This is a genomic window from Methylobacter sp. (genome assembly GCF_036845245.1).
Classification (GTDB): Bacteria; Pseudomonadota; Gammaproteobacteria; order Methylococcales; family Methylomonadaceae; genus Methylobacter_A.
In genome coordinates, this window is the sequence record NZ_DAIUEH010000003.1 from 115,344 (window position 1) to 173,014 (window position 57,671).

The 57,671-nt window shown below is 47.1% G+C and carries 56 protein-coding genes and 1 tRNA gene (2 of these 57 cut by a window edge); 20 read left to right on the plus strand and 37 right to left on the minus strand.

The features are described from left to right. Positions 1-2,011 carry the 3' portion of an eCIS core domain-containing protein gene (locus V7051_RS02460; RefSeq protein ID WP_333873268.1) on the plus strand. The gene continues 224 nt to the left of window position 1, outside the view, so 2,011 of the gene's 2,235 nt are visible here — the last part of the coding sequence; its start codon lies off the left edge, out of view; the stop codon is at positions 2,009-2,011. Between the two features lie 96 nt (positions 2,012-2,107). Here the strand turns inward: V7051_RS02460 and V7051_RS02465 are convergent, their stop codons facing one another. The 17 genes from V7051_RS02465 to V7051_RS02545 all read right to left on the minus strand — a co-directional run bounded on the left by V7051_RS02465 (position 2,108) and on the right by V7051_RS02545 (position 24,881). Next, complete coding sequence (locus V7051_RS02465) at positions 2,108-3,439, minus strand: ATP-binding protein (protein WP_333873267.1); 1,332 nt, start codon at positions 3,437-3,439, stop codon at positions 2,108-2,110. Then, positions 3,439-5,430 (minus strand): contractile injection system tape measure protein, encoded by a 1,992-nt coding sequence (locus V7051_RS02470; RefSeq protein ID WP_333873266.1) that lies wholly within the window; start codon positions 5,428-5,430, stop codon positions 3,439-3,441. Before V7051_RS02470 ends, V7051_RS02465 begins: the two co-directional genes overlap by 1 nt. Positions 5,431-5,438: 8 nt before the next feature. Continuing rightward, on the minus strand, positions 5,439-9,032 hold the full coding sequence (locus V7051_RS02475; protein ID WP_333873265.1) for a hypothetical protein: 3,594 nt from the start codon (positions 9,030-9,032) through the stop codon (positions 5,439-5,441). A 51-nt stretch (positions 9,033-9,083) separates the two neighbouring features. Further along, positions 9,084-11,870 (minus strand): tail fiber domain-containing protein, encoded by a 2,787-nt coding sequence (locus V7051_RS02480; RefSeq protein ID WP_333873264.1) that lies wholly within the window; start codon positions 11,868-11,870, stop codon positions 9,084-9,086. A gap of 379 nt (positions 11,871-12,249) precedes the next feature. Beyond that, positions 12,250-16,620: a baseplate J/gp47 family protein gene (locus tag V7051_RS02485; RefSeq protein ID WP_333873263.1), complete on the minus strand. Its 4,371-nt coding sequence runs from the start codon at positions 16,618-16,620 to the stop codon at positions 12,250-12,252. 10 nt (positions 16,621-16,630) lie between these two features. Beyond that, positions 16,631-17,065, minus strand: coding sequence for a hypothetical protein (locus V7051_RS02490; protein WP_333873262.1), 435 nt, complete (start codon positions 17,063-17,065; stop codon positions 16,631-16,633). Further along, positions 17,058-17,480, minus strand: coding sequence for a GPW/gp25 family protein (locus V7051_RS02495; protein ID WP_333873261.1), 423 nt, complete (start codon positions 17,478-17,480; stop codon positions 17,058-17,060). The genes V7051_RS02490 and V7051_RS02495 overlap by 8 nt, the downstream gene beginning before the upstream one ends. Further along, complete coding sequence (locus tag V7051_RS02500) at positions 17,480-17,659, minus strand: hypothetical protein (protein ID WP_333873260.1); 180 nt, start codon at positions 17,657-17,659, stop codon at positions 17,480-17,482. The genes V7051_RS02495 and V7051_RS02500 overlap by 1 nt, the downstream gene beginning before the upstream one ends. Positions 17,660-17,776: 117 nt before the next feature. Further along, the gene (vgrG, locus tag V7051_RS02505; protein ID WP_333873259.1) at positions 17,777-19,417 is read right to left on the minus strand and encodes a type VI secretion system tip protein VgrG; all 1,641 of its coding nucleotides are present in this window, start codon (positions 19,415-19,417) and stop codon (positions 17,777-17,779) included. Then, positions 19,414-20,127, minus strand: coding sequence for a CIS tube protein (locus tag V7051_RS02510; RefSeq protein WP_333873258.1), 714 nt, complete (start codon positions 20,125-20,127; stop codon positions 19,414-19,416). The genes vgrG and V7051_RS02510 overlap by 4 nt, the downstream gene beginning before the upstream one ends. Position 20,128: 1 nt before the next feature. Continuing rightward, entirely contained in the window at positions 20,129-20,296 is a 168-nt protein-coding gene (locus tag V7051_RS02515) for a DUF5908 family protein (RefSeq protein ID WP_333873257.1), read from the minus strand. 4 nt (positions 20,297-20,300) lie between these two features. Next, positions 20,301-20,780 (minus strand): phage tail protein, encoded by a 480-nt coding sequence (locus V7051_RS02520; protein ID WP_333873256.1) that lies wholly within the window; start codon positions 20,778-20,780, stop codon positions 20,301-20,303. 15 nt (positions 20,781-20,795) lie between these two features. Continuing rightward, positions 20,796-21,278, minus strand: coding sequence for a phage tail protein (locus tag V7051_RS02525; protein WP_333873255.1), 483 nt, complete (start codon positions 21,276-21,278; stop codon positions 20,796-20,798). 6 nt (positions 21,279-21,284) lie between these two features. After that, on the minus strand, positions 21,285-21,758 hold the full coding sequence (locus V7051_RS02530; RefSeq protein WP_333873254.1) for a phage tail protein: 474 nt from the start codon (positions 21,756-21,758) through the stop codon (positions 21,285-21,287). 48 nt (positions 21,759-21,806) lie between these two features. Continuing rightward, positions 21,807-23,471 carry a phage tail sheath family protein gene (locus V7051_RS02535; protein WP_333873253.1) on the minus strand — a complete coding sequence of 555 codons (1,665 nt, stop codon included), beginning with the start codon at positions 23,469-23,471 and terminating at the stop codon, positions 21,807-21,809. Positions 23,472-23,475: 4 nt separating this feature from the next. Further along, the gene (locus V7051_RS02540) at positions 23,476-24,300 is read right to left on the minus strand and encodes a hypothetical protein (RefSeq protein WP_333873252.1); all 825 of its coding nucleotides are present in this window, start codon (positions 24,298-24,300) and stop codon (positions 23,476-23,478) included. Then, positions 24,297-24,881, minus strand: coding sequence for a DUF4255 domain-containing protein (locus tag V7051_RS02545; protein ID WP_333873251.1), 585 nt, complete (start codon positions 24,879-24,881; stop codon positions 24,297-24,299). Before V7051_RS02545 ends, V7051_RS02540 begins: the two co-directional genes overlap by 4 nt. A gap of 506 nt (positions 24,882-25,387) precedes the next feature. On the opposite strand from V7051_RS02545, the gene thpR reads away from it, so the two are divergent. Next, entirely contained in the window at positions 25,388-25,918 is a 531-nt protein-coding gene (gene thpR, locus V7051_RS02550; protein ID WP_333873250.1) for an RNA 2',3'-cyclic phosphodiesterase, read from the plus strand. 25 nt (positions 25,919-25,943) lie between these two features. On the opposite strand, the gene xseA is transcribed toward thpR, so the two are convergent. From xseA to V7051_RS02565, 3 genes are all read right to left on the minus strand, one after another. Next, complete coding sequence (xseA, locus tag V7051_RS02555) at positions 25,944-27,296, minus strand: exodeoxyribonuclease VII large subunit (RefSeq protein WP_333873249.1); 1,353 nt, start codon at positions 27,294-27,296, stop codon at positions 25,944-25,946. Positions 27,297-27,337: 41 nt separating this feature from the next. Then, positions 27,338-28,075, minus strand: coding sequence for a flagellar brake protein (locus V7051_RS02560; protein ID WP_333873248.1), 738 nt, complete (start codon positions 28,073-28,075; stop codon positions 27,338-27,340). A gap of 145 nt (positions 28,076-28,220) precedes the next feature. After that, the gene (locus V7051_RS02565; RefSeq protein WP_333873247.1) at positions 28,221-28,943 is read right to left on the minus strand and encodes a flagellar brake protein; all 723 of its coding nucleotides are present in this window, start codon (positions 28,941-28,943) and stop codon (positions 28,221-28,223) included. A gap of 277 nt (positions 28,944-29,220) precedes the next feature. On the opposite strand from V7051_RS02565, the gene V7051_RS02570 reads away from it, so the two are divergent. The 3 genes from V7051_RS02570 to V7051_RS02580 are packed head-to-tail and all read left to right on the plus strand — an operon-like array spanning position 29,221 to position 30,150. Beyond that, positions 29,221-29,541 carry a DMT family transporter gene (locus V7051_RS02570; RefSeq protein WP_333873246.1) on the plus strand — a complete coding sequence of 107 codons (321 nt, stop codon included), beginning with the start codon at positions 29,221-29,223 and terminating at the stop codon, positions 29,539-29,541. 1 nt (position 29,542) lies between these two features. After that, a complete protein-coding gene (gene tusB, locus V7051_RS02575) occupies positions 29,543-29,833 on the plus strand; it encodes a sulfurtransferase complex subunit TusB (RefSeq protein WP_333873245.1) in 291 nt (96 codons plus the stop codon). After that, the gene (locus tag V7051_RS02580; protein WP_333873244.1) at positions 29,824-30,150 is read left to right on the plus strand and encodes a TusE/DsrC/DsvC family sulfur relay protein; all 327 of its coding nucleotides are present in this window, start codon (positions 29,824-29,826) and stop codon (positions 30,148-30,150) included. The genes tusB and V7051_RS02580 overlap by 10 nt, the downstream gene beginning before the upstream one ends. Positions 30,151-30,171: 21 nt before the next feature. On the opposite strand, the gene V7051_RS02585 is transcribed toward V7051_RS02580, so the two are convergent. From V7051_RS02585 to trhP, 5 genes are all read right to left on the minus strand, one after another. Next, a complete protein-coding gene (locus V7051_RS02585) occupies positions 30,172-30,564 on the minus strand; it encodes an RNA-binding S4 domain-containing protein (protein ID WP_333873243.1) in 393 nt (130 codons plus the stop codon). After that, entirely contained in the window at positions 30,565-30,924 is a 360-nt protein-coding gene (locus V7051_RS02590; protein ID WP_333873242.1) for a rhodanese-like domain-containing protein, read from the minus strand. Positions 30,925-31,155: 231 nt separating this feature from the next. Continuing rightward, positions 31,156-32,103 carry a 4-hydroxy-3-methylbut-2-enyl diphosphate reductase gene (ispH, locus tag V7051_RS02595; protein ID WP_333873241.1) on the minus strand — a complete coding sequence of 316 codons (948 nt, stop codon included), beginning with the start codon at positions 32,101-32,103 and terminating at the stop codon, positions 31,156-31,158. A gap of 36 nt (positions 32,104-32,139) precedes the next feature. After that, on the minus strand, positions 32,140-32,625 hold the full coding sequence (rraA, locus tag V7051_RS02600) for a ribonuclease E activity regulator RraA (protein WP_333873240.1): 486 nt from the start codon (positions 32,623-32,625) through the stop codon (positions 32,140-32,142). A gap of 57 nt (positions 32,626-32,682) precedes the next feature. Next, on the minus strand, positions 32,683-34,023 hold the full coding sequence (gene trhP, locus V7051_RS02605) for a prephenate-dependent tRNA uridine(34) hydroxylase TrhP (RefSeq protein ID WP_333873376.1): 1,341 nt from the start codon (positions 34,021-34,023) through the stop codon (positions 32,683-32,685). Between the two features lie 138 nt (positions 34,024-34,161). On the opposite strand from trhP, the gene V7051_RS02610 reads away from it, so the two are divergent. After that, complete coding sequence (locus V7051_RS02610; RefSeq protein WP_333873239.1) at positions 34,162-34,302, plus strand: hypothetical protein; 141 nt, start codon at positions 34,162-34,164, stop codon at positions 34,300-34,302. Positions 34,303-34,313: 11 nt separating this feature from the next. On the opposite strand, the gene dtd is transcribed toward V7051_RS02610, so the two are convergent. The 4 genes from dtd to V7051_RS02630 all read right to left on the minus strand — a co-directional run bounded on the left by dtd (position 34,314) and on the right by V7051_RS02630 (position 37,786). Then, entirely contained in the window at positions 34,314-34,754 is a 441-nt protein-coding gene (dtd, locus tag V7051_RS02615) for a D-aminoacyl-tRNA deacylase (protein ID WP_333873238.1), read from the minus strand. Positions 34,755-34,778: 24 nt separating this feature from the next. Then, positions 34,779-35,180 carry a gamma-glutamylcyclotransferase family protein gene (locus V7051_RS02620; RefSeq protein ID WP_333873237.1) on the minus strand — a complete coding sequence of 134 codons (402 nt, stop codon included), beginning with the start codon at positions 35,178-35,180 and terminating at the stop codon, positions 34,779-34,781. 123 nt (positions 35,181-35,303) lie between these two features. Beyond that, entirely contained in the window at positions 35,304-36,533 is a 1,230-nt protein-coding gene (locus V7051_RS02625) for a pyrophosphate--fructose-6-phosphate 1-phosphotransferase (protein WP_333873236.1), read from the minus strand. Positions 36,534-36,781: 248 nt separating this feature from the next. Further along, entirely contained in the window at positions 36,782-37,786 is a 1,005-nt protein-coding gene (locus V7051_RS02630; RefSeq protein ID WP_333873235.1) for a class 1 fructose-bisphosphatase, read from the minus strand. A 323-nt stretch (positions 37,787-38,109) separates the two neighbouring features. On the opposite strand from V7051_RS02630, the gene arfB reads away from it, so the two are divergent. The 6 genes from arfB to rimI all read left to right on the plus strand — a co-directional run bounded on the left by arfB (position 38,110) and on the right by rimI (position 43,340). Beyond that, positions 38,110-38,526, plus strand: coding sequence for an alternative ribosome rescue aminoacyl-tRNA hydrolase ArfB (gene arfB, locus V7051_RS02635; RefSeq protein WP_333873234.1), 417 nt, complete (start codon positions 38,110-38,112; stop codon positions 38,524-38,526). A gap of 186 nt (positions 38,527-38,712) precedes the next feature. Beyond that, complete coding sequence (locus V7051_RS02640) at positions 38,713-39,234, plus strand: hypothetical protein (protein ID WP_333873233.1); 522 nt, start codon at positions 38,713-38,715, stop codon at positions 39,232-39,234. A gap of 202 nt (positions 39,235-39,436) precedes the next feature. Beyond that, positions 39,437-40,177, plus strand: coding sequence for a CDP-diacylglycerol--serine O-phosphatidyltransferase (gene pssA / locus V7051_RS02645; RefSeq protein ID WP_333873232.1), 741 nt, complete (start codon positions 39,437-39,439; stop codon positions 40,175-40,177). Between the two features lie 301 nt (positions 40,178-40,478). Continuing rightward, a complete protein-coding gene (locus tag V7051_RS02650) occupies positions 40,479-42,023 on the plus strand; it encodes a 2-isopropylmalate synthase (RefSeq protein ID WP_333873231.1) in 1,545 nt (514 codons plus the stop codon). A gap of 73 nt (positions 42,024-42,096) precedes the next feature. Then, complete coding sequence (locus V7051_RS02655; RefSeq protein WP_333873230.1) at positions 42,097-42,795, plus strand: uracil-DNA glycosylase; 699 nt, start codon at positions 42,097-42,099, stop codon at positions 42,793-42,795. Between the two features lie 14 nt (positions 42,796-42,809). Further along, a complete protein-coding gene (rimI, locus tag V7051_RS02660; RefSeq protein WP_442919615.1) occupies positions 42,810-43,340 on the plus strand; it encodes a ribosomal protein S18-alanine N-acetyltransferase in 531 nt (176 codons plus the stop codon). A gap of 56 nt (positions 43,341-43,396) precedes the next feature. Here rimI and V7051_RS02665 read toward each other — a convergent pair whose 3' ends face one another. After that, positions 43,397-44,191: an inositol monophosphatase family protein gene (locus tag V7051_RS02665; RefSeq protein WP_333873228.1), complete on the minus strand. Its 795-nt coding sequence runs from the start codon at positions 44,189-44,191 to the stop codon at positions 43,397-43,399. A 200-nt stretch (positions 44,192-44,391) separates the two neighbouring features. Here V7051_RS02665 and V7051_RS02670 point away from each other — a divergent pair, with 200 nt between their 5' ends. The 6 genes from V7051_RS02670 (at position 44,392) to V7051_RS02695 (ending at position 48,296) form a co-directional block, all read left to right on the plus strand. Then, positions 44,392-45,132 (plus strand): RNA methyltransferase, encoded by a 741-nt coding sequence (locus V7051_RS02670; RefSeq protein WP_333873227.1) that lies wholly within the window; start codon positions 44,392-44,394, stop codon positions 45,130-45,132. After that, positions 45,125-45,898, plus strand: coding sequence for a serine O-acetyltransferase (cysE, locus tag V7051_RS02675; RefSeq protein ID WP_333873226.1), 774 nt, complete (start codon positions 45,125-45,127; stop codon positions 45,896-45,898). The genes V7051_RS02670 and cysE overlap by 8 nt, the downstream gene beginning before the upstream one ends. 115 nt (positions 45,899-46,013) lie before the next feature. Further along, positions 46,014-46,487: a Fe-S cluster assembly transcriptional regulator IscR gene (gene iscR / locus V7051_RS02680; protein ID WP_333873225.1), complete on the plus strand. Its 474-nt coding sequence runs from the start codon at positions 46,014-46,016 to the stop codon at positions 46,485-46,487. 12 nt (positions 46,488-46,499) lie between these two features. Beyond that, a complete protein-coding gene (locus V7051_RS02685; protein ID WP_333873224.1) occupies positions 46,500-47,609 on the plus strand; it encodes a cysteine desulfurase family protein in 1,110 nt (369 codons plus the stop codon). Between the two features lie 10 nt (positions 47,610-47,619). Further along, complete coding sequence (locus V7051_RS02690) at positions 47,620-47,943, plus strand: HesB/IscA family protein (RefSeq protein ID WP_333873223.1); 324 nt, start codon at positions 47,620-47,622, stop codon at positions 47,941-47,943. Between the two features lie 230 nt (positions 47,944-48,173). Beyond that, a complete protein-coding gene (locus tag V7051_RS02695) occupies positions 48,174-48,296 on the plus strand; it encodes a hypothetical protein (RefSeq protein WP_333873222.1) in 123 nt (40 codons plus the stop codon). A 73-nt stretch (positions 48,297-48,369) separates the two neighbouring features. On the opposite strand, the gene rsmA is transcribed toward V7051_RS02695, so the two are convergent. The 3 genes from rsmA to V7051_RS02710 form a co-directional block, all read right to left on the minus strand. Further along, positions 48,370-49,152, minus strand: coding sequence for a 16S rRNA (adenine(1518)-N(6)/adenine(1519)-N(6))-dimethyltransferase RsmA (gene rsmA, locus V7051_RS02700; RefSeq protein ID WP_333873221.1), 783 nt, complete (start codon positions 49,150-49,152; stop codon positions 48,370-48,372). After that, positions 49,153-50,142 carry a 4-hydroxythreonine-4-phosphate dehydrogenase PdxA gene (gene pdxA / locus V7051_RS02705; protein ID WP_333873220.1) on the minus strand — a complete coding sequence of 330 codons (990 nt, stop codon included), beginning with the start codon at positions 50,140-50,142 and terminating at the stop codon, positions 49,153-49,155. Between the two features lie 322 nt (positions 50,143-50,464). After that, positions 50,465-50,541, minus strand: a tRNA-Asp gene (locus V7051_RS02710). Between the two features lie 196 nt (positions 50,542-50,737). Between V7051_RS02710 and V7051_RS02715 the strand changes: the two genes are divergently transcribed. After that, positions 50,738-52,708, plus strand: a complete 1,971-nt coding sequence (locus V7051_RS02715; protein WP_333873219.1) for a diguanylate cyclase domain-containing protein — start codon at positions 50,738-50,740, stop codon at positions 52,706-52,708. Between the two features lie 129 nt (positions 52,709-52,837). On the opposite strand, the gene V7051_RS02720 is transcribed toward V7051_RS02715, so the two are convergent. From V7051_RS02720 to V7051_RS02730, 3 genes are all read right to left on the minus strand, one after another. Beyond that, positions 52,838-53,815, minus strand: a complete 978-nt coding sequence (locus V7051_RS02720; protein ID WP_333873218.1) for a CobW family GTP-binding protein — start codon at positions 53,813-53,815, stop codon at positions 52,838-52,840. Positions 53,816-54,224: 409 nt separating this feature from the next. Continuing rightward, positions 54,225-55,187: a TonB-dependent receptor gene (locus V7051_RS02725; RefSeq protein WP_334181116.1), complete on the minus strand. Its 963-nt coding sequence runs from the start codon at positions 55,185-55,187 to the stop codon at positions 54,225-54,227. Positions 55,188-55,386: 199 nt separating this feature from the next. Further along, positions 55,387-55,662 (minus strand): metal/formaldehyde-sensitive transcriptional repressor, encoded by a 276-nt coding sequence (locus V7051_RS02730; RefSeq protein WP_333873216.1) that lies wholly within the window; start codon positions 55,660-55,662, stop codon positions 55,387-55,389. Positions 55,663-55,735: 73 nt separating this feature from the next. On the opposite strand from V7051_RS02730, the gene dmeF reads away from it, so the two are divergent. Further along, a complete protein-coding gene (gene dmeF, locus V7051_RS02735) occupies positions 55,736-56,665 on the plus strand; it encodes a CDF family Co(II)/Ni(II) efflux transporter DmeF (RefSeq protein ID WP_333873215.1) in 930 nt (309 codons plus the stop codon). 169 nt (positions 56,666-56,834) lie between these two features. On the opposite strand, the gene V7051_RS02740 is transcribed toward dmeF, so the two are convergent. Then, positions 56,835-57,671, minus strand: the 3' portion of a protein-coding gene (locus V7051_RS02740; RefSeq protein ID WP_333873214.1) for a CobW family GTP-binding protein. It continues 150 nt past the right edge of the window; the window shows 837 of its 987 coding nt (coding positions 151-987); its start codon lies beyond the right edge, outside the window — the gene reads right to left on this strand; it ends in the stop codon at positions 56,835-56,837.

A 57,671-nucleotide genomic window follows, 5' to 3' on the forward strand; every position in this document is an offset into this window, starting at 1 on the left:
ACGCCTGAAAAAGCCGGCGGAAGATGAAAAAAGTCTACCGGCTACGGCGCAACGGATAGAAAAAGAACAAACTTTACAACGCCAATTCAACTCGAAATCTCCCGCTCCACGAAAACAACAAACCACATCAAAGTTCGATAATACCGGCCTACCGGACAACCTAAAGTCCGGTATCGAATCGCTGTCCGGCTTGTCCATGGACAACGTAAAGGTGCATTACAACTCGTCGCAGCCCACGCAGCTTAATGCTCTCGCCTATGCGCAAGGAACCGACATCCATATTGCGCCGGGACAGGAACAGCATTTGCCGCATGAAGCCTGGCATGTGGTGCAACAGGTGCAAGGTCGCGTACAGCCGACGATGCAGATGAAGAATGGCGTTCCGATTAACGATGATCAAGGTCTGGAATATGAAGCGGATGTGATGGGCGCAAAGGCAGCACAGATGGAGACCTATGTAGACAATGGCAAATTAAAGGACGCGGCTCCTTCAAATTCTCAAGCAAAGGTAGCACAGGGAAAATGGTTCAGGATGTCTACTTTGCTGGATCGCGAAGATGAGATCGAAGTCGCTGAAATTCAGGCCCTGGCCAACAACGGTAATTTTTTCGATGCCTTCCGCAAGATTTTGTCCAAATATCCTACGCTGTCCCAGGATTTTGACGCCATCAACGCCCGTTTCGACAACGAAGCAAGCTACGCCGCAGCATTCAACATTTTATGGGAAACATTCGAGGAACCGAATAAAGCCTATACCGCAGCGGAAGTAATTGAATTGCTGGAAGATAATGAAATTATCAACAAAGAAGCGGATGTTCTGGACGAAACCGACAATGACGACGATGACATCGAAAGCCTGATTGGGCAATTCCGCGATTTACATATTTCGGTGCCGTTTCGCAGCGATGTCGACCAGCAAAAGGAAGAGCACAACGTGTACTGGGAAACTGATGACATTATCGTCAGAAGCAATCCCAAGCCACTGAAAGATATGATCGCCCAAGGCAATTGGGAGGGCTATCCGATTTCGCCTCCCTTGCAGATCCAGCTTAACGGGCTGCGCAAGACTGCCAAGCTGGCTCTGTACAAAATCGCCGGTAACGCCAAGCGCAACATCGTCGGCGCGCGCACCAAAGGCAATATGAATGCGTTTCGCAATACTCTGGACGCCATTGCTAAAATTCTGAGTAACTTGGGCGGCGGAACCCATGCCGCCAGTCTGATGCCATTGACCAACCTCAGCACATCCGCCAAGTACGGCAATGACGCAGCCCCCACCGAAGGCAGCCATGTTGTGGCTACGCCACTGAGCATCAAGTCAGGTACCGCCGGATCAGCGCCAAAAGATGGACGCCTGATGACATCAATACGCAATCTGGCGGGCCTACAAAGCAAATCCTATGTACAGATGCATTTGCTCAACGATTTGGTATTCGGCCCCGGACAGTTGTGGAACCTGACTCCCGGGCCGAAACAAAGCAATGTTGACATGGAAAAAAACGTTGAAGACCCTTTGAAACGGGCCGTTCTGGGCAAAGGGCTAGTGATCAATTTTGAGGCACAGGTCAATTACAACAATGACCCTATCGCGGCTACGAATATCCAAATCCAGCAAAACCCTGATAAATACCGCTTCCAGTCAATCGATTTTACCGCAGAACAACTTGAATACAATCAAGCTACCCAGTCCTGGGTTCCTGCGAGCATGCAAGATCCGGATGTAGCTAAAGTGAACGGCTCACGCGTCACCTGGCGCTATGGCAGCCTAACGCCACTGGTGCCCAAACCGCGCATTCTCGACTCTGCCACCACCTTACATGAACTGACATCGGCTAACATTCAACCGGCGGCAGCGACCCGCATCATGGCGTTTGTAAAAAACAATCCCGCTTGGCAACCGAATGGCGCAAACAAACAAGCACAATTGGCGAAAGCTGTGAAAAATTGGGATAAAGGCAAGACCATTCCGAACATCAGCAGTTGGAAAGCAACTTCGGTACTCTGGACTTAGTCAGGTATGCTGAGTGCACTTTAACCTTATACACCATCAAATAAGGTTTGCCGGCACCAATCGACCCCGTTGGGTACGCACAACATACCCAGCGTTTTAACCGCTTTTACCTGTTTTCGCATATTCCTTACGAATCCCCTGCAACAATTCATCCAAAACAATAGTGTCGCTGTCGCGCGCCAGCGCTTGCAACGACGCGTAACGAACGGCATTCAAAATAGCTCCTCCAGCTAACTCATGCTCTTTAGCGATTTTTTGCAGGTCAATATCAGCAGCCAGCCTGGCTTTGTTGGAAAACCCTTGCCGCCATAGGCGCAGCCGTTCTTCCGGACGTGGCAGCGGGAAATAAATCATTGTCTCAAAACGTCTGGCGAACGCTTCATCAAGATTATCCCGCCAATTGGATGCCAAAATGGCTATACCATCAAAACATTCCAAACGTTGCAGTAAAAATGCGGTTTCCTGATTGGCATAACGGTCATGGGCGTCTTGTATGCCGCTGCGTTTGCCGAACAACGCGTCGGCCTCATCAAAAAATAAAATCCAATCTCTATGCTCGGCTTGATCAAAGACTTTGCCGAGATTTTTTTCGGTTTCGCCAATGTATTTGGACACCACCTGCGATAAATCCACCTTGTATACATCGCGTCCGGTGACTTTGCCTAATATGCAGGCGGTCATGGTTTTTCCGGTTCCGGGCGGGCCGTAAAACAGGCTGCGGTAACCGGGGCGCAGTTTATGCTTCATGCCCCAATCGTGCATCAGCGTTGGGCCGTGCGTTATGAACGTTTGAATTTCCTGAACTTGTTTTAAGGTGCCCGGATGCAGAACCAGATCATCAAAGCTAAGCCCTATTTCAATCAGCTGGGCCGGGAATTGGCTGCCAAAGCTGGGCCGGTAGTGTTGACCGGTGGTCAGTAAGGTTTGATATTCGTCGCTAAGCCGTAGCGGACTGTGTAGCTGCGATTCATTATCCAGGCTTTGAAGATGCAGCATATGTTGCTGGACAAACGCATGATTACGCTCAAACAGGCTTTGTAATGCCAAGCGTTGCTCAAGGTTATTGTTGGAGAGAATAAATAACAGCGTCTGCACGGTCGGCATAAAGCCGCTGCTGCTTCCGCTAGCCCCTCCAAACTCGCTAAAACGGCGGTCGTACAGTTGGTTCTTAAGAAAAAATATATCCAGCAGTCCTGGGCTCAGTACCGGAGCCAGCGCCAACGCCAACGTAATGCGTTCGGCAATCCCAAATTGGTAGCGCTCAATACACTGGGCATAGCTGGAGTTGCCTAAAACCGGCGGCGGAATGTCCTGTATGCTTTGATACGCACAGTCTTGAGCGAAAAAAAGTTTAAAGCGGGTATCAATCACCCGGTTTAACCAACCCAGCTCGTTGTTTAAATCATTGGCATTGGTTGTTAGCGGCATTACCATTCCACACGTATTGGATATTCCATCCAGGGCAGTTTAAACCATTGCCAGGACCAGGGAAAACGCTCCAATACCAAGTCATAGGTTTCCCGCTCAACGCGCAATAACCAACTGCCTTCGCTGGCGCTGAGACTGCCCCGGCGCAGTAAAAAGCTGCCGCGAAAACCGTTAACCGACATATTGTTCAGTATCGGGGCATTACCGATAACCGCGCCAAGCAGCTCGTCGCAGGCTTCGATTTGCTCCGCTGTTAGCGGCATTTCCAAATCGAATACCTCTTCGATTTCCATCGCGCACAGCAGTTTATTGAACGGCAATAGATATTCAGACGGATTTAATTCTTCAGTGGCCAAGTAATGTAAAAGGCTTACGGCGCATTGTTTTGCCGACTGGTTATGAAAACGTCCGTTTTGCACCAGCTCCAGACTTTCGAAAAAAGTCGCCAAAAAAGGCCATAGTATGCAAAGCCCGGCGTTATTTATATAAAGCGCATCGGTGTCGCTGAAGGCTGATCTAGCGCTGGTTGCCTCAATACTTGCGGAAGCTTCCGAGCTATTGTTTTTCACTGATAACCTATTAGATAGCGAAGAATGGACAAATTCACGTGCCGATTGTTTGGTGGTGATTTGTTCAGATAAGGGTTCGTCATCAGCCTTTTGTGCATGTACAGAATAAGACTCACAGATTCTTTTGAGCATTGTATATCTGTTGCTAATGGGCGTCGATGTAAGCCGGTGCCTGTTGGATATGGGGTTGCTGACAAAATCCCTAGCTTGATCGGCAATTGATGACTTGTCCCCGGATTTAGTCTGTGTAATATACGGCTTGTTGAATATTTCATACCTGTTAATGGCGGCCGATACAGGCAGTTGTCGATAATCCATAGGATCCGCCGTATCCGTGCTTTGACTGGCAGTCGCAGATTCAAGCTGTGTAGAGCTCGACTTGGCGAATATTGCGCTCCTGTTGCTCATCTCAATCGATGCAAGACGGTCACGATTAAACATGGGGTTAATCGCTGTATCGGTGCTAACTGTTGATACTTCGTTCACAGACTTGCTGGCTGTTGCATGGCTGTCTCCGACAACCTCTTCGTCAAGCACAGTCGACGTAGGTTTTATCGGCAGCAGTAGCTTGATAGTTTGTAACCATTCATTATTCCTCATGACCTTATCTGATAACAGTTGCTGTAAACAGCCGACGAATACCGTCTCAGGTAAACCTTGCAACTTAGCCCAACGTGCGGTCACCGCAGCTAAGAATTCGACACGACGGGAAATGGCTGGCTCACCTGCAACAGCTACTTGCAGAAGACTTTGCCAGAGTGTGGCTCTTAAGCTCAAAGCAGGCGTCCGGCTGCGTTGCTGTAATAGCGGATGGACGGCCGACAAGGCTTGCACCAGCGATGCGGTTAAATCTTCGGAGGCTGCGGTTAACAAAGCCGTCATGGCGATTAAGCGACTATCGTCAAAATAGCTGATTAAGCGTTGTAAACAGCGCGGTTCATGAATTAATCCGGGCAATAGACGCTTTAGAGCATCGGGTGCGCTGATTGATAATACGGTGAAGCTCTTTTCCGGCAATTGTCGTTGGCTGACATCGGCCCACCAAGGCAGGTAACCTTCAAGGACAAAGTGTTCGAATAACTCCGCATGCGCGAGCATCGGATCATGTGTTTGTTCGGCTACCGGCAGAGATTGAGCGTAACCGATTTGTTCGCCGAGCGCTTGACGCAAGGTTACCTCCATTCTTTCCAGAATATCGGTTTCCAGGCTATTGCTATCCAGAATGCCTAAGTCCAATTCTAAGCGGTCGATACGATGCAAATAATCCGGGCTGCAGACCTCGGATAGGCAACGATCGAGCAGCGGCGGGAGACATTGTTGAAAAATACGGCTCAATGCCTGCTGTAATTGCCAGGCATTTTCTTTTTTTGCCAACGTTACTTCTACAACCTGACGTTTAATGACATGACGCTGTGTGCCCATAGCTGCAATTAAGTTAGCAAGCTACTTACTGTGCGTTTAAAAACAGCCTCAACGCGGGTTTGTGCTTTGATCGCGCGAATGGATAATTGAGCATCGCTTTTTATGCTGGCGTTGGCGCTGAGTTCGGGAGGCTCGGGTGGTAGATTGGCAAGTTTTTGATGGGCTTTTAATCTTTCCGCCGTCACAGCAGGCGAAGTAGCCAAATCGACACCGATTTGCAACTGGCCGACGCCTTTATTTTGAGTGTTATCCAGATGATCCAATTGATGAAAATAAACAGGTAAGCCTTGAACTTTACTATCCGCTACGGTGGTGAACTCATAAAACACCCCAGCTTGTCCGCCACTGACTTGAATGGGAGATTGCAACAGAGAATCGGCGATTCCTGCGTTAAAACGTAAAGCCGGATTGGCGTCAGGACGCACCAAAACCGCGGTAATTTGAGTTATCTCTACTGTTGAAGTCAACGTTTCACCGGTATTAGCCAGATGGTTTTTTACGGCTTGAATCGCAATAAAACTGTCTGCCGTCAGATTGGCGCAGCTTAAATGCAAATCGCCGCCGTTCCCTTGCGCCGCATCCGTTACAACGGCAAAACCGGCTGTCGTAGGTAGTCGTAATTGCACAGCTTCTTGCTTGGGTACAACAATTGTCAGCACAGTACCGGTTGCTGCACCATGGATAAATTCATTATCGGCGATACGGCGAGTCAATGCTTGATAACGGGCACTTGCTTGCGAAGCTTGAATTTTAATGTCGGCAGCGCTTGAATAATCGACGATCGGAGTTGTCACTGAGATGACGACCACCGGATTAGCCCGTACTTTAAGCGGCAATACGGTGATAAGCAGGTCGGTTTGCGTAGCCTTTTTTTCAGACTTGTCGAAAGTTTTCGTGGCGCGAATGCGAATATCGATATCCTCCGTGACGGCGTCTTTCGTTTCCAGAATAATGGTTTTACTATCGCCACGCACTGCAAGCGATAACGCAGTTTCCGTTTTTCCCTCAATTTTAATCAGCTGGTAGTCTACGCCCTCTTGCGCCTTGTCGATGGCGACCTGAATTTTTACGCCATAATCGACAATCTTGGCATCGTTTGCCGCGGGTGTTGGACTGGGCAATAACAACGGTGCGTTTTGGATGCCGGCGGTTAACGTCAAATCGAGTCCGACTTTAACTGTAGGGGTTTCCAGTAAAAAGGTGCTTAGGCCGCTGCCCGCTTTAGTCGCTTGAATAGTAAAACTGCGATCATTAACAATCGCCGGACTGATTAATTCAAGATCACCACCATTGCCTTGCTGTTTAATTTCAGGCACCAATGGTTGCTGTTGGTTGTCGCACAAACGATAGCTGACGTCTTGTTGACTACAGCTAATGACAATTCTGGCTTTCATGTTGTATGCAACAGTGCCGACATCAGCAATAGCCAAATCGCGTAACGGGTAGGTATGGCCTATCGCTAAGCGGTCGATGAGCCGGTCGCGGGCATCACGCAACAAAATAGCGGCTGACTGATCTATGGAGCCATTTAAAATGCGTTGATTGGTTTGCATTCGATACGCTAAATGCTGCTGTTGCCAGTTTTGATAGGCAGCCGCAAAACCGTCGCCCTCCTCTACCGCTAACCAGCATACATAAACAACGAGATGCGCCGGTGTTTCCTCGCGCACGGTTTGTTCGACAAAACGTTTAAAATCCTTACTGCGCCAAGAAGCCGCGAACACGACTACGCTCAATTGCAGTGAATACGGATCTTGCGATCTGGCGTTACATAATAACGACCCTTGCTGCAAGCTATCGCCCACCATTGGCCGCAATAAAGCATGTTCGATGACATACAGCTGCTCATCGCTCGTTTCCAACAAACCCAACTTAAGACGTAAGGCATGCTCCAGGCCTGAGCGATTATCAGGACTAGAGCCAGCCAACACATTAAAGCCCGTCCCCTTGCTGCTACTGATTTGAGTATAAGTGCCCAGCAAGGTTAATTTGCTCTCAAGTACCGGCTTTCTGGCGTCGATATGATTGCCAAAACCGCTGTAATCGATAAATTGCTCGGCAAAGCGTGCCAGCAAATGATCGATAAAACGGTTCTTACGCTGCCAATCCGCAGCTTGCTGGGTGTCGGCGTCATTTGGCTGGCTCGCACCGAAGATTTGCTGCAGGTTTTGCAGACGGGCATCGTTATTTTGCTCCACCCATAAGTCGCTGATATCAGGGGCATCCAGGCAAGCCGCAAAATAACTGATTGGCGGATTAGAGTCAGTTGGCAGTGCACAAGAAAAAGAAAATAAATCTTTAAGGTTCGCCAATTGAGCGAAACTGTTGGCAAGCAGCTGGTCGAAAAGTAATAAATACGCTTTAAGCTGTTTGGCTTGCGCTTTACGCTCTTCGCTAACGGTGCTCGACAAACCCGTAGCGCCAATCCCATAAACCTTCGGAAACTGATGCAACAAAGAATAATAACGCTCGATGTGGCGATCGCGCCCTTTAGGAAGAGATAAAGCTGGGCTGACCGGTGTGCGCTGAAGCGCATTTTTTTGACGGTTTAAGTAGCGTTCGGCTAATGCTTCCGTATTTAACTGTATCGCTAATTGTCTTTTTTTCAGTGTCAGCCTGCAATTCCTCACATCCAATTTAGGGATCTTACCTGCATCCAGTACTAAAGCGGTATCGTCGAGCTTGTCTCCGTTTTTAAAAACCACATATTCGACTATACGCACCCCGCTGACATTCATAATTTCCTGAATCAAGTCGGAGACATAGAGATTTTTTCTGCGTTTTAAACCGATAAGCTCCCGGCTGTCGATAAATCCGTAATTCAGTAAAGGTCCATCGAAAATTTCATCAATCGACTTACCCTGCGCCAAACACTCTTCGAGCGTATAAAAACGCACGGTCGGTGAAAGGTACTCGGCTATTTTTTCGAGAATGGCAACATAAACGTCTTCCTGATCCGCTACGGTGTCAATCTCAATGCTGGTTTGTATCTGCACATTTTGACTGTCTATAACCTGGATGGTTTCAAAATCGACAGCCAAACTACGCTGACCATGCAAACGTTCGGCAACTTCCCGGACAATAGCATTACTGTCTTTATCAAGGGCTTCCGATTTTTCTATCAGGACCCGGTACAGCCCTTGCAAAACCAACGCGTCGGCACCTTCCCCGCCCGCTAAATCAATGACTTGATCACCGGTCTCCAATGCCTGTTTTTCCAGGTAAAACAAAGGCGGCTGCGGCTCTGTAACAGGTTCAATCCAGGCATTTTTTACGCCCGCAACATCAATCACCAGTTTACGTAAATCCAGTACGGTAACCGGTTTCGATACCAGTATTTGCTGGGAACTGTATAAGCTGTCGTAAGTCTCTTCGCCGTCCCGGCTTAACAAATCGGCCATGTCGTAATTAATACGATAAACCAAGTCGGTGAGTGCGTAACAAACTTGTTCCAATATCGTAATGCCCGGATCATGGGCATTAAAATCTGTCCACTCGGAACCTGCCAGCTGTTCCATCCAGGCAATGCCTTGCTGGCGCAAACTTTCGTAGTCTAAGGCCACTACTGGCGACGCATCGGTCAATGAAGAATCGGTTAACATAGGTTTTGCCACAGTTTGCGATAAGTAATTATGTTACTGCTGACTCATCAATTAATGAATTTTAGCTTCCAAAGCATCAAGCCGGGCTTTCAACGCGGCGTTCTCGGCCTTCAAGGCAATCACTACCGCATCCATTTCCTTTTTGATCTGCTGCGTGGCCGAAACGTTGAGCATGGCAATGGCGTCGTAGTCCACATTGCAAAAGTCGTTCACCTCGCGGCCAAAAACGAAAACATTATCCTCTTCAGGTCTAAAACCGGTGCGGAATTTGCCTTTCACCACCTCCAGCACTTCATAGATACCTTCGGCCTTGCCGGAAATCAGGCGTACTCGCTCGCCTTCTTTCAAGTCTGTCGCCAATTCCACCCAACCATCTATGAATGACGCCTGCTGGTAGATATCCGGCACCACATCGGTATGCTTGCTGACAGCCTGTGAGAATATTCGCTCCACCTGTTGCGCAATCACTTTCTTGTGCGGAGAGTTACCTTTTCCGATCACGTCCTTGTAGTGGTAATCGGTGATCTCGATACCGAGCAATGTCTGGAGATCCGTTGCGCTGTCGGAGAGTCCCTGGATGTTCTTAACTCGTTCATCCGAGAACGCCAAGAAGTGGGAAGCAGCTATCATATTGCTGGCATATAATGAAAGAGGATACGGGCCTACTGTACCTCGCTGTACACTATTATACAAAGTGAGATAGTCAAAAAGCGGCATGGTATAGGTTGAGGAGCCTTGAATTTCCAGCTTCGCTTTGGTCGGATTGATTGTGCCGATCCCGACATTACCGGATGGTATCAAGGCTATATGATCATCAGCATCATTGCTGGTGCCTAATTCCAGCGTCATGGACTCGCCGGCTCTGGCGTAATAGCGTAACCAAGCCGCATCACCACCGCCACCTGCTGGATCTTTTGGAAACATGATACCGTTATTTTCGCTATTACCGGCACTCGGCGTAATGGCGCTATTGACAGTGAGCTTACCTTTAACCTTAGTATTGCCTGTTCCGCCCTCAATACCGAGTAACGCATCCCAACCGCTAGAGAAAAAGGTCCAATCCCGGCTCGAATTTACGTGAATACCATAACCGGTACGACCGAAAAAACCGCGGCTGGATGCATGCTTAATCAGGCCTTCATCCCAGTTATTGGCTGTATCCCGGTACCAGGTAAATTTTGGCCATTCATCGGCATCCGCGCCGGTAAAACCGCCTAAAGCAACATTGCCGTTTAAAGTGATATCGCCGGCAATAGTGACAGGTGTGAGTCCCCAGCCCATGTCCCGTCCAATCGTAATCTTATTAACAGCATCGCCTTGGTAATACATCAAGCTGGCTACACGCGTACTGGCATCGTGCACGGCAATTTCGGTATTTGCCAGTGTTTCCAATAGCAAACCGGCTGTATTGGCATTCCAGTTAGCCCCACCGCCGAAACTGGCATTGGTGCCGCCTATAGTGAGTGAACCGCTGCTCATATACTTGTTAGCATTTGCAACGTCACTGCCGTTGGAAATATTCGCCGCGCCTAAAACGCGCATCACGCCCGCACCTTTGGGTTTTAATTGCAAATTCTGGTCGGCAATACTGCCTGCGGCATAAATCGTGTTGTAGCCAAACCCGATACCTTGTGTTGCATTACTGTTACGCAATTCAATGCCGTCCGCATCAGGACCGAAATCGCCGGTGATATAAAGCCCCTTAACAGCCGTTGGATGCGCACCGCTGCGTGCCGTTTGGGCAATATCGAGTTTGGCAATAGGCGCTGCGGTACCCGCCAGGCCGATACCGGCATTACCCGTAATATTGGTAACATCGGCCACTAAGCTTAATTTTGGAACGCTAGCTCCGTTTATACCCGTTAGCAATAATTCAGCAGCCGAAGCGGTCCCGTCTTTGCTGAAAGCTTCCACATAGATTTTATTGTCGTCCTTGTTGTTTTTCAGGATCAATTGCCCGCCACCGGCGCCTTCCAAGCCAAGTTTTATACCTTTTGACGCTTTAACATCCAAGGAATAGAGTGGATTATTTAAGCCTATGCCGACATTGCCGGAAGGCATAAGCGCAATGTGATCATCGGCATCGTTATAAGTCCCTAATTCCAGGGTCATGGACTCGCCGGCTCTGGCGTAATAACGTAGCCAAGCCGAATCGCCAGCGCCGCCTCCTGCATTTTTTGGAAATAAAATACCGTTACTTTCACTGTTGCCTGCGCTGGGTGTTATCACACCTAAAGCTGTCAAGTTAGTCACTTCGGTGTTATCCCATAACTTTATTTTTCTAGCGTTGTTAGCCGCACCTGCGCCGACAATATGTAAGGCATCCTGGCCAAAGCCACCACGGTAGGAAATTTTTCCGGCATTGCCTTCATCCCCGGCATCACGAGCAAAACTAATCGAACGGACTCCCGAACCGCCCTCATCCAAGCCGATACGCACCTGACCTGCGACATCCAGCTTGGCGCTCGGATTAACAACGCCAACGCCGATATTGCCGGTATTCTGGTCGATAAATAAACGTGCTGCACCGCTACCGTCGGCCACACAAAAACCGGCTTTGGCGGTTGCGGGTGTATTCGGGTCGGTCCGTGGGTTTAATTGCAGCGACCAGGACGGATTGGCATCCTGGAATTTGGCGTAAAAGTTAATGACTTTTTGTAGCCCGGCAGGATCACCGGCTGCTTCAATGCTTAGCGGATCACCCGATAACTTAACGATGCCATCGTCTTTTTGATTGAGCATGCCGTCTATTAATTCGGCAAAATTACTTTCTGTCGGAATACTGTTTTTAACGAAATAGGACTTTAAGTCGGAACGATTTTTTTTGTTGATGTCCATGATGATCCCTTAGATTTATGTATGTTTATATTTTTTGATTAATCAGCTGATGTTACGCACGGACCGTATTTCTCCCGTTTGCCGCGCCGAGCACCGGAGCTTTTATCGAGAACAGCCCGTTAGGGGTGCGGCAGGGAGGCCGCACGTCAGCAGAGGGGCAGGAGCCCCTTCTGCTGACCCTCGATAAAAGCGAGGAGCGCAGGAAGCAAGCGGCAACCGGGCCGCCTTTTCTTTGGTTACTTTCTTTTGGCGGAGCAAAAGAAAGTAACTCGCCTTCGGGTGCGACAAACCCGATTCAAATAACCGTCGCGCTAGCGACACTTTTAATAAAATTGTTAGACAGTCTTCTAAATTCGAATAACTGCGTAACATCAGTTAATCAGCCGACAATAAAATCAAGTTCCAGCTTCATGTAATTAATGCCGTTAAATATTTGTTCGCCGTAATTAACCTCAGTGATTAAATCAATATCGTGGGTTCTGGCGGCTACCAGCACGGCATCGGGGCGACCGGTAGCGACTGAGTACCCCTCGCTACTGTCGCTAAGAGGCGGCTTGGCTATTAATTGAAATGAACTGCCGCTTTCATCGCCCAAGAAAAGCTTAAAGTACGCGACATAGTCCACGTAAGTGCATCTTTCGATAAAGTCGATAATCGCATTAGCGTATATTTTGCCGCCGATAACCACGTCTTTTCCCTGCTCATAAGCCCAGGGCGATAAAAAGTGATTGACGTCCTCGTTAAGCTGCTGCTTGTAAAAACTGCTGTCGCAACCCGGTTGGAAGCGTACTGCAAAGCGCAGTTTCACCGGTAAAAAGCAGGCATTTTTAACGTTAACGCTGACGCCGACCGGGGCATGAGCGGCTAAAAACGCTTCAATGTCTTCCAGCAAACTGGCTTGTGCTTTCGGCTCAAAAGGATTAAACGGCAAGCGATTCCGCACATCGGGAATCACCACGACGGTAACTTGTCCCAAGTTTTCCTGAAGCCCCGCCGGAATACATTTGACTTTGTAAATTTCAGGGAATTGCTCAAGAACCATGCGTTCGTAATCCCAAATGCTTACGGCACGTTGCTTATGGCGCAAGCGTTCACTAACGCGAATATTAAACCGGCTATCCTGTTCTCCCGGCTTGGCGGCGAATGAAGTAAAAGGTTGCTTGACAGCGGTAATCGTAGCGATAGGTTCAACCAGGCTTTGTATGGTGTTGGCAGGTAACGGCTGATTAAAATGATCGTCGGCATTGTCCTGATCGACAAAAGTTGCCGTTACGGCCTGCGTATCGATGCCGATGGTGTCGCAAACGCTATCGCAGCGTTCGGCTATCGCAACACGTAGCCAATACAGGCCGGAAGGCAACAAAGTACTGACGCCGACCGAATCCAATTGCAATTTAATAATGCCTGACTGTACCAAGCCATGGGTCGCATCGGCTTGCAATTGCCCCTTGTCGAGAGCTAACCAGCGATTACCGCTTAGCACGCTCCATTGTACGGAGGCCGGTTCCAGGTCAGGATTGGCCGTGCCTTCCGCCATTTGCAGCAAGATCGACAACATTTGCGGCGCTTCTACACTGTCTAAGCCAAGGTATAATTCGCCTTCGTTGTTATAAGCGGGCAGGAAGCTGTAACCACCGCTTTGCGGGTCGAACTGCATAGGAGCATAACCAAAAGGGTGTAAATGATAAATCAGGTCGGCGCTGTCGCTTTGCAGTTCCGCCGGATTCAGCTCTATGGAGGCACTATAATCAATGCTTAGACTTTTTAGCTTGGGCGTGTAAGGCGGATTGACTTTGTAAGTATCGGCAGAGATGGTTGCTCCGTTAGCATTGACAATCGCAACCGCCATTTCAATGGATTTGGCGGCGGCAACACCCGGATAAGCCGAGTGCTGAAAATCATAAGCGCTTAATTCCAATAACCAGTAACGTTGCCAGGCAGTCACATCCTTATCGCTATCCGCTGCAAGCTGCCTTTCATAGCGATAGCCGGAGCGGCTTTTTTCAATTTGCAGCGGGATATCGGCAATCGTCAATGTAGCGGGAGTGCTGGCATTGCCTTTATTGAACAAGGCCGCTCCGTCATTTAACAGCAATTCAAGACGTTGATCGACCAGAACAATTTTGCTTTTGAAAACTGAATTGTCTTTAATTGCGGTTAAATAATTTTTGTAATAATCGCCGAGATTTGCGTTGGGCACGCCCATCCATTGCAGATTAATATCGATTTTATTCAGCCTTTTAAGCATTAGCTCCGCGTGGCCGAAATACAGTCGGGTACCGATGGCGGGCGAACTGCCGAAAGGCTCGAAAGGTTTGCCGGCCGGCAACCTGTTGTCATCGTTTTGAAGCTGCAAATCGGTCAAGCCTTTGACATCGACATTCAGCAACACTTTTTCCAATAACAAACTTTGAAACAAGGGATAGTCGGTGACATAGTTTTTGCTGTCGATATCCCAACGCGATTGCAACAGTAGCTTGAGCATCGGCCAAGGAGCTGTTATGGCACTGCTTTCGGTATCCGGCAAGGCGCTGATGGCTGCTACGCTTTCATCAAGGGTACATTCCCAGGATATGCTTTTAAAAGGCTTTCCCGGAATATCGCTTAGGTAGTCAGCGACTTTTACCGTGCTGTTTTGGACACTTAACCAGCCTTTAGCTGTGCTCAGTTCAATAAGAAAAGGTGAGCTATTGGTTAATATGGCATTGATCTTTTCGCTATTAAACGGCTCCGGTTTAAATACCAATGTCAGTGTTATGGTTCTTTGGCCTTGCGCCAAGCATAAAACCGGTGAACTTACCGTCCAGCCGAGTATCGGCTCCGGCGGTCGGCTTTGATCGGTAAGAGACTGTGCTTGCCGCTGACCAAATGTATACCACCGGTCAGCATCGCTGCTGCCCGGCACTTTGGCGGTCAAGGTATCGCCATAGGCGCTTAGGCTTAACCAGTTCGATTTTTGCGCAACGGGTATCGGTACGCGATTGCGCCAAGCCAGCTCCAGTGTGTTGCAAACACTATCCCAGTCATTTTCCGTCAACTCGGCGCCACCGGCTGCTTGTTCAAGCAAGGATAAATCGGTTCCCGTGGGCAACAGTTCTTTTATGCGATTCGGTAAATCGCTGTTATCTGTAGCAGGAACACCTAGAGCCAGCTGCATCATGGCTTGAACAGCCAGTTTTCGGGCATCCGCCGTTGTTTGTCCCAAGCGTAAATTGTTTAATTGCGCTTTGTGAGCGGCATAGCTTTTTTTCCGATACGCCAGGGCTAATTGGTCGTAAACTTTGGTCCATAGCGCATCAACGGTATTGACATCGCTTGCCGCATCCATCAGCAGCATAAAGTCTTCCAGCGCCATAAAAAAATAAACTTCTATCGTCAAAAGCGCATCATAAAAGCTGTCCAAACTGTTGATTTTGGCAATGCCGGTAACATTGGGATAGGCAGGCTTGCCCAAAGCCGATGTGAAATTCTTATCAAAATCAGGAGGCTCGGTAGCAACCATGTGGTAGCTCGACGACTTTTTTTGTCCTGCCTTTTCCAGAAGCGCGTTGATTTCCTGCCATTCATTATCGATGCGCACTTTAATCCGCATCATTTGATTAAAGGTTTCGACATCCAAATACATTTTTTGAATGATGAAGTCCTTAACATCCTGACGCGTACGCTGCTCATAAAGCTCGGTAATATTCTTAACCAAAGACAAGGTATCAAAATAATTGTCCAGGGAATTAACGCCCAAAGCGGTTTTGAGGTTGCTGTCAAAATCTCTCGGAGAACTGCTTGCCGGTATAAAACTACTTCCTGCTCTATTTTTACCGGCTTGCGTCAAAATACTGTTGATAGTATCCCAGTCGCTATCGGCAGCCGTGCCACGGTTACCTTTAAGCTGTATCAAGCTTCGTAACTCGGTTATATCCATAAACAAACCGCTGCCGACAAATTTCGCCAATGCTTGCAGCTGTATCAATAAGGCAAAGTCTACTTTAGTGTTCGACGGCGGATAAAACGGCAAGGCATCTCCCGGCATTGGATCGCCCAAAGCGATTTTCAGCATTTCCATAACCGCGTCGTTTTTGGTTCCGGTGTACTCCTCCCTGGCCTTACGGATATCGATCACCTGTTTGTTCACATAAACCGAACTTAGGTGGGCAATCCGGATATGATTAACCACTAAATCGCTATCGGTGCGGTAAACAAGTTCCTTGCCTTTGCTGTCTTTACCCGCAGCCAGCAAGGTGCCGGCCGGCAGCAGCGCGCTGTTTACCCGGTTAGAGGGCTCAATCAGGACATTAACGCGATCTGGTTGCGGCGGCTTTTTCTTGAAATTTAAAACCTGCCGGTAATAAAAATCCAGGTGTCTTCCGGTCAGTTGGTTCAACTGTCCATGAGTTTTTTGCAATAGCTGTAAAAACGTCAGATATAGCACAAAGTGCGGCCGGTGCAGGTTGTAATAGCTATCATCGGCAACAGTCAGGGGCTGCTTAATAAAATCTTCTATTTGCTGCAACCAGTCGGCAAAGTCCTTACCCTCAAGACCATCAGGGTTGAGCAAACCTTGCCAGTCGCCATCTTCAACATTGTCGGCATTAAAATATTTCAGCTCTTTGGCAAAGGCATGAGCCAGCGTCAAATGGTCTTTTAAGCTGTGTTCGTCGATAGCGACATAGTCCGCCTGTAACGCAGCGAGTAATCGCTGAGCTTGACTGGTGCCGTCACGTTCGGAAGCAAGGAGGGATATAAACTCGGCCATGGCGATTAACTCAGCTACCTTTAACCAAAACATTGGTGGTGACAAACATACCGTTACCTGAATATTGCGGCGTGCTATCGGGAATAGGGCCGCCAGGGCCGGGCGGCGGCTGTTGCGCCGGTGTTTGCACGGAAAACTTGGCGGTAAAATTGCCGCCTTTCAGTAATACCGGCTTACCGCCGGTTTTAGTTTTGGTCGCTTTTTGATTTCCGGCAAGCGCTGCGATTTCCAAGGTGCCTACGCCGGGAATGGAATATTGCGGTGTCATATAGGTACAGCCGGGGACTGAAACTTTCTTTTCATCGCCGTCGACGCAGACTTTTTTACCTGTGATCGTTGCAGGGCCGGAACCTTTCAGATCACCCGGTTGGACCACAACCACCGCGGCCCCGAAATTGGGCATGAACAAGGCTTGATCGCCTTCAATCAATATTGAATCAAGCATTGGCATAACTTGCTTCGTTTAAATAAAACGGATAAACCAGATTAAACCGGGAGTTGGTGCTTCTTACCGTGTAATCGATAGCAATGCTTAACAAGCCATCGATCTCTGCGCTTTCATTAACATCAATAGCATTCAGTTCAATACGCGTCTCATAATACAAGACGGCATCGGTGATCAGCCTGGTCAGGCTATTAATCAGGCTTTGGCTGACTTCTTCAAACATGAATCGCTGTAAATCACAGCCGAAATCCTCGCGCATAATGCGCTCGCCCTGCGCGGTATTTAATAGAATTTGCAAACTTTGCTGAATATCCTCATGCTCCGATACGCGCTGTACATCGCGACCATTCCGGCTAAAGGCGGGTGGAAAGCTCCAGCCTTTACCTAAAAAAGAGGCGTCTGTGTTGCTGTTCATCAGGATTGATCCGGCGCCGCTTCTGGTGATCCAGCTATTTCGTTAAGCTGACTTGAAGCTTGCTGCTGAATCTTGCCTATCAGGTTGTAGACTTTCACAAAAGGCATGCCGCCCAAACCTTCTAACAGCAGATTAACTTCCTCAGCGGAAAGTTGTAGAGTAATGTTTTGTTTATCCATGTTGCACCTTCTAATAATGTGTAGTGTTTAGTAGCTGGGATTGATAGTCCCAGTGAAAGACAGGAACCTTCATTGCCCATCTTCCTGCCTGCGCAGGCAAGCAAAGTTTGCCGCTGTTTATTTAATATCCACCTTGGCGCCTTTAATTTCCACATCGCCACTGGCTTCCACCTTAAAATCTTTGGCGCTTTTTAGCGTAATGCCGTTTTTATCCATGATGATGCTATTGCCATGCTGATCGTCCAGCTGAATTTTTTTACCGCCATCGTCCAGCTGAATACTGTTTTTGCCAGGAGTTTCGATGTAAACAATGGTTTTATCGTCATCGAAACCGATGACCATGCCTTTCTTGCTGGCAATACCCTTGCCGATATTTTTATCATCTGGCTCGCCGAAACGTACCGGCGAACTGTTTTTTGAGCTGTACAATGATCCTAAAATAATGGCCTGACGCGGGTCGTCGTTAACAAAACCAACAACCACTTCATCACCTATTTCCGGCCTGAAAAAATAACCGCGTCCCTTACCTGCGTCAGGTGCGGCGAGACGCGCCCACAGCGTATCTGCCTCTTTTTTCAATACCGGCAATTGTATCTTTACTTTCAACTCCTTATCAGGATCTTCGCCAAGCTCTAACACCAGGCCAATATGCAGGCCGGAAATGCCCGGCAGCAAGCCCGAAGCGGGCAAGCTATTGGCTTCATTGCCGTGCAACAGCCATTGATCGGCAAGTCCGAACTGAATATCGGTGATCCAACTGCCCGCAGTAACGCGATGGCCGATGCCGGTTACCAGCGCCTTGCCATTAAATCGTCGGGCGATACCTTTAATTTCAACGGTATCCAATAATGCCATATCGGTTCTACCCGGTATCGCCACACGGCCTCGAATTAAACTCAATTGAGTCCTGGCCAGTTTGCCTGTAGCCCAGGCAGTCAACTCCGCCTGGCTCAGTTGTGCCGAAGTCGCTAAGGTATAATCTTTAGCTCCCAGACTATTGGCCAGTTTCTGGCTGCTCAAATTGCCTGGCGTTAAGTTAAGGTTATCCGTCTTTTCGACCTGAATGTTTTGCTGGTTTTTGGCATCCCAGGCACTGCCGGAAATTTTTTCATATTGCCCTTCGCCGTTGGCTTCGATATCAAAGCTATAAATTTCATCAATGCCGTATTCAAGAGTCGCTTTAGGAGAGCTAGGCGATTTTATCGATAGTGCTGAAACAGCTCCGTCCTGCACCTTGAGCAGTAAACCATTGCTCTCGGCTCTAGCCAGTACAAAGTCCCAGTCGCTACAAGCATATTGCACAGTTTCGGCGTACTGAGGCTGGGTGCTATCAATCGTTCCGGCTTTTAAACTATTCAGCCCGATGACTTTTTTAATAATTTCATCATCCGCCATTTTAGTAAAAACACGGTGGTTTTTACCTTGCGTCATGGCAACCGCAAAATCCTTAATGACCACAGTCAGTGTTGATGCCGTGCGTTCTACACTAACTCCATGGGTGACCACCAAACCTTTAAAGACGGTTTTTTCTGATGTTGAATCGTCTTCATAGCGCAGCTTGATTTCAATTTCTTTGCCTGGTTCAAACACACCGGCATCACTAACGGCAAACTGATGACTGCCGACGTCGCCATCGAATAACACCAGCTCGGCATGAGGAATGCGATTGACTTCATAATTGACATGCACGGACAATAATTCATAAGTCGGATCTATGACTTTATGCTCGCTGAGTACGGTAACAGTAACAAGGCTCATGATGATGCTAACGGTGGAAAAAACAGGCGTTGGCCGGGGCTCAGATTTCTAAAATCATCAAGCTGGTTTTGCTGGGCCAGCCACAAATAATGACTGGCCGAACCATAAATTTGTTTGCTTAATAAAGGCAGCGTATCGCCATCTTTAACAATACGGCTATGCGTTAAATCGGGCGAGCTTTTTGCATCGAGCGCCTGATTTTTCTTGGTTTCCTGATCGAATAGCAATTTGATATTCAGCTCTGCGCGTAGCGGCGTTCCATCAGGATTGAAGCTGGTGTAATCAATATCGAGACTGGATAATCGACAAGTAAAATTCAGGCTGCCCCATGCCACAACCATATAGTTAGGCTCGTGTATTTCGCCGTTTATACGAAAACTGATGTCGAGCAAATGCTTGATTCTGGAGGCTACGGTTTGTTCTTTTCCTAGTAGCGCATTGTTCAGTGCTACTGCCCCGATTTCGTGGCTGCCGGTGCCGTCAAGCAGGAGCTTGAACGATAGCTCCGACGGTTCGGTATAGGCATAATTGAGTTTTTGCCCGGTTAAATTTAAGCCTCTTTTTTTAACCAGTTCAGTCGCGTGCTTTTGACTAAAAGACTCCGGGTTGAACATGGCTTTAAAAGGCTTACCCGCCTGAACGCTCCGTTTATCATCCTGATATGCCGTTATCGTCAGCTTTTCGAGCTTAAATGGATTCTTTAGCGCCATGTTATCTCTCTTGCTTTCTTTTCAAAATTTTTAACACTTGCTTAACGCACTCATCAACCAATGCTTGTTGGTTTTGCGGTTCATTCCGCTCTGTTCCAGTATCAGACGCTTGATTATGCTCATCCTTAACCACAGCCCTGATAACAAGCTCACGAATTTCTACTGGCATAAATTTATAACCTGATTGCTTGCATACGTTGATAAGCCAATTCCATCGTTTCAACGACGACCTGATTTTGCTCGGCGTTCAAATCGGAAACTGTCCATTTAACCGGATAGGCCGTCATAAATAGCCAGCCGCTAATCGGCGAACCGGTCTCATCAAGTAACGTCACCAGGACATTGGACGGGTTGAATTTGAATAAAGACATCGTAGCGTTAAACTCGGCAACCAACATCGAACCTATTGCCATACCGCGCTCTAAAACCAGATTGTCGTGTTGTATGCGCGTCGGTAAACGATGGGTATATAAATTCTGCCCCCCTTCATTCAGGCTCTGGGTATCGATATTCGAACTGAGCCCCGATACCTTGCTAAAACGGATATCCAATGGATTGGGAACAATACCCCCCATAAAGAAAAACACGTTGAAACGGAACGCCAAGGGCGGCCCGCCGCGTACGGCTTGATAAGCATCACCGGGATAAGTCATAGTCATTATTGAAGGTTAAGAGGGATGGTAATCCGCTTCCACATCGGCAGCGATCAATTCCATACTAATGATCGCCACTTCATTGCTGCTTGCGGTAAAAGTGGGAGCGTCCAATTTGGTCGGCAAGGCTTGCTTAACTTTCCAACGAATCACCGGCAAGCCTTTTTCATCACACAGATCAATGACAATATCGCGCCTGGCGGTTACCGACCAGGGTTGTAAATAACAGCTATTGAGCCAGATTTGCAAAAAATCGCCATTTTGAGTCAAACCTTTTTTTAAGGTCAAATGAATGGGTTTACGCATGCCCGGTACAATTTGAACGCCTGTCATAAAACTCCAGCCGTGCTTATAAGTGACCGGTTCATACTCGACAGACAAGCCGGATACCTCGGAAAATCCCAGCACATTGGCCGCGCCATCGTCCAGTATTGTTACCCGATAGTTGTAAACGGGTAACGGATACGTCAGTTCAATAGTCTCTGCGCTTTGAGCCATCGGTGTTTATGCTTCTTCAATAACCACGCCATCGGCCATCAACGACATGCTTTCAATCGCGGCATCATTGGATTTGGCATCAAAACTTGGGGCATCCAGTTTGGTAGGAAAAGCGTTGATGACTTTCCAGCTAATCACAGCATTGCCTTTTTCGTCGCATAAGCGTACATAAATATCCTTTTTTTCCACCTGATTGATCGTGATTGCGCTGATCCATTTATAGAGCGTAGCAACACTGGTCGTCAGTACCACGCCTTTTTTCAGGGTGATATTGACCGGCTTGGGCTGGGCAGGCATGTATAACCTCCGAGCGCCGGCAATGCCGCTGGCGGTTTGGCTTTCTATATAGGTCGTGGTGTCATATTCAATCGTTAAACCGGATACTTCGGTAAAGGCGATTGCTACACCGGCAATTTCAACCTTGTAGTTGTAGACGGGCAAAGGGTAGGAAATTTTTATTTCATCTTTAGTAAGTGCCATAACAGTGACTCCGTGAGATTAGTAGTTGGTCAAAAGACGTGAGTAGACTCAAGCTTCCTGCATTTTGTGTGAGAAGCGCAAAATGATAAATTCAGCCGGTCTGACTGCGGCCACCCCAATGGTGACGATTAGCCGCCCTTCGAGAATATCTTGAGCCGTCATGGTCTTACCTAACCCAACACTGACGAAATAAGCCGATTCCGGTTTGGAACCGGCCAAAGCTCCCTGTTGCCATAAGCCATAAAGATAACTTTCGATCATGGCTTTAACCTTTAACCAAGTAGTTGCGTCATTCGGTTCAAAAACTGCAAATGCCGAAGCTTTGCGGGTGGACTCTTCAATCGTGATAAATAACCGCCGCACCGATATATAACGCCATTCATTATCGTTACCGGCAAGTGTGCGTCCACCCCAGACTAAAGTGCCTTTACCGGTAAAGTCTCGGATAGCGTTAATGGATTTACCCGCGGTCGAGTCGATATTAAGCCTGTCTTGTTCAGTATCGGATATTTTGGTTAAAGGACCTATTACCCCATTCAAACTCACATTAGCCGGGGTCTTCCAAACGCCGCGGTCACGGTCTACGCTTGCATAAACGCCGGCAATCGCAGCGCTTGGCGGCAATGTGACACGTTGGTTAACAAGATTGCTTTTGGTTTTATTATACTGCGCGGTGTCAGTTCCTTTCAGTGTGGCAAGCGTAGTGGTGTTCTGCGAACCGGCAGACGAAGCAGTGGTTACAGGAGATAATGCCTGGTCTATTTTCACTCCGACACTGGCGCTGCCGTCGCCGCTTTTGACGATATCAAATCCCAGTACAGCGTTGGGATTACTGCTTTTCCAGGTGCTCCAGGTAGCGATTAGATCAGCCGCAGTCGGAGGTACGGACTTTGAAGTTGAAATAGCCAAGATTCCGTCCTTGCTGGTATCAAAGCCACTGCCGCTCTTATCGGTTATAGTGGTGGTGACTGCAATTGTGACTTTCGGCGCTACGGCAGTACCGGTATACGAGACGGTCATGCCATTATCACCGCCTATTAAGGTCGTAAACGACTTGGTATCGTCCTGCTTTGACGTACCCTGCCCTATTGTCACTCCGTCATCTTGATAAAGATAATTCAGCGAAGTCTTTAAATAGGGATGGTAGGCTGCTGCATAACAAAGATTATTGCTGCCAATGGCCGTTCTAAAACTATCGGTATTACCGTCCGGAATATCGACGATGAGGAATCTGTCGCCAAGTTTTTCGCACAGGGACAATGCATCTTTACATAAGTCGTAATAGTCGCTGACCGTCGTCAGCGTGGTGGCGTCAAGCAATACAATCAGAGTCGGCTCGTCTTCTTTTTCCAGTGCCGTCAGGGCTTTTGTGAAATCATCTTTTGCGGGAGTCGCTTTATAATCACCGACCGACACGATGTAACAGCTGCCGCCACCGTTTTGGAAATACAGGCTAAGGCCATAGTACATCAAGAAGTTATTGGGCTCGTCTATTTTGATTGAAGCATCGTCATTCACTGTAAAAGCGCTCGGCTTCGCACTGCCGAACAAGCTCACATAATCAAGCATGGTGTCAATACGGGTAGGTTCTAAAAGCGGGCCTTTTTCGGTATAACCGATAAAGGCCGGTATTGCTGTCGCCACCGACGCGACCGAAGGCGCTAAGGTAGAGATTTCTTCAACGTATACGCCTGGAGTACTGTAAGTCACCATGGTTTTACCCCTTAATTAATGTTGTGTTAGTAAAGTATTTGACGACCTCATAAATCGCGTCGGTAGGTTTTGAACCGGTCTCGGTCTCGATATGAAAATAATTTCGGTAACAAGGACTAGGCAATTGTTCAAACATGATGTGCTCACCCAGCTTTAGCTGTAAATGCCTGTCACAGGATTCACGGCAATCTAAGGTTTGTTCGGCAACAAAACAACTAATAGCCATGGCAGGATACTGTCTGGCCAGGTGAGCATAAATACTGTCGGCCTCTAAAGGCGTATGACGCCGCCAGGTTGTTTTCGGGGGTTCTTGACTCACATCGATAATAGCCAATTGATCGCTATTGGCTGGATCCGTCACCACGTAATAAAACCATAGAACCGGCTTCGCAAAAAAACGAATCTCATCATTGTCGGCTGTTGCTTTAATTTGATTAAAGTCGCGCCGAATAGCGATATTGAGCAGCGGTTCATTGATCGTGGCCACGGTCAAAATATCCTGTTCGGACTGAACACTACTACCGGCTTGATAAAGTTGCAGGCCCGTTAAATTGGAAAATTCCACACGCTGGTCGGTATACATCGCAAAATCGTCAGTTTGCAATATAAGATCGAACAACAGACTGTCAGCCGCAAAACGAATCAGGGGTTGTTGATTTTCGACCGGCACGTAAACGCTCAAACCGTAAACGTTAGGCTTAACAATACAACGGTGGTTATTAAGCAGCTTCGCTGTCTTTGGATTGGGGACTAGCGCAAAATCAGGACACCGGCCACCGTCGTAAAAAGAATGTTTCAGCGTAATCATGACCAGTGGCGAGTAATTCATAACTGTTTTTGATTCAGGACAACTTCACTAACATCGACCATTGGTACGCCGCCCTCGTCAGCAAAGGTAATGGCTTTTACTTTGTAGACCAACGAGGGTAAATAACTGCTTCGCAATATCCCCCATAACTCGTTTTGTTGTGCGGTGGTTAAGGTATTAAGCTCCAGCGCTAAATGATCAATGCCCTTGCCCAGTTCCGGCGTATTTTGTCTGTCCAAATAGTGGTTCGTCTGGAAATAACGAAGAATCAATGAAAGATAATGCAGGCTTTGTTCATAATCCTTAAATTTAGCCACGAACAGCACATAAAGATTGATGTTAATTTCCGGATTCACTTTGCGGGTTGAGCCATCATCGGCAACTCGCACATAATGGTCGGCTTGCCTGTAAGTAGCATCGCGTTCGATATTAAATAACATCAAAGAGACGGCCCCTAACTTAAAGTTAACGGAGTCAGGTTTTTGGTCGCCATCAATAAAAACCACCTTGTCTTCACCGGCATCAGCAAGACCGGCCCCTGTTAGCGACAGAAAATGCGCGTTAAGGCGATTTTTCAGCAAAACCAATATGTCTGCAATCATGTTCGTCAGATGCTGCTATTCATTAGAAGATTGGCTATCCCAAGATGGATAAATTAAGTTTTTTCAAAACGGATAAAGACCTGAACGCCTTATTCCCTCTACAACTTCAGGCATTCGAAAATCACAAGTTATGATTGTGTACCGCTCAGCCGGAGCTGAATAATTACACCGATCATTTACAAATCATTAAACCCTACAATTGAATGGGGCTGGAGTCTAACACATAAAATCTGTATGACAAATGTAAGATTGCAATTCGCTTACCTGATTAAACTTAAGGGATCTCAGATAATTTACGCGTCAACAGCTCTTTTTTGTATATAGAAAAGACCCACCAAATCCATTCCATATGACAGTAAACGGCTGAAATTGTTTACAAGTGTTCATGCAAAAATTCCGGTGACTCATTCCATTTTTCATGACAGACTGACGACATCTTTCGACGCATCTATTGAGTCAGCTTACTCACTGTAGATGAATTTTATTCATATTCGCTGGTTTAAAATATGCCAAGATTGTTTTTTGCTTTATGGCCTGACGATGAAACCCGGCAAGCTCTGGCGCGCTTGACTCGATCTATTGCTGCTAAAGAATTAAAATGGGTTCAGCCGTATAATTTCCATGCGACATTGGTATTTTTGGGTCATGTTGGAGCAGAAACCGAATCATTGATTAAGCAGCTCGCTACCGATGTTGACGCCCAACCTTTTACATTGACTTTTGACAGCTTAAGTTATTGGAGTAAACCCAAAATTTTATGCCTAACCGGCCGACAACCGATACCGGAAGCGGCGCTGATGCTGGCATCCGCTTTGGAGTCAGTAGCAGAAAATTGCGGACTGCAAACCGATAGCAGACCTTACACTCCCCATATCACCTTGGCTCGACATGCCCTGTGTCTACCCGATATAGAAATTGAACCGATAGTCTGGCATGCCGAAGCATTTTGCCTGATTGAATCCTGTAGTGAACCGGGCGGTGTCTTTTATAAAGTCATACAGCAATGGCCTTTTATCGAATCTTCCGCTGCTCGATAACGGCTTCATCTAGACAACCCGACCGTTAATCCCGATCAATGACTTTAATTTGGCTGGTGAATCGGCCTTGCGCGAGACGAGTCTGCACCATATCGCCGAGCTTAAGCTGTTCGGTAGAGCGGATGATTTCCCCGGAAGACGGGTTGATTGTCAGCGCATAACCTCGATTTAAAGTTGCCAGCGGACTGACCGCATGCAAGGTTTGACTGGAATTTAATAAGCGCAGGTTAAGCTGCTCTAACTTATGTTCGACTGCGGAAATAAGGCGGCTAGTCAAATAATCTTGCCGTTGTTTATGGCTTTTTATGATTATCGCAGGGTTATGCTGCCATAACTTAGCCGTTCTGGATTCAATAATGCCGGTCAGATGACGAAGTTTTGTGTGCATGGCTTGATTAAGCCTGGCCTCAAGTTCGTCCATGCGCCGCGCATTTCTCGCCAGCTTCTGACCGGGATGTTGCTGTTGCAGCCTCTTGGTCAGCCAGTCCAAGGTTTGCTGTTTTTGGTTCAGCTTTCGCTGCAATTGTTGTTGCAACCGCGATTCCAGGTATATGAATCGTGATAGCCATTGTTGCTGATCCGGGCTGGCGTGTTCCGCTGCCGCCGAAGGCGTCGCCGCGCGCAGATCGGCGACAAAATCTGCAATGGTAAAATCGGTTTCGTGTCCGACTGCTGAAATGATCGGAATTTCGCTATCATAAATGGCTCTGGCAACCAGCTCTTCATTGAATGCCCAAAGATCTTCCAGCGACCCTCCGCCCCGTCCAAGAATGATAACGTCGCATTGCTTATGTTGATTGGCGGTAGCTATCGCCCTGGCAATTTCATGTTTTGCGTTATCGCCCTGCACCGCAACCGGGTAAATAATCACCGGTATCGCGGCAAAACGTCGCTGCAATACCGTCAGTATGTCCCTAATTGCCGCGCCTGACGGCGAAGTAATAACGCCAATTGCTCTTGGCAATGTAGGCAAAGCTTGTTTGTGAGCGGTATCGAATAATCCTTGCTCCGACAATTTCAGCTTTAACGCATCAAACGCTCTACGTAAAGCTCCGTCGCCGGCTTCTTCAATATGTTCGACGATAAGCTGGTAATCGCCTCTGGGCTCGTACAGGCTGACTTGCGCCTTGACGATAACCTGTTTGCCGTTTTCCGGCTTAAACGCCAGTCGGCGCTGCTGAGTACGGAACATGGCGCAACGCACTTGGGCGTTAGCGTCTTTCAACGAAAAATACAGATGTCCGGAAGAAGGGGTGCTTAAATTGGATAGCTCGCCCTCAACCAGAACCGTTAGAAAATGCTCGGCGAGTAATTGGCTGGTTTCACGGTTAAGCTGGGTAACAGTGATGATATTGCGCCGTAAAGAAGCTATATTCATTGCTTCACGCGAGTTGGAGATGAATTTGCATTGCAATAAACTTAACGCTGTTCACTCGTTTTTTGTATACTTTCTCGTTGCAGTTGATTGATATAGCGCTGGACAGTCGATTCAAATACAGGCGTTATTTTGGTAAATAAACAACCTATTTTTTGGATTTTTAGCGCTGCAATTTTATCGGGGTTAATAACGAGCTTAGAGCAGACCTTAAAAGAAATAGCATCTTCACCTGCTCCTGAAAGCACAAGCCTGCACTTTTCAAACTGTGTTCCAGGTATTAATAAATTGGATATTTCAGTTGAGGTATTAAGTACTGAAAATCCCGTGAGGCTAATATCATATAACATTAAATTCACCGGATCTTGATCCTCCAGTATCAACTGGCAATAACTGGCTTTTGAACGCGGTGATTTTATTCGGAAAAACTCTCTACGCTGCATCCAATAGATCGACTTAGGAATTGGCATGCTAAACGCCGGTTCCCCATTATAAAGAATTTGTTTCAGCATGTTCCCTTTGAAAGACGATTTAATACCTGCAAAATCGGCTTCAAAAGTAATTCTAGTGGCCTTAAGAAGCTGTTGATTTAATTCTTCTTTGGGGCCGTAATCGAAAACTATGGAATTATTTGCCTCATTAATCTCAAGTATGGCAGTAAGAAAAAATGCTTTACCGTCGCCAAAACGAACGCTGAGCAGGCATTTATTCTTAACTAATATAGATAGATTGTGAGCTATTTGCCTTGAATTGTAGATTGAAAAAGAAGAGGAATCGCTCATTAATAATGTCCATGTATCTTTAGCTGATTATCGGACAACAAGTCTGTAGCCATAAGTATTTTGCGCGGTATAAAACGAATGAATCATATTAAAAAAGAGCTATTAATTTTATCCTATGCTTTTTTTGCTCTTTAATTTAAATCAATTACTCGTTTTTATGTAGGTCTTCCCGCTGGATCTGATGCATATAACGTTGAATAATTTCTTCAACCGGACGTGCTAGCTTGATGAACTTACAGCCTATTTTTTGAATTTTTTGGGGTTTATCAGGGTTAATTATGTACTTGGCACAAATCTCAAAGGAAACCATGCCCTCACCTGCGTCTGAAAGTATAAGTTTACTCTGGGAAAATGATGTGCCGGGAATTAGTATATCGGAAACTTCTTTGGAAACATTCAGCATGGCAAAACCTGTAAGACTAATGTCGTATAACTTAAGGTTAACTGGTTCCCGGCCTTCTACAATTAATTGGCAATAACTGGGTTTTGAAAGCGGCGATTTTACCCTGTAGTATTCTCTACGTTGCATCCAGTAAAGCGATTTAGGAATCGACATACTAAATGCAGCATCCCTTTTATGAGTGATTTTTTTCAGCCCGGAGCCCGTGAAAGAAACTTTGATACCATTATAATCAGTATCGAATGTGACCCTACCGGCATTAAGGATACGTTGATTCAAATCTTCTTTCGGCCCGTAATCTAAAATCACCGAATTATTCCCTTCATTGATCTCGAGTAACGTGGTGATATAGGACTCATTATTTGTTCCAAAACGAGCGCTGAGCAAACATTTATTCTTAACTAATAAAGATAAATGATTGATTATTTGCTTTGGGTTTTGGATTGAAAAAGAAGATATGTCGCTCATTAATATGTATTAGTTAGTTATCTATTGTTTTGCATTAAATGCGAAGCATACGTATTACTCAAAAACTCACTACATCGTAAACCCTCTTACTAAATCCACTGCACATATATGCTGAATGGCCTTGTTCAGATACGGATGCCATCGGATGAATTTGCGACTTATTCTTTGATCTTTCGTGGATTTACCCATGAAGGCTCATCTAAAATGTTTTTAAATGCCGCTAAGTTTAATATATTGTAGAATATTTGGTATCTAAGCACAAAGAAAAGGGGTGTTCGTGGCGTGGTTTCTTTTATTTTCTGCGGGATTTGCAGAAATAGTATTCGCTTTAAGTCTTAAATACAATCAAGGCTTTACCAAGCTATGGCCCAGCATCATAACAATGCTATCCGGTGGAGTAAGTTTTTATTTGTTGATGCTGGCAATTAAAACTCTGCCGCTGGGGACTGCATATGCCGTCTGGACGGGCATGGGCGCAGTCGGTGTAGCTGTGTTAGGTATCATTTTATTTAAAGAATCTGCCGACTGGTATCGCTTGCTGTCCATTACTCTGGTAATTGCTGGAATTATCGGTCTTAAATTAACCGATAGTGCTTAACGTGTTACATCTTATTTTTCAGTCACCGATTGAAACTGCCATTTTAGAGCGTATTGATTCAGGCGATGTTGTAGTGTTTCTTGAAAACGCGGTTCTGTCGATATTACAAAATAGCGTTATAAGCGGTACGTTAACGCGACTGCTCGGTAGCAATCGTCTTTGTGTATTATCAGATGACATTACAGTACGAGGAATTGCTCCCAATGAACTGGCTAAAGGATTGGAAATCATAGATTATGCCGGACTGGTGGAATTAACGGTTAAGAGCCGGATCATTCAATCATGGACGTGATGAATCCTGACCTGAGGACAACTGAACAGGGTTTTTTGATAAACTCCGCAGACTGGAATGAAAATATCGCGCAGCAACTGGCCGCTTCAAACAATATAAAGTTGAGCGATGATCACTGGGAAATTATTTTGTTCATTCGACGTTATTATCTGCAATTTAAACATTTGCCCAACGCGAGGGTTTTTACTAAAGCCATTGCCAAGGAATTGGGAGAGGCAAAGGGTAACAGTCGTTATTTGCATAAATTATTTCCCGAAGGCCCTTTAAAATATGCATGCAAATTGGCGGGCTTGCCTAAACCACCGACCTGCTTATAGTAGCATCGCAAAGCTTATACCCTAACCTTGTTTAAATTGGTGAATCAACCGCCTTTCTTTTTTATTCGGCTTATGATCCTTGCCGCTAAAATCAAATAATTGCCGCTGCTCACGGTTTTGAATGATTTGCTTTTCACGTTTGGCAAGACTTTCAGCACTTTCCTGATAGAGTAAAACGGCTTCTTTAGCCGAGCGCCGCTGGCCGTTAATGGCAATAATCGTAATTTCCCACCGATAATTATCTTTGCTGATAGAGAGAGCGGCACCGATTTTGACTTCTTTTCCGGGTTTAACACGCTGGTCGTTAACATGAACCTTCCCTCCGGAAATAGCCTCCCCTGCTAATTTACGCGTTTTAAAAAAACGTGCAGCCCATAACCATTTATCCAAACGGATAACTTCCAGTGCAGCCATTCAGACTACTTCATTGCCACTTTCAGCCCATGCCTTAAACCCGCCGGCCATGCTAACCGCACTTTTGAATCCCATTTTATTTAATACCTCTACGGCCAAAGCCGAACGACCGCCGGATTGGCAATAAACGATGATGTGGGCATCTTGCTTATCCTGAAAGTCGGGGTGCGAGCCTATCTTAAATTCCAATACGCCGCGAGGTATGCTGAATGCTCCCGGCAAGTGGCCTGCGGTATATTCGGCAGATTCCCGTACGTCCAGGATAAGGCTTGTTTCTAAGGCGTTTTTTGCTGCATTAATATCAATTTCAACAATATTTTGTTTGGCTTGAGCAACAAGATCCATTGCGGTAAGTGTCATAATTATCTTTAACGAAAATAAATGAATGTTAGCAATAACCAAGAGCCCATTTATTTAGAACTTTATTCAGGCTCGCTATTATTGACGTTGATGGCTGATTCTACAGCCATGTCTATTTTAGATAAAACCAACAGCCTTTGTCTTTATTTTAATCAGGACATCGGCAGATGAACAAGAGTATAAGAAAACTCGGGGTGACCACTAAAAGCGGCCACTCCATAGCGGAAAATATTAGTTAATGTGTTTTTTTAACTCTCTAGGCAATGAAAATACTACTTTTTCTTCTATGCCTTGAATCTCAATAGCCGATTGCCCACCCCATTGCTTTAACTGATTGATAACTTCCTGGACCAGGACTTCCGGTGCGGAAGCTCCTGCAGTAACGCCGACCACAGCAACGCCATCGAACCAGTTCTGCTGCATATCTTGAGCGGTATCAATCAGATAAGCCTGTTTACCAAGTTGCTCGGCAATTTCACGCAACCGGTTTGAATTGGAACTGTTAGGTGAGCCGACAACGAGAATAAGATCGGCCGTTTTAGACAGCTCATGAACCGCATCCTGACGGTTTTGCGTAGCGTAGCAGATATCGTCTTTTTTCTGTTCCTGTATGGCTTTAAAGCGCGCCCTTAAGGCATCGACCATGATTTTGGTGTCCGTCATTGACAAGGTGGTTTGGGTAACATAGGCCAAATTGTCGGGATTTTTTACCGCCAGCTTTTTAACATCTTCCGGGGTTTCCACCAGATAGATGCCGCCATTATCCGTGCCTCTTTCATATTGCCCCATGGTACCTTCAACTTCGGGGTGTCCGGCGTGGCCAATGAGAATAACTTCACGATCTTCTTTGGCATGCTTGGCAACCTGCAAATGAACCTTGGTTACCAGCGGACAGGTCGCGTCAAAAACCGTTAAATTACGCTCTTTAGCTTCCTGCTGCACTTGTTTTGAAACGCCATGAGCACTGAAAATCAAATAAGAACCGACCGGCACATCCGTTAAATCCTCAATAAAAATAGCGCCTTTTTCTTTAAGTCCGTCAACAACCGTACGGTTATGGACAACTTCGTGACGAACATAGATAGGCGCGCCGAAAGCCTGGATGGCTTGATCGACAATTTCGATGGCCCGGTCTACACCGGCACAGAATCCACGGGGGTTAGCGAGTACAATTTGCATATCTTGACTTCTTTACTAGGTTAATTTGAAGTTATTTTAACTCAACATTGTTTCTGATACGATAATTCCGTCTGCATCAGCATATAAAAAATGATTTTGTTTGAAATTGACGCCGGCAAAAGTGATCAATAAATCTCGGTCTCCATGGTCTTTTTTATGGCTTTTTAAGGGATGCGTATGCAAAGCACGTATCCCGATAGGGAGCTGATCAATAATTGCAGAATCGCGGATGCAGCCATGAATAACAATGCCTTGCCAGCCATTGGCAATCGCAAGCCTTGCCAGATCGGCACCCAACAAAGCGCAACGATGGGAACCGCCGCCATCGACCACTAAAACCCTGTTTTCAACATTCTCTTCCAATACTGCCCTGACCAAAACGTTGTCCTCAAAAACTTTTATTGTAGTGATTTGGCCGCAAAAGCTGGTGTGACCGCCATAAGGTTTGAGCAGCGGTTCGGCAATCTGGAAGTGGTCTTCTTCTGAATGGGCATCGCAAAGATCGGCGGTGGTAAATGTCATGATTGAAACCTCACAGATTTAAAGTGCGAATAAATAGTAACCGATTGGTCACCCATTCTAAAAATACCGGGCCAACAAGCCCTTATCAGCGCAAATTTCCGGTAGCGGTATTTTAACTTCATAACCGCCGCCCGATGCTTCTTCCATATCTTGGCCATACATACCTTCCATGCGTTCGACGATAATATTCTGGTTGCCTTCAGGCAGTATCAATTCCAACTTGTCCCCGACCGAAAACTTATTTTTGACATCAACGGTTGCAAGGCCGGTCGTTTGGTCATAACTCCTGATTTCACCGCAAAATTGTTGCTGATGGCTTTTGGAATAGCCGGTTATATAGTTTTGATGTTCGTGGGTATGGTGGCGCTGGTAAAAACCGTCGGTGTAGCCCCGATTGGCAAGATTGTCCAAAACACCGATTAACTCAGGCTGAAATGCACGTCCCGCCAGCGCATCGTCAATTGCTTGGCGATAGGTCTGCGCGGTACGCGCCACATAATAATGCGACTTGGTGCGGCCTTCGATTTTAAGGCTGTCTACGCCGATTTCGACTAGGCGCTGCACATGCTCGATGGCCCTTAAATCTTTTGAATTCATGATGTAAGTACCGTTTTCATCTTCCATGACCGGCAACAGCTCGCCTTTGCGTCCTTCTTCTTCCAGAAAATACACCTTGTCGGCCAACGGATGCCGTTCCGCACCACCGCAACTGGCGTTGCTGATGTCGGACATCGACAATACTTCGCCAACAGGCAGATAATCGCCCTCTGCATTTTCTTCGGCGGGCAGCGTGTCGTATTTCCAGCGGCAGGAATTGGTGCAAGTTCCCTGATTAGGATCGCGGTGATTGAAGTAGCCGGATAACAAACAGCGCCCGGAATATGCGATACATAACGCGCCGTGAACAAACACTTCAAGCTCCGTATCGGGACAAAGCTGGCGAATTTCTTCAACTTCATCCAACGATAGCTCGCGGGACAAAATGACCCGCTCAACACCCATGCTTTTCCAGAAATTGACCGACGCATAATTAACCGTATTGGCCTGCACCGATAAATGTATCGGCATGTCCGGCCAGGCTTCCCGCGTCATCATAATCAAGCCCGGATCGGCCATAATCAACGCGTCCGGCTGCATTGCAATAATAGGGGTAATATCTTTAATAAAAGTTTTAACCTTGGCGTTATGCGGAATCACATTAGTTGCGAGGAAAAACTTTTTGCCCAATTGGTGCGCCTCATCTATGCCCTTGGCCAAATTATCGGCCAGAAAATCATTGTTGCGCACGCGCAGGCTATAACGCGGCAGTCCTGCATAAACGGCATCCGCGCCATATGCAAACGCATAGCGCATGTTCTTAAGGGTTCCGGCAGGAGAAAGTAATTCGACTTGTTTCACGTCAGGCTGTCCTGCCTGACGCCCTTCGGGTAAATGCAAATTTGTTCCAGACATATTAGTCATGTTGAAGTATATAAATGATCTATGTAGAAGTATTCTATCGTAACCCGCTATGCAAGCCAAAAATGGGAGGTTCTAATGTGGATAATAGTGTTTATAGTCGCACTGCTGTTTGTTTTGGGTGGCGCGTTAATTCTGTTACGGTCAGTCAATAGTCCGAAAGTTCCCGATAACGTAAAAGCGCAACCTTATGAAAAAGATGAAGACGATGATTGGTAGCGAGAATAGTATTAGTGAGTCCGTAGTGTAAAAGTAACCGGTCCGTTATTGACCAGAGAAACCTGCATGTCGGCGCCAAACCGGCCGAACTCAACATGAGCGTAAGTTTGCTTTGCCAACCATTGCAGATAATCGAACAGCTCCTTGCCTTTTTCAGGCGGTGCCGCAGAAATAAAACTGGGCCGGTTGCCTTTTTCGGTATCGGCCGCCAGCGTAAATTGCGGCACCAGCAACAACCCACCGTTAATATCTCTTAAACTCAGGTTCATACGGTCATCGCTATCGGCAAAAATTCGATAGTTGAGGATACGTTCCAGCAAACGCTGGGCATCTTTTTCGGTGTCCGCTTTTTCCACCGCAACCAGTGCCATGATGCCGGTATCGATTTTTCCGATGTCCTGATTATTGACGGTGACTTTAGCAGTAGTTACGCGTTGGATAATGGTGATCATATAGGTATTACAACCTGGCGATTTTTAAGGATGCGTAGGAATGTATTCCAGAATCAATTCCAAGCCTTCCGTGGGATAGTTGTAGACATAAACCCATGCCGTAACGAGACGTCCGTCTTTAAGCGACACTGATTGTTTCTGACGACTATATTCGTTGGGTTCAGGAAACGCGAGTCCGCATTCTTCATACTGATCAAGTAGAGGCAGCACAACATCGGCTTGATGAAGCAGATAGACCTCACCCCGCACTGCATCTTTGGGATCATCGGAAGGAACTGCACCGGGATAGCAATCGATTTGATAAAGTTTGCCGCAGTAGCTTGCATCATTTACAAATTCGGCGTGTTTCGCCAACAGATGATGCATCTCGCTATTCGTATCACGCCTGAGTGTTCCGTAAACAAAAATATATTCGTCGGAGTTCATGATGCGTCGTTTAAAAAACGGATATGGAAAGACATCTTAGATACTCCAGCGTTGCCAACCGTGACGCTGGAGTATCACTAACTGCGTTCTCACGCCGGAGCGTGGGAACGCTACAATCTAGTTTTAATGCCCAACCTCAACCTTGGTGCCTTTGGTTTGGCCGATGTCAGCCAAAGTTTGATTAAACCAGGCGGTATCCAGGTCAAAAGGTTTGCCACCTTTGATGCGAGGAAACTCAATCGCACGCAGCACAAAGTTTTGATCGTCATCATGTCCGATAACGCCTGATTCACGACGGAAAGCGCATTCAACGGCCAGATCGGCACAAGACTTGATCAGACGAATGTCTTCGACATTAGCCGCAGAAGCACGGGCAAAGTAGCCTGATTTTTGCACCAACGTTTTTTCAGCGCCAATCATTTCTGCAAACTGGTCACCGAACCATTTACCGGGATTAACCGCGTCCAGCTTGACATGACCGAACGCATCGCGCGGCACATCCTGTCCCTTGGCTTGCATTTCCGCGACGATGGACTCAACGCCCGCCCCTTCCGATACAAAGATATTAACGCAATCCACTTTATCCATTACCGCCCGCAGACGAGCCGCTTCGGCTGCAAGATCGATTGTCATTTCAGGAATAAAAACGCCATGCACTTCATAAGTGGCGCGATCCAAACCCAGCTCAGGCAGCCATTCGGCGCGATCCAGCAGCTTGCGGTATTCCAGAGCGGTCGCCGCAGTCAGCCAGCCGCAGCTGCGTCCCATCACTTCATGAACAATCAGCATGCGCGGGTTGGAATTGTTTTCGGCAACAACGTTCCAGAAGTAACGCGCGCCCTGTTCGGCAGCCGTCCAGGCGCCCAACGATTGTTTGATTGGAAACACGTCGTTATCGACGGTTTTAGGCAAGCCGATAACAGTCAGACCATAATCGTTTTTCGCGAGGAACGCGGCAAGATCAGCCGCAGCGGTATTGGTATCGTCACCGCCGATCGTATGCAGAATATCCACGCCGTCTTTAACCAGCTGGTCGGCAGCAACTTTTTGCGGATCCTGGCCTTCCTGAACCAGTCCGCGCTTAATGCAGTCTTTAACGTTAGTCAGCTTGACGCGGCTGTTGCCGATCACCGAACCGCCAAAACGATGCAAAAGACCCGCTTTTTCGCGGATTGCTGGAGTGACGGTATAAAAATCGCCCAACAACAGGCCTTTATAACCGCTACGGTAACAAATGATTTCAATCGAAGGATCGATTTCAGTGTAACGCTCGATAAGACTGCCGATAGCTGAGTTTAGGCAAGGGGCCAAGCCGCCCGCCGTGAGAATCGCGACTTTTTTAGGTTTGTTCATGGAGAAACTCAAAGGGTGAAATTAAAAAAGCAAAATTTTATCATATAAGGGAAGCTCTTTTTTAGTCTTTCTCATCGTTCTGATGCGCTACGGCATGGAATCAGTGCAAAGGCCAAAGCAAGTTTTGGACTCCAAAAACCGCGGCTACCGGAAGTACGAAGCTTGCTGTGTAATTCTAAGCGGCAACGGCAAAAGTGCGTAACACACCATTTTTAATCTTTGGCCTTAAGCCTTTTGCCTATTTAAAATCAGCCTTCCAAATGATACTGGACAATCCGCTCAACCTCGTTTTTCGATCCTAAAATGACCGGAACCCGCTGGTGCAGACCTTTGGGTTTAATATCAAGGATACGCTCGCGCCCTGTGGAACAGGCACCACCCGCTTGCTCGATAATAAAAGCCATCGGATTGGCCTCGTACATAATGCGCAGCTTTCCTGCTCTTGACGGGTCGCGCAAATCATACGGATACATAAAAACCCCGCCGCGCGTCAATATCCGGTAGACTTCCGCCACCATCGACGCGACCCAACGCATATTAAAGTCTTTTTCACGCGGACCTTCGGTGCCCAGTAAGCATTCATCAATATAACGGCGTACCGGCGGCTCCCAGAAACGCTGATTCGACATGTTGATTGCAAATTCATTGGTGTCATTCGGAATCTTCATGTTCGGGTGAGTCAGGATAAACTCGCCTATATCCTGATCCAGCGTAAAACCGTTAACGCCATGCCCGGTTGTTAGAACCATCATCGTTGACGGGCCGTAAAGCACAAAACCCGCACAAACCTGTTCCGAGCCTTTCCGCAAAAAATCTTCCAAAGCCGGCTCAACGCCTTCGCAGCAACGCAGAATCGAGAAGATAGTACCTACCGCCAAGTTGACGTCGATATTTGAAGAACCGTCCAACGGATCGAACAAAGCCAGATATTTGCCTTTTGGATACTGAGACGGAATACTGATGATGCCGTCGATTTCTTCCGATGCCATACCGGCCAAATGACCGGTCCAGTTCAGCGCATCGACCATAATGTCATTGGTAATAATGTCCAGCTTCTTCTGCACCTCCCCTTGTACATTCTCGGAGTCGGCACTGCCCAGCACACCAATTAAATTGCCTCGATTAACAAGATGCGAGATTTTCTTACATGCTGTAACCACATCGTTCAGTAATGAAGTAAACGCTCCCGAAACGCCCGGCAGCTCGCGCTGCTGCTCAATAATAAACTGGGTCAAAGTAACATGTTTGGTCATTCTTTATCGCTCCGATGGTATGTTGTCTTTTTAAAAATACTTCCAATAAATACATACAGCTTCTGTGTACACTGGTTCCGCAGCAGAAGGCTGTTTGCGCATAGCTTACAAGCCAAAACATATTGTAAATCATAAAGAGCGGTATTGATGCCGCTAATATAGATGTTATCGCGCTTGTATTCCTCATTCGAAACAAGCTCAGCTATTAGGTTATGCCGCCACAGCCGCAGCACAACGACAGGCTAAGCCAAAAAAGTAAATAACGTATAATCAACAAATTAGCTTTATCGTTTAGCGTCTCCCAACAAAAGAGCTTGATATCAATGTTGCAAATATCCAATCAGGTCAGCATTCCGGACAATGAAATTGAAATTCATGCGATTCGTGCGCAGGGAGCCGGCGGCCAGAATGTCAATAAAGTATCAACCGCCGTTCATTTGCGATTCGATATTAGCGCGTCCTCATTACCCGAGTTTTACAAAGAAAAACTGTTGGCTTTAAATGACCAGCGCGTTTCAAAAGAAGGCGTGATTATTATCAAAGCCCAGCAATACCGCACCCAGGAAAAAAACAGGGAAGATGCTTTAAATCGGCTACAGGCATTAATTCAAAGCGTGGCTATCATTCACAAAAAACGCAAAGCCACTAAGCCGACCAAAGGATCGAAGCTAAGGCGCTTGGATAGCAAAGCCAAACAAGGCCGGATCAAAGCTTTGAGAGGGAATATTAATGTCGATTAACCTCAATCTTAGAAACCGCAGTTGAGCATTCCAAACCCCGTTCCCAGTCGAAGAATGAGTAGGGTCTGTAATGTTCACAGAATTAGACGAGCATGTGGAAGCCGTTCGTGCTGAGCTTGTCGAAGCATGAACGGCTTCCACACATTCCATGGCAATTTTAGACGAAGACACTCAGAGAAAAAAGCGATGCTGGTTTTACAAATAGTCATCAAACAATGGGATAAAAGCCAAAGGACAGCAGCCCATATTCTGGAACGCGCTAATATCCCCGATAGATACCCCATCATTTTTCCGCTGGCTTTTTATAATTTCAATAAGCAATGTGTAATAGATCGGCATGGGGATGATGTTCAGGGCGGGCGCTTAAAATATACGCAGCTGGCAGACGGAAAAATACAATTCGATCGATTTCAACTGAGTTTGGAGAATAAAGTTATTGCATATTTTGGCGCAACTCAACCTGACAAAGCCCTTCATGCAATCGGGTCATTGGATAATCAATGGATACAATGTAAATACACAGACAGATACAGCGTTTTCGAGAGCGATTTTTATTATTGGCTGTATGAAGAAGTGACTTTAAACGCTATTTGTGTCAGTGAATTTAACCAAAACATTTTTATGAATATTGAACCGGCGATTGTTTTTGAAGATTTTAATGACTTGGAGACTATAGTCTCTAAACGACGGTTAACTCAACAAAAATAAACCCTACCAAAATCAATATCTACTTAAATAACAAGCCGTTCGATTTTTAAAACCGCTCGCACTGAATTTGTCGAGATTTAACCAGTCCCACCATTTTGATTAAATCTGGTTTTGATTAAGCTAGGTGCACTTTGCGGGCTCATTGTATAATTCGGCGCAATGTTTTTTGCTGACCTCCTAAACCTAAAGGATTGATTAAAATATGCTTCCAGAAAAACGCTTAACTCGTCGTCGTGGAATTTATTTGTTACCTAATTTATTTACCACCGGAGCGCTTTTTTCAGGCTTCTACGCGATTACTTCGGCGATGGGCGGACGTTATGAAACCGCTGTTGTGGCCATTTTTGTAGCGATGATACTGGACGGACTGGATGGCCGCGTGGCTAGGCTGACCAATACGCAGAGCGAATTCGGCGCTCAGTACGACAGCCTTTCTGACATGGTTTCATTTGGCGCGGCACCCGCTTTAGTCATGTATTTATGGGCATTTTCCAGCATGGGTAGATTGGGTTTGTTTGCTGCATTTGTCCATACGGCGGGCGGCGCATTACGACTCGCGCGCTTTAATACCCAGCTGGCAACGGCCGATAAGAATTATTTCCAGGGTCTTCCCAGCCCTGCCGCCGCAGCGATCCTTGCCGGATTTATCTGGATTTGCCTGGAGTATAAATACGACATTGAGCTATTCAAATATTTTGCACTTGTCTTAACAGTCAGCACCGGCTTGCTGATGGTGAGTAATTTCCGCTATTGGAGCTTCAAAAAAATCGACTTAAAAGGCAAAGTGCCTTTTATTGTCGCGATTGCCGCGATGCTGGCTATCGCTTTCGTGATGGCGCAGCCGCAAACGATGTTGTTCTTGCTGTTTTTAGGTTACGCCATTTCAGGCCCGGTTATTACTCTGGTTATGCGTAAGCGCAGGTTGCAGGGGCGTAAAGCGTAAAATCTGCTTGAGGCGGCACAGCCATTGGCGTATAGTCACGACCATGTTTACTCAAATCAACCATGCATTTCAAAACCCTCTTTCCGGCGCAATGCTTGCCGAAACAGGCTTGCGCGCGTGGCTATGCCTGCCTTTAAGATTCCTGCCCTGACGGGCACATATCTTTTTCTATATTAATGATTTAACCCCCTATATCCGTGTATCAACGTAACAGTTGAAACCCTTTATCGACTTGCATGGAGGCGCGCCCAAAAAGGCGCTTTAGGCGATGCAAGGAGCAATTGCCGAGAATGGAGTTTTTATGAAAGACAAGTTAATAATATTCGATACTACTTTGCGCGATGGCGAGCAAAGTCCCGGCGCATCAATGACGCGCGATGAAAAAATCCGAATTGCCAAGGCCTTGGAACGCTTAAAGGTCGATGTAATCGAGGCCGGTTTTCCCGCGGCCAGTCCCGGCGATTTTGAAGCCGTCCAAGCGGTTGCCAATGTGATAAAAGACAGCGTGGTGTGCGGACTGGCCAGAGCGCTGGACAAAGATATAGACCGTGCAGGCGAGGCGCTAAAAGGCGCCAAACAGTCCCGGATTCATACTTTTATCGCCACCTCGCCGATCCATATGCAAATGAAATTACAGATGCAGCCGGAACAGGTCATTGAATACGCGGTCAAAGCGGTTAAACGCGCCCGGCAATATACCGATAATGTCGAATTTTCGCCGGAAGATGCCGGGCGTTCGGAAGAAGACTTTTTGTGCCGGATTCTTGAAGCGGTTATCGACGCAGGAGCCACCACGCTGAATATTCCGGACACTGTCGGTTACAGCGTTCCCGATCAATTCGGCGCAACCATCGCCAACCTGATCCGCCGTATCCCCAATTCGGACAAGGCGATTTTTTCCGTGCATTGCCATAATGATTTGGGACTTGCGGTTGCCAATTCGTTGTCCGCGGTCATGAACGGTGCGCGCCAGGTTGAGTGTACGATTAACGGCTTGGGCGAACGCGCCGGTAACGCATCGCTGGAAGAAGTGGTCATGGCGGTACGTACTCGTAAGGATGTATTCACCTGCCAAACCGGTATAGATACCCGAGAAATTTTGACATGCTCAAAACTGGTATCGTCAATCACCGGTTTTCCTGTGCAGCCCAACAAGGCCATCGTCGGTGCCAATGCTTTTGCACATGAAGCGGGCATCCATCAGGACGGCGTATTGAAAAGCCGCGAAACTTACGAAATCATGCGCGCTGAAGATGTCGGCTGGACAGCTAACCGCATGGTGCTGGGCAAACATTCAGGCCGGAATGCGTTTAAAAGCCGTATCACCGAATTGGGTTTTGAGTTCGGTTCAGAAGAAGAGTTGAACGAGGCTTTTTCCCGCTTCAAACAGTTAGCCGACAAAAAACACGAAATCTTTGATGAAGATTTGCAAACATTGATTTCGGAAGCCGGTTTTGAGGCGGAAGATGAGCATGTCAAACTGATAGCCCTGAAAGTGTGCTCGGAAACCGGTGAAATACCCAACGCAACCGTTACACTGCGAGTGGACAATAAAGAAGTCACCGGTAATGCGGATGGCGGCGGCGCTGTGGACGCCAGTTTAAAGGCCATTGAAAAGCTGGTCCAAACCAACGCAACGCTGGAGCTTTATTCGGTTAACAGCATCACCAACGGCACTGATGCCCAAGGCGAAGTCACTATCCGTCTTGAAAAAGCGGGCCGGATTGTCAACGGCTTGGGCGCTGATACCGATATTGTTATCGCTTCAGCCAAAGCCTATATCAATGCCGTGAATAAACTGCAAAGCCCTGACCAACGCCAGCATCCTCAGAAAGGGGATGTTTGATTGAGGTGCAAGGCGAAATTCATCGTTCCCACGCTCCGGCGTGGGAAAATTAAGTAAGTAGGTCGAGACGGTTTTGGATAACACAACACGCCTGCAATACCTTGAAGCGATGGGCATTGATGTCTGGTTGCCCCGAGTTGTTCCTGTCCAAGAGCAAGCGTCGGTACCCGATGCTATCGCTGAAAACATCCTGCCGGAACCGGAACCAGAGCCGATTGATACCTGGGAGGCCTTGCAAGCCGAAGTTGTCCCCTGCACTAAATGCGATTTATGTAAAACACGCACCCAAACCGTTTTTGGCTCGGGCAATAAAAACGCCGACTGGATGATTATCGGTGAAGGACCCGGACAAAATGAAGATCAACAAGGCTTGCCTTTTGTCGGCAAGGCGGGGCTGTTGTTAACCGAGATGCTAAGAGCGATAGGCCTTGATCGGGATGAAGTTTTTATTGCTAATGTTGTCAAATGCCGCCCTCCCGCCAATCGCGATCCCAAGCCTATCGAAATCGAAACCTGCAAACCTTACCTGTTACGGCAAATGGCATTGCTCAAACCAAAAATCATCGTGGTTTTAGGGCGGGTTGCCGCACAGGCGTTGCTCAACACGGATGAGCCGATCAGTAAGCTAAGAGGAAAAATACACGCTTTAAATGATGAGCCAGTTATTGTAGTCTATCACCCGGCGTATTTGTTAAGATCCTTGCTGGACAAGCGCAAAGCCTGGGCGGATTTAAAACTCGCGCTGCAAACATATAAAAACATTAAAGGTTGATCATGTTGGGAATAATGTTAGAAAAAATAAAAGACTTTATGGTTTATGACGCCGATAGAGAGTTCTACGCCAAATTATTTCCCAACTCGGTGGGCAGAAAAGATTTAATGCGCCTAAGAAAAATGCGAAACACCGATTTACCCCAAGTTATGGCGATTGAACGGGCAAGCTATCGATTTCCCTGGGGCGAAGACATATTCAGGGACTGCTTTAGAGCCAATTATAATTGTTGGGTGTGCGAAGAGCAGGATACCGTATTAGGGTACAGCATACTCTCGATCGCTGTCGGTGAGGCTCATGTTTTAAATATTTGTGTAGCGCCTGCCGAACAGGGGCAAGGAATAGGTCGTAAGATGCTGGAAAATCTTATCGAACTGGCCCGAGGACGGGCAGAAACCATGTTTCTGGAAGTCAGGCCGTCCAATACCGTCGCCATCGCCCTTTATCAGGACATGGGATTCAACGAAATCGGTATCAGAAAAGGTTATTACGAAGCGGAAAACGGCCGCGAAGACGCCATCATGCTGGCGTTGCAGATTTTTTGAAGTTACACAGCGCGGAGTTCGTAAGCTGAATTGACAAATCCCGCTTACGACGTCAATTATTTCAAATTATTCGTAACATGCGGCTCTATAAGTTGGTACATGATTTGGTGCATTTTGGGACTAGCCGCGATCAGGTTACCTGACTCCAAATACTTATCATTAAAAGAAAAATCGGTAACTACGCCACCCGCTTCTTTTATCAATAAAATACCTGCAGCCATATCCCATTCCATCAGGCCTATTTCCCAAAAACCATCCAATCGACCCGCAGCCACATAAGCCAAATCAAGCGCAGCAGCGCCCGCACGGCGAATTCCTGCCGAATCGGTCGCCAATGAGCGAAACATGCCCAAGTAAGCATCCATATGCAGGCCGGTTTTAAATGGAAAACCAGTGCCGATTAACGCGCCTTTCAAGCTGGTTTGATTAGTCACCCGAAGACGACGATTGTTTAGCATGGCGCCGCCACCGCGTTTGGCAGTGAATAATTCATCTCGTAACGGATCGTAAATAACGCCGACTTCAATCTTGCCTTTATGCTTTAACGCGATGGAAACAGCATATTGCGGGAAGCCGTGCAGAAAGTTGGTCGTACCATCCAACGGGTCGATAACCCAGACAAAATCGTTACCCTCATACGCACCGCTTTCTTCTGCCAGAATGCTGTGATCAGGATAGGCCGCCTTGATAATATTGATGATTTCCCGTTCGGCCATACGATCAACCTCGCTGGCATAGTCGTTTCTGCCTTTTTGGTCGACTTTTAGCTGGCCGATATTATCAGATGAGCGGAGTATCAAGTCGCCGGCGCTTCTTGCAGCACGGACGGCAGTATTTAACATGGGTTGCATAGGCGGATTATATTGAGTACTGAGTATGGACAGATATTTGCTCGTGCAATATCTGCATTTTCCCATGTCTTTGAGGGTTATGCAGAAATTAGAGCACTAAAGCAAGGGCATTAGGCAATGCAGCAGCAATTGCTGAAAACACCATATAATACCAAATATTTTGCTAAACTTAGGCTCTTTTTTTAACTAAGGACAAGGCCTTGCTGTCTACTATAAAAATTGTGCTGGTCGAAACAACGCATCCGGGGAACATAGGTGCGGTTGCCCGTGCGATGAAAAACATGAAGATGCATAATCTTTGGCTGGTTGCCCCTAAATTATTCCCCAGCGCCGACGCCACTTCCAGAGCTTCAGGCGCCGATGATGTGTTGGCGGCCGCAACCGTGTGCCAGACTTTACAAGAAGCCATTGCCGATTGCCAGTTGGTGATCGGTGCCAGTGCCAGAGGCCGAACGATCAGCTGGCCGGAAATGACGCCCAGGGAATGTGCGGAAAAAGTGCTGATTAATGAACCCGGCAATAAAGTGGCTATCATTTTTGGTCGGGAAAATTCGGGCTTAAAAAATCACGAACTTGATCTGTGCCACTTTTTGTTACGTATTCCCTGTAACAGCGAATACAGTTCCTTAAATATTGCCGCCGCCGTGCAGGTCGTTTGTTATGAATTATTCGTGACATCAGGACTGGCTCCACAAGAAGAAATTTTTGTCGGCGACAAAGGCGACGAACCTTTAGCGACAGCAGCGCAAATGGAGTCTTTTTATACTCATATGGCTGAAGCATTAACCGACATAGGTTTTATGCATCCAGCCAAGTCAAAATCCATTATGCGGCGTTTACGCCGGATTTATAACCGGGTGCAAATGGACACCAAGGAACTGGACATACTACGAGGCATCTTGCGGATGTCTCAAGGTCATAAAAGGAATAACGATGCTTAACTACTTAAAAGAAGATATTGCCTGCGTCTTTGAACGCGATCCCGCTGCGCAATCGGTCTTTGAAGTCATTACCACCTATCCGGGATTTCACGCTGTTTTAATTCATCGACTCAGCCATTTTTGCTGGTTAGCCGGATTCAGGTGGTTGGCTCGATTTATTGCCTATTTCAGCCGCTGGCTGACTGGAATTGAAATTCACCCCGGTGCAATTATAGGCAGACGCTTTTTTATTGATCACGGCATGGGGGTGGTCATCGGCGAAACCGCCGTCATCGGTGACGACTGCACCTTATATCATGGCGTGACCTTGGGCGGAACCAGTTGGGATAAAGGCAAGCGTCATCCGACCTTGCATAACGGCGTGGTGATAGGGGCCGGAGCAAAAGTCTTAGGGCCTATCGATATAGGCGAAAACGCACGCGTGGGCTCAAACTCGGTCGTATTAAAACCGGTACCGGCGGGTGCAACCGTCGTTGGTATTCCCGGCCATATTGTCGACCCTAATAGCCGAGCCGCCGCGGCCGAGCGCGACAAGATCGCCTACAAAATGGGCTTTCAAGCTTACGGAGCAACAACCGACATGCCCGATCCCATCGCTTATGCGATTAATCACATGCTGGATCATATTCATGCGATGGATAAACAGATAGAAACCATGCAAAAAGCGCTCAATGATGCCGGTATAAAATACACGGAATCACCGATCTCTAAATTGGACGGTTGCGAAATTGAGGACGGCTATCAGAACAGAAAAGGTGAAAGTTGAAAAGCGCATATTTAACCTTGAGTCTACCTATGTCTGACAAGACCATAATAGTTGACTATTATGCTAGGTTAAGTATAGTAACAATATCTTAACGGTATTTATAGAGGATACTATTGTGCGCTTAACAACTAAAGGTCGCTATGCGGTTACTGCAATGCTGGATTTGGCTTTTCACAGTCAAATCAAGCCGGTAACCCTGACTGACATTGCGGCTCGTCAAACCATTTCCCTGTCTTATCTGGAACAACTCTTTGCCCGTTTACGTCGCGCCGGCATGGTAAAAGGCGTGCGCGGCCCTGGCGGCGGCTACAAACTGTGCCGCAAGACCAGTGATATTAATATTGCTGACATTATCGCCGCCGTCAATGAACCGCTTGACTCAACCAAATGCGGCGGAGAAGCCAATTGCCAAAAGGATCAGGCCTGTTTAACCCATGATCTATGGATGGGATTGAGTGAACAGATTAGAGAGTATCTGAAGAGTATTTCTTTAGCCGACCTGTTAGAAAAAAACCAGGTTCAGGAAGTTGCGATAAGACAGCATAACGATGCCCAACAAATTATTGAAATTTATCGCCATCCAGACTAATGTTCGACTTGAATGATCTATTTTGATCATAATGCAACTACGCCGATAGATGATCGCGTTCTGGACGCGATGCTTCCTTTCCTGAAGACATTCTACGGCAACCCTTCCAGCTTATATCGTCACGGTAGAATCGCCGGCAGCGCCATCGATGCAGCGCGTGAGCAGCTGTCGGCACTGCTTGGCGTTCAACCGGGGCAAATTATTTTTACCAGCGGCGGCACCGAAGCCAATAATCTGGCGTTGGCAACGCTAGCACCTCAGGCCGGACTTGCTGTTTCAGCCATTGAACATCCCTCGGTTCTTGAACCTGCCCAGTATTTAAAAAACCTGGAACATGAGCTTACGTTGCTCGATGTTGATACAAACGGCCTAATCACACAAGATACTATCGACGAGGTTATTCGATTAAAACCCGGCTTGGTTTCAATAATGTTGGCTAACAATGAAACCGGCGCAATACAGAATGTCGTTCATTATACTGATCAGTTAAGAACTCACGACATCAGGGTTCATACCGACGCTGTGCAGGCACTGGGCAAAATACCGGTAGATTTTAACCGTCTCGGAGCGCATTTGATGTCGTTATCCAGCCATAAAATCTACGGTCCAAAAGGCTGCGGCGCACTGGTATTTGAAAAATCCGTAGAAATAAATCCTGTCTTGCTGGGTGGAGGACAAGAACATGGACTCAGAGCCGGAACTGAAAATGTCGCAGCCATTGTCGGCTTTGGCAAAGCGGCGGAACTCGCCAAAACCGAACTTGCCGAACGTCACGGCTATCTGTTAAAACTTAGAAAACTATTGGAACAGGGCTTAAGCACCATTCCCGGCCTGACTATTTTTGCAGAGAACGCGGAACGACTGCCCAATACCGTCCAAATGGGCATCCACGGCATCGATGGAGAAATGCTGCTGATGCAGCTGGATCAAAAAGGCATCGCTGTTTCCAGCGGTTCAGCCTGCGCCAGCGGCCAGAGAGAACCCAGTCCGGTATTGGTAGCCATGGGAATTGATCCCAGCGAGGCAAAAAGTGCAATCCGCATCAGTTTGGGAAAAACCAACACCGAAGCGGAAATTTTTGAATTTATTAAACAATTAAAGTCCTTAAGCGTAAAAGGATAAAGAGGTCATTATGTCTGTCTCATTAACTGAAAGTGCCGCTCGGCAAATTAAGAAACAACTGGAAAAACGCGGCAAAGGCATGGGTTTAAAACTGGGCGTAAAAACATCCGGTTGCTCGGGTTATGCCTATACGATCGATTACGCCGACGCATTGAATGAAGGCGATGCGGTGTTTGAAAATTTCGACGTAAAAGTCATTGTCGCCGCCAACGACCTGGAGTTTGTCGATGGAATAGAACTGGATTATCGCCGGGAAGGCATTAACGAAGCCTTCAAATTCAATAACCCGAATGTAAAAGGTACCTGCGGCTGCGGCGAGAGTTTTTCCGTTTGATCAGGGAAATCAATTCGCCCACAAATACCACAAAAATATTCGCTAATCTATCATGGATCAACTGTAGTTTTTAGGATAACGGCTAACCAGATCTTCTATGGTTTTAAAAGCCAGCGCCGCCATAGCACAAGGCAAGGAAGACAAAACGCCAGCATTGGTTGAACATGCTAAATAAAAAGCGCTGAAACACGCAAAAATGGCCAAAAATGGGGCAATGGGACATTTAAAAATTGAAATACAACGCCGTGGATGAGCTTGAAAAAGCCATCACTGCAAGCAATGCAGGCGATGTCAAATTAGCTGCTATGCCCATCGAAAAAACTTTGGGCTTTCTTCAGGCCGGAAACAAATAGTGTCAATATCTTGGGAAAAGTTTTGCCTACATTCCTGCAGACAAATGCTTTGAAAAGGTGCGCACAGCGCACACTACAAATCCTGCAATAAATTACTTAAGCGGGCAAAGTCGACTAGGGATATGTTCTCGGCTCTCAAGGTTGGATCTATGCCCAAAGCAACAATATCTTCCTCGGCAATCAATTTTTTCAGCGAATTGCGCAACGTTTTGCGCCGTTGAGAAAATGCCTGGGTGACGACCCGATTGAGTTTGGCCATATCATTAACCGCAACAGGCGGTTGCCGATGCGGCACCAACCTGACGATAGCCGACATCACCTGCGGAGCCGGATCGAAACTTTCCGGCGGCACATCGAATAACAGCTCTGTTGCGCAATAATATTGCATCATGACGCTAAGCCTGCCGTATTTTTTGCTGCCTGGCACCGCGCAAATCCGGTCAACCACTTCTTTTTGCAACATGAAATGCATGTCGTCAATACAATAGGCGTTATCCAATAAATGGAACATCAACGGCGTCGAAATGTTATACGGAAGATTACCGATGACGCGCAGTTTTTTGTCTCCATCAGCCAATGCCGAAAAATCGAACCGTAACGCATCGGCACTGTGAATTTGCAGATTAGGGTAGTGCTTGAATTTTTCTTTAAGTAAAGCCACCAAATCCCGGTCAAGCTCGACCACTTCCAGACGCACACCTTCCTTTAATAAAGGCTCGGTTAACGCGCCCTGCCCCGGCCCGATCTCAACCCAATGTTGATCAGGCTTGGCCTGAATACTGGAGATAATATTGTAAATAATAGTGTGGTCATGAAGAAAATTCTGACCGAAGCGCTTGCGCGGAGTATGTGCCATTTATTGTGCAGCCATTGTTATTGCGGTTTCCAGTGCGAACTGTAGACTGCCTAAATCGGCTTTGCCGCTACCTGCAAGCTCCAAAGCCGTACCGTGGTCAACCGAAGTGCGAATAATCGGCAACCCCAACGTAATATTGACGGCCTGTCCAAAGCCCATATGTTTAAGCACCGGCAGCCCCTGATCATGATACATCGCCAATACTGCATCCGCCGTAGCCAGATACTTATCAGTGAACAGCGTATCAGCAGGTAACGGCCCTTGCAGACTCAAACCTTGCTTGCGAAAGGTATCAAGCACCGGCTCAATAATCTCGATTTCTTCCCTACCCATATGACCGTTTTCACCGGCATGAGGATTAAGCCCGCAGACCAGTATTTTCGGGTGGTCTATACCAAAGCGCGAGCGTAGCTCTTGGTTCAGTATCCGAATCACCGTACGCAACCGGGTATGTGTGATAGCTTGACTGACTTCCGACAGCGGCATATGCGTAGTCACCAGCGCCACCCGCAAGCCCGGCGTTGCCAGCATCATCACCGGATGCCCTCCGGTAATATTTGCAATAAACTCGGTATGTCCGCTAAAAGACAAACCTGCATCATTGATAACGCCTTTATGGACAGGCCCTGTCACCATCGCATCGAAAACCACATCCATGCAGCCTTTAGTCGCTTTGGTGATGGCTTTTAACACATAACGGCTATTGCCCGGATTCAGCTGCCCGCATTGAACCGGTTCAGCCAGATCCACCGGCAAAACGGTCAGGCAGCCGGCAGTCTGGGTGGCGGCAGGCTTGGTGCTGTCAAACTCTTTTATCTGAAGCGGGAGACCTAATTGCTTGGCGCGTTCTTCCAGTAATTGCGGGCTGGCAATGGCGATGATTTCGCAGGACAAATCCTGCTGGGCGAGCTGAACGCAAAGATCGGGACCTATGCCTGCGGGTTCTCCGGGTGTTAATGCAATACGCGGTACGGGTAGCCTGGTTTTCATCTGGGAACTGAGCTAAAAAAAGAGTGATTTTACAGCATAACTACCGGAATTATTTTAAAAATGATGTTTAATCGATAAGAGAGCTAACCAAAGCAATTGATTTATCGATTCATATTTTCCATAAACATCAAAGTCATATACTATGAAAAAGAGTCCGGATTCATCGTTCGCACTTAATAAACGGAAACTGCAGAATATACAGCTTGGAAATGGCATAATTACCAACAAAAGTGTTAGACATCAAAACCTTGATGAAAAAGCTCAGCAGTAATTTTTGGTGAATTGATTTTTTATATAGGCGATGAAAATTCTGCCTGAGAGATGGCGGAGCGGACGGGGCTCGAACCCGCGACCACCGGCGTGACAGGCCGGTATTCTAACCAACTGAACTACCGCTCCGCAGTTCGAGCCGGGTATTCTATAAGATTACATCGCTCTGTCAAGCATAAAGACTCGAGCTTACAGCTTTCTTTTTACGCCGTAACACAAGCAGTTCAGAAATAGACTAAACTTAACAATAGCGGTATAAATATGTGCGCATATTAAATCGAGACAAAAAGACTAAAATGCGAGACTCCTGTCTTGATTTCCCCTATTGAAAATTAACCAAGCCCATGCAATGCATTATTTAATTTCCTTGTTCTTTTTCATTTTTCTATTAAATGTCGCTTCGGCGGATGATTTTGCCGACATAGTGTCGGCCCCAAAAAAACCAGCCCCCGTAGTCCAGCTGACATCTAAAGAACAGGCGTGGTTAGCGAATCACAAAAAGATCCGAATTGCTTTTGACGGTTCATTGCCACCTTATAGCTTCATCAATGACGCCGGACAGCTTGAAGGTATTGCGATCGAAGTCATGAGCACCCTGAGCAAACGCTTGGGCATTAAATTTGAAACCTATCCCAATACCAGCTGGAACAAAGTATACGAAGCTGCAGCCGCTCATAAAATTGACGTCGTCGCGACAATGGTCAATCGGCCGGATCGCAGACAGTGGTTTAACTTCACCCAACCCTATCTGATAAAAACTTTGGTTATCATGACCAAAAGAGATAACGTCTCAATTAAAAGCCAAAGCGATCTTGTCGGCAAAAAAGTCGCGATGGTTAAAGGCTATCAATTTGTTGACCGGATTATTAAAGAACTGCCCTCAGCCACGCCTTATTTTGTAAGCTCCATGCTGGATGGGTTAAAGACAGTCAGTACCGAAAAAGCAGATGCCGCCATTACTTTTATGGCTACAGCCGGTTATCTGCAAACAAAATATCTCCTGACTGACCTGAAAATTGCAGCTTTTTATGATCTTAATAGCGCCAATGACAGCATTAACGAAAGTATCGCCATACGTAATGACTGGCCGATTCTGGCGGACATTTTACAAAAAGCGCTGGTCACCATCAGTGAAGAAGAAATGCAGAATATCCATGCAAAATGGGTTCCCAGCATTAAATCCTCGATTGATTATGAACTGATTTGGGAAATTGTAACGGCCTTCATAAGTATATTGGTTTTATTGTTACTATGGATTGCGCGGGTTCGCAGACAAAACAAGAAAATCAAACTGTCAAAAACCGAAGTTCAGACCACCAACAAAATCCTGCAAGCATTAAAAAGCGACCTCGAACACCTGGTTGTAAAGCGCACCGCCGAGCTGAACTCCAGCGAACATAAATTTCGTAGCCTGGTTGAAAATCTGCGTAATGAATACTTCTTTTATCAACGCGATTGCGACGGCATATTCACTTATATCAGCCCATCAATAACCAATATACTCGGATACACTGTGGAGCAATTTATGGCTCATTACCATGAATACCTGACTGATAATCCAATGAATCTTAAAATTGATGAGTACGCCGAACCATACGATCAAGACCGGCAAAACCCACCTTACCAGTTAGAAATATACAGTGCGCAGAAAAATATCCATTGGCTTGAAGTGACAGACACCCCTGCTTATGATGAAGACAACAAATATATCGGTGTCGATGGCATTGTGCATGACATCACTTTACGCAAACAAGCTGATGATCGCTTAATCTGGCTATCCCATTACGATGAGTTAACCGGACTGGCTAATCGCCGGCTATTTGCCGATCAGCTCCAACATGTCATCAGTATGGCGCATCGTACCAACGTGTCGGTTTCACTTTTTTACCTGGACCTGGATCGCTTCAAGTTTGTTAACGACACGATGGGACACGCTATTGGTGACGAAGTACTAAAAGAAACAGCCATAAGAATTTCTTCAACTCTGCGCGATTCCGACATCGCCGCCCGGCTTGGCGGCGATGAATTCGCTCTATTATTACCGCAAACCGATGCTGACGGAGCGGCCCCGGTTGCTGAGAAAATCCTGAAAAAATTATGTGAACCTTATATTTTCGGTGATTTGGAATTTACGCTGGGCGGCAGTATCGGTATTGCGATTTACCCTCAAGATACCACCAATAGCGAAACCCTGGTTCACTTTGCCGATACCGCAATGTATCACGCAAAACAGGGAAAGCATGGCGTTTCTTTCTATTTCGAAAGCATGCAGAAAAAGAAAGCAGTCGGGCAATAAAAAGGATCGCGCCCACCAGCCAACAAGCTAAAAATTATTGGCCGACAACTTTGAGTGACAATCACGCCCTGCCCGATTCGTGGATAAATTACGCAAGTACGACGTAGAGTTGAGTTTTTTTTCGTTTGCTTAATTACGCAATTGCGTCATCAGCTCCTCTGCTAAGCCTCTTACTTCAACGCGGGTAATTATAACCAGTCGCCCAATACCATCATCGGAAGCTCTTACCGGCAGCCGCATTGCAGGATAAAGCCTTCCGACTGTTCCTTGCACCAGCAGCGGCTCATTTTGCTCAGGTGTGTAAACCATGCCTTTCAAGCGCACCAGTTGTTTAGAATAACGGGCCATCAGGTATTCCAACGCTGTTTGTAATCGCTCCCACGGTAGCGCTTGCTCAAGCTGCAAAGTGATGCTGCTAAAGCCGTGATCGGGTAAATCGGTCAGTTCAGCATCACGCAGTCGCCGTAGCTTCTTCGGACAATTAAGAAGTGCCTCAGGGTCAAGCTCACCTTGCACAGCAATCAGCCGGGGTGCCGCGGGAGCAAGACTCAGCAAGCGTGCGTCCAGCTTTGCAATTGCTTCAGCTGTCGCTAAGTCGGTTTGCGTCATTACTACTGTATCTGCCCAGGCAATTTGCGCTTGGACTTCAGGGAAAGAGTCGAACTGATCTGTATCCATGGTCGCTGAAACCGTGACGATAACGCCTTGCAAGCTATAACGCGCAGCCAACCAGCGTTCCCTTAACAAAATATCCAGCACCGGTTCAGGATTGGCAACGCCGCTGGTTTCGATAATCACCCGCTCGAAAAGTTTATCCCCGGAATCCCACGCCATGCGTAGATTTTTAAGCAAGGGCGTTAACGATCCGCGCACCTGACAGCACAAGCAACCCCCAACCAAGGTCGATAAAGGCACCTTGTGCTCGCGCAGTAATTGTTGATCAATTGGTGTGGCGCCGAATTCATTGATGATGACGGCAGATTTAGGCGCATGATTCAATAAACGATTCAGTAAAGTAGTCTTTCCGCTACCAAGAAAACCGCTGATGATGAATACAGGGATACGCTCAATGGCTTTAGCGGATGGGGACAAGTTGTAATGATTCATGTTGTGTATTAATGAGCTTTGTAGATGCTGTGTTTGGCAAAAAAGGTTCGGTTGATACTTCAATATGTAATGGCGTAAACCGTTATATGACAAGTAGAAAGACAAAATTGCATGGGCCTTTTGATCTTAGAAATGAGCTTACACAGAGTGGAAGCAGGTACATAAGAATGGCCCCAATATTACAATTATTATCGTCTTTTTAATTCTGAGCCGGAGGCCAATTTGAAAAAACTCATTTACTTCCTTATGCCGCGCTCCTAATTTACTCAAAAACCTAGCTTCATATAAAACTGGGCCAAAATTGGTGTCAATATTTTAGATCTAAGTTGAGAAAACATCCGCCGCATCAGCTGGCCATAAACCGATATTGCCACGCCACCTTCCCTCACTTTGTTCCCTATATCTTGATTTAGTAACTCACCCTAAACCCTATCTCCGCGCCGCGCCCCGGTTCCGGCGCAAAGTTACGCAAATACGAGGTGGAGTTACGGATATTCTCATTCAGCAGGTTATTGGCCTTGGCAAACACCATCACATCGGTATCGTGCAAATCCAGGACTTGATATTGCGTGCCGAGACTCAGCAGCAGATAGCCGGGCGTCGCGGTATCGTTATCGCCCGCATGAGTCTGGGCTTCGCCGCGTGTTAGGCGCAGATTGGTATTCCAATTACCTTTGGTGTGGTCAAGCTGAAAGCCGAAACGCAACGGCGGCATGCGCGGTACATCGGCACCATTAACGAATTGACCGCGGGTAAAATCGCTGAACAGCGTTAAATCAACCGCTCCGAGCCGGTTTTGCAGTAACGGAAAAACCAGCTTGCTTTCGTAGCCCATGAAGGTGGCGTCGGCTTGGCGGGTTTCGACGACGGGCGCACCGTCTATGAATTCGCCATTACGCTGCTGGTAAATATAATCGCCCGCCCAATTATGGAATAAATCAAGCTGGGCTCTGACCCAGTCCGATTTGAATTTATAACCCAAATCCAGGTTGTAGGAGGTTTCTTCGCGCAGATTGATATTGCCGATTTCAAAGCTGCGGGTGGCGTCATGAAAACCGTTCGTCAGCAGCTCCTGTACTTGCGGCGCACGTTGCGAGCGGGTTATCGCAAGATTGAGGCTGTTGCTGTCATTGATTTTCCACACGCTGGAAGCGGAAGCACTGACCGGCACATAATTAAGACTGGAAAGCCCTTGCGGGTCCAGCGTCGTGTCTTCAACCCGGATACCGAGCTGGTTGGCAAATGCCCCGATATTGAATGATTCCACGGCAAAGACACCGTAACTGTTGCTTAGCGTTTGCGGCACAATCACTTCGCTGGAGGCCTTGTCAATTGCCGCAAAATCTCCGGCAATGGCTTGAAAACCAACCATGCCCCGGAATACCCCAAGGAGGGAGCGTGGTGGCCAAAGTATACACAATTCGTTTTTCAGATTTCACTGATGCTGTGTCCGACTTTCAATCGCAACGCCTCATCGCTCAAAGGTTGATGATTGCCTCGACCCACAATGTCCTGGAGACCCGTATAGGGTGCAGCTCACGAAACGGAAAAAATCGTATTCTAAAGCTATCTCACCTCAGATAAGAGCGAAGTACTCCCACCAACTGTTCCAAATCCTCGCTCCGCTGCTGTGGGGAAAGATCATCCGCGCCAAGGTGCTCGCGAAGGTGCCCTTCTAGCACTTCAGTCATCAGTCCGTTAACTGCGCCCCGAATTGCGGCGATTTGCTGAAGAACCGCTGCACACTCCGATTCTCGCTCTAGCGCCTTTTCCAGCGCCTCAGCCTGCCCTTTAATACGGCGCACACGTGTCAACAATTGTTTCTTGGATTTGATCGTATGGGCCATGTCGTCTCTTTTGATTGCATGAAAATATACTGGGGTATAGTATATATTTTATTTAACCCAAGGACTCTATTAAATGCAATCCTCAGCTTCTGTTGACAACTGGCGTCACTCTCACGTTTTTGACGAGGGCAACCCTCTGGCGGAAAGAAACACGTGCTGGGCCGTGGTATTAACCGCGGTGATGATGGTGGCGGAGATCGTCGGCGGTTTGATGTTCAACTCAATGGCGTTGTTGGCTGATGGCTGGCACATGAGTTCGCACGCCTTGGCGCTCGGTCTGTCGGTGCTCGCTTATGGTGCAGCTCGCCGCTTTGCCCACGATGTGCGGTTCGCTTTTGGTACTTGGAAGATTGAGGTGCTGGGCGGCTATACCAGCGCGGTTTTCCTGGTTGGAGTTGCAGGGTTGATGCTGTACCAGTCTGTTGAGCGTCTGTTCTCACCGTCGCCGATTCATTATGACCAAGCCATCTCGATTGCGATGGTCGGCCTGCTAATTAATCTTGCTTGTGCGTGGCTACTCAAGGATAGTCACAGCCATCACCACGGTCATCACGAGCATGACAGTCATCACCATCACGACCTGAACCTGCGTTCCGCGTATCTGCACGTTTTGGCTGACGCAGCTACCTCTATGCTCGCGATACTGGCGCTGATCGGCGGCAAATTTTTGGGGGCCAATTGGCTTGACCCGGTCATGGGTATTGTTGGTGCAGGCTTGGTCGCAATATGGGCTTATGGGTTGCTGCGTGATACCGGACGCGTATTACTCGATGCCGAGATGAACGCCCCTGTGGTGGCAGAAATCCGAGAAGTCATCGACGCAAGCCCAATCAAGGCCGATATCACTGATCTGCACGTATGGCGTGTTGGTAAGGGCAAGTACGCGAGCATCCTTTCGCTCGCCGTCACGGATGCCGCAGAGCCGGATGACTTCAGGCGACAACTCAGCATTCACGAAGAACTAGTGCATGTCACTGTTGAAGTCAATCTACTCCGAGGATAGTCAAGCACGTTGACAATCGACTGCGTGCCAATTTAGGCTATGCCTCAACCAAGCGGCAGGCATGAGGCTCAGACCGCGTAAGATTAGAATTCTTTCGTCATTGTCCGACGCATTCTCTGTCAGGTTTTAAACTTCCAGCTAACAGATTAGCTGTTAGTGAATGGTCAAGTCACAAATTATTACTACGTAATTGTGCCATCAGCTCTTCAGCTAAATCTTTTACGCCACCCTGGGTAATAATAACCAGTCGTCCAATGCCATCATCAGAAGTTCTTACCGGTAGCCGCGTTGCAGGATAAAGCCTTCCGGCGGCTCCCTGCACCAGTAAGGGTTGATTTTGCCCAGGTGTGTAAACCATGCCTTTTAAGCGGATGAGCTGTTTAGGATAATGAACAATCAGGTATTCCAACGCTTTCTGTATGCGTTCCCACGGTATCGGATGCTCAAGTTGCAAGGCGATACTGCTAAAACCGTGATCGGGTAAATCGGTCAGCTCAGTATCACGCAGTCGCCGAAATTTCTTCGGAAAGTTGAGTAGTGCACTGTGGTCAAGCTCGCCTTGCACAGCGGTCAACCGGGTTGCAGCGGGGGCTAATTGATCCAGTCGCGCACTAATTCGTTCAATTTGTTGATCTGTTGCTAAATCAGTTTGAGTCATTACCACGGTGTCTGCCCAGGCACAAGCAGCTTGTGCTTCAGGAAAATAATCAAAATAATCTTCATCCATAACCGCTGAAACGGTAGTAATAACGCCTTGTAAACTATAACGCTTAGCTATCCAACGCTCCCTTAACAAAATATCCAGCACCGGCTCAGGATTGGCAACGCCGCTGGTTTCGATAATCACCCGCTCGAAAGGCTTATCCCCGGAATCCCAAGCCATGCGCAGATTTTTAAGCAAGGGCGTTAACGAACCGCGTACTTGGCAACATAAACAACCGCCAACCAAGGTCGATAAAGGTACTTTATGCTCGCGCAATAATTGTTGGTCGATCGGGGTGGTACC

Excerpts from the sequence above, each read along its gene's own strand:
- cysE (WP_333873226.1), top strand. The coding sequence starts at position 45,125 with ATGCTTAACTACTTAAAAGAAGATATTGCCTGCGTCTTTGAACGCGAT.
- V7051_RS02510 (WP_333873258.1), bottom strand. The coding sequence starts at position 20,127 with ATGGCGCTAAAGAATCCATTTAAGCTCGAAAAGCTGACGATAACGGCA.
- V7051_RS02565 (WP_333873247.1), bottom strand. The coding sequence starts at position 28,943 with ATGAGCGACATATCTTCTTTTTCAATCCAAAACCCAAAGCAAATAATC.
- rsmA (WP_333873221.1), bottom strand. The coding sequence starts at position 49,152 with ATGGCACATACTCCGCGCAAGCGCTTCGGTCAGAATTTTCTTCATGAC.
- V7051_RS02690 (WP_333873223.1), top strand. The coding sequence starts at position 47,620 with ATGTCTGTCTCATTAACTGAAAGTGCCGCTCGGCAAATTAAGAAACAA.
- xseA (WP_333873249.1), bottom strand. The coding sequence starts at position 27,296 with ATGAATATAGCTTCTTTACGGCGCAATATCATCACTGTTACCCAGCTT.
- ispH (WP_333873241.1), bottom strand. The coding sequence starts at position 32,103 with ATGCAAATTGTACTCGCTAACCCCCGTGGATTCTGTGCCGGTGTAGAC.
- V7051_RS02625 (WP_333873236.1), bottom strand. The coding sequence starts at position 36,533 with ATGAACAAACCTAAAAAAGTCGCGATTCTCACGGCGGGCGGCTTGGCC.
- V7051_RS02560 (WP_333873248.1), bottom strand. The coding sequence starts at position 28,075 with ATGAGCGATTCCTCTTCTTTTTCAATCTACAATTCAAGGCAAATAGCT.
- V7051_RS02475 (WP_333873265.1), bottom strand. The coding sequence starts at position 9,032 with ATGTTAACCGATTCTTCATTGACCGATGCGTCGCCAGTAGTGGCCTTA.
- V7051_RS02665 (WP_333873228.1), bottom strand. The coding sequence starts at position 44,191 with ATGCAACCCATGTTAAATACTGCCGTCCGTGCTGCAAGAAGCGCCGGC.
- V7051_RS02590 (WP_333873242.1), bottom strand. The coding sequence starts at position 30,924 with ATGACACTTACCGCAATGGATCTTGTTGCTCAAGCCAAACAAAATATT.
- V7051_RS02515 (WP_333873257.1), bottom strand. The coding sequence starts at position 20,296 with ATGCCAGTAGAAATTCGTGAGCTTGTTATCAGGGCTGTGGTTAAGGAT.
- V7051_RS02465 (WP_333873267.1), bottom strand. The coding sequence starts at position 3,439 with ATGCCGCTAACAACCAATGCCAATGATTTAAACAACGAGCTGGGTTGG.
- dtd (WP_333873238.1), bottom strand. The coding sequence starts at position 34,754 with ATGATCACCATTATCCAACGCGTAACTACTGCTAAAGTCACCGTCAAT.
- V7051_RS02545 (WP_333873251.1), bottom strand. The coding sequence starts at position 24,881 with ATGATTGCAGACATATTGGTTTTGCTGAAAAATCGCCTTAACGCGCAT.
- rraA (WP_333873240.1), bottom strand. The coding sequence starts at position 32,625 with ATGACATTTACCACCGCCGATCTTTGCGATGCCCATTCAGAAGAAGAC.
- V7051_RS02535 (WP_333873253.1), bottom strand. The coding sequence starts at position 23,471 with ATGGTGACTTACAGTACTCCAGGCGTATACGTTGAAGAAATCTCTACC.
- V7051_RS02580 (WP_333873244.1), top strand. The coding sequence starts at position 29,824 with ATGGACGTGATGAATCCTGACCTGAGGACAACTGAACAGGGTTTTTTG.
- V7051_RS02520 (WP_333873256.1), bottom strand. The coding sequence starts at position 20,780 with ATGACTTATCCCGGTGATGCTTATCAAGCCGTACGCGGCGGGCCGCCC.
- V7051_RS02720 (WP_333873218.1), bottom strand. The coding sequence starts at position 53,815 with ATGAATCATTACAACTTGTCCCCATCCGCTAAAGCCATTGAGCGTATC.
- dmeF (WP_333873215.1), top strand. The coding sequence starts at position 55,736 with ATGCAATCCTCAGCTTCTGTTGACAACTGGCGTCACTCTCACGTTTTT.
- V7051_RS02525 (WP_333873255.1), bottom strand. The coding sequence starts at position 21,278 with ATGGCTCAAAGCGCAGAGACTATTGAACTGACGTATCCGTTACCCGTT.
- rimI (WP_442919615.1), top strand. The coding sequence starts at position 42,810 with ATGTTAGAAAAAATAAAAGACTTTATGGTTTATGACGCCGATAGAGAG.
- V7051_RS02685 (WP_333873224.1), top strand. The coding sequence starts at position 46,500 with ATGATCTATTTTGATCATAATGCAACTACGCCGATAGATGATCGCGTT.
- V7051_RS02485 (WP_333873263.1), bottom strand. The coding sequence starts at position 16,620 with ATGGCCGAGTTTATATCCCTCCTTGCTTCCGAACGTGACGGCACCAGT.
- V7051_RS02725 (WP_334181116.1), bottom strand. The coding sequence starts at position 55,187 with ATGGTTGGTTTTCAAGCCATTGCCGGAGATTTTGCGGCAATTGACAAG.
- pssA (WP_333873232.1), top strand. The coding sequence starts at position 39,437 with ATGCTTCCAGAAAAACGCTTAACTCGTCGTCGTGGAATTTATTTGTTA.
- V7051_RS02610 (WP_333873239.1), top strand. The coding sequence starts at position 34,162 with ATGTGGATAATAGTGTTTATAGTCGCACTGCTGTTTGTTTTGGGTGGC.
- V7051_RS02480 (WP_333873264.1), bottom strand. The coding sequence starts at position 11,870 with ATGGACATCAACAAAAAAAATCGTTCCGACTTAAAGTCCTATTTCGTT.
- V7051_RS02490 (WP_333873262.1), bottom strand. The coding sequence starts at position 17,065 with ATGCTTGATTCAATATTGATTGAAGGCGATCAAGCCTTGTTCATGCCC.
- V7051_RS02620 (WP_333873237.1), bottom strand. The coding sequence starts at position 35,180 with ATGAACTCCGACGAATATATTTTTGTTTACGGAACACTCAGGCGTGAT.
- arfB (WP_333873234.1), top strand. The coding sequence starts at position 38,110 with ATGTTGCAAATATCCAATCAGGTCAGCATTCCGGACAATGAAATTGAA.
- V7051_RS02500 (WP_333873260.1), bottom strand. The coding sequence starts at position 17,659 with ATGGATAAACAAAACATTACTCTACAACTTTCCGCTGAGGAAGTTAAT.
- V7051_RS02470 (WP_333873266.1), bottom strand. The coding sequence starts at position 5,430 with ATGGGCACACAGCGTCATGTCATTAAACGTCAGGTTGTAGAAGTAACG.
- V7051_RS02630 (WP_333873235.1), bottom strand. The coding sequence starts at position 37,786 with ATGACCAAACATGTTACTTTGACCCAGTTTATTATTGAGCAGCAGCGC.
- thpR (WP_333873250.1), top strand. The coding sequence starts at position 25,388 with ATGCCAAGATTGTTTTTTGCTTTATGGCCTGACGATGAAACCCGGCAA.
- V7051_RS02530 (WP_333873254.1), bottom strand. The coding sequence starts at position 21,758 with ATGGCACTTACTAAAGATGAAATAAAAATTTCCTACCCTTTGCCCGTC.
- V7051_RS02495 (WP_333873261.1), bottom strand. The coding sequence starts at position 17,480 with ATGAACAGCAACACAGACGCCTCTTTTTTAGGTAAAGGCTGGAGCTTT.
- V7051_RS02650 (WP_333873231.1), top strand. The coding sequence starts at position 40,479 with ATGAAAGACAAGTTAATAATATTCGATACTACTTTGCGCGATGGCGAG.
- pdxA (WP_333873220.1), bottom strand. The coding sequence starts at position 50,142 with ATGAAAACCAGGCTACCCGTACCGCGTATTGCATTAACACCCGGAGAA.
- V7051_RS02585 (WP_333873243.1), bottom strand. The coding sequence starts at position 30,564 with ATGGCTGCACTGGAAGTTATCCGTTTGGATAAATGGTTATGGGCTGCA.
- V7051_RS02640 (WP_333873233.1), top strand. The coding sequence starts at position 38,713 with ATGCTGGTTTTACAAATAGTCATCAAACAATGGGATAAAAGCCAAAGG.
- V7051_RS02730 (WP_333873216.1), bottom strand. The coding sequence starts at position 55,662 with ATGGCCCATACGATCAAATCCAAGAAACAATTGTTGACACGTGTGCGC.
- V7051_RS02540 (WP_333873252.1), bottom strand. The coding sequence starts at position 24,300 with ATGAATTACTCGCCACTGGTCATGATTACGCTGAAACATTCTTTTTAC.
- vgrG (WP_333873259.1), bottom strand. The coding sequence starts at position 19,417 with ATGAGCCTTGTTACTGTTACCGTACTCAGCGAGCATAAAGTCATAGAT.